The sequence below is a fragment of the Pedobacter sp. CFBP9032 genome (assembly GCF_034045265.1).
Taxonomy (GTDB): Bacteria; Bacteroidota; Bacteroidia; order Sphingobacteriales; family Sphingobacteriaceae; genus Pedobacter.
Genome location: NZ_JAXCWE010000001.1, coordinates 346,029 through 403,699 on the forward strand (window position 1 = coordinate 346,029; position 57,671 = coordinate 403,699).

The following is a 57,671-nucleotide window of genomic DNA, read 5'->3' on the forward strand; positions in this document are numbered from 1 at the left end:
TAAAGGTTTGTTCCTTGCCACCCCCATTGTCGAACACAGTTCCATCCAATAATCTTCCTTCGTATTTGATCGTGATACTCGTATTAGCAGGATAAGTAAAACTTCCGCTACCTGGCTTAATGATTTGATAATATAAACCAGAAGCATCTTTGGTTGCAGAGATATTATTTTTGGCAATAAAATCGGTAATCTGCTTATCCGGATCTTCATCCTTTTTACATGAAGAGATTGCAGTAGTAATAAGTACCAGAAAAAGTGCAAGGTGTTTAATTTTAATCATTTCCAAAAATAGAGTTTCGAATTCCTATTCGCAATTAATTTTAATCGATCGACTGTTTTAACTATTCAGCTGAATTAAAAAAACAAAAAAAAGTTTAAGATTCAAGTATTATGCACCCGAACCTTAAACCTTTAAACCCTTCACCCTCTACCTTAAAAAATATATTTATTGGCTTCTATCAATTCTTGTGCTACCCTTTGGCGGGCATCTTTTACATTAAATGGCTCTACTTTGGTAAACCTGCGCAAACCAACCAGCATCATGCGCTGTTCATCACCTTCTGCAAAAGCCCAGAGTGCTTCTTTACCTGCTTTGGCTATACCATCAACAGCTTCTACCAAGTAGATGCGTAATAAATCTAACTGAACATTTGTCGCTGCCTCTCCTTTTGTAGCGACTAATTTCTCCGTTCTTAACAAAGCTGATTCCAAAACATAGACATAACCAGCCATGTCTGCAATATTCATTAAAATTTCCTGCTCCTTGCTTAGCGTCATCATCAGTTTTTGAACTGCGGCACCTGCAACCATCAGCGTTGCTTTTTTAAGATTAGCAAGCACTTTTTTCTCCGCAGCAAATAGGGTGGTATCTTCTTCTCCAAAATCTGGAATGCTCATTAATTCTGCTGCCACTGCTGTAGCGGGGCCCATTAAATCTAATTCGCCTTTCATGGCCCGTTTCAACATCATATCAACCGTAAGCAAACGATTAATTTCATTTGTTCCTTCGAAAATTCTATTGATCCGTGCATCACGATAAGCCCTATCCATTGGCGCATCAGCACTGAAGCCCATTCCACCATAAATCTGAACGCCTTCATCAACAGTATAATCTAAAGCTTCAGATCCCCAAACTTTTAAAATGGCGCATTCCACAGCGAACTGTTCTACTGATTTTAGTCTGGCTTTTCCAGATTCCATGCCGCTGGCTACGAGCTGATCATAAGTATCATCTATATTCTGTCCGGCCCTGTAATTCGCTGCATCAACCGCATAAAGTTTAGCCGCAATCTCTGCAATCTTAAAACGGATGGCACCATATTTCGAAATCGGGCGACCAAACTGACTCCGCTCATTTGAATAATTAATGGCTGTACTTAAAGTTGCCTTTGAGGCTCCAATTGCTGCAGCAGATAATTTAATCCGGCCAATGTTTAAGATGTTCACCGCAATTTTAAATCCGTTTTCTCGATCGCTTAACATGTTCTCTACAGGCACAGCGCAGTCGTTAAAGAACACCTGACGCGTCGACGAGCCTTTAATTCCCATCTTATGTTCTTCCGGATTCATGGTTATGCCTCCAAAATCCTTCTCCACAATAAAAGCGGTTAAGTTTTTATCATCACCTATTTTAGCAAACACGATAAAAATATCTGCAAAACCACCATTGGTAATCCACATTTTTTGTCCGTTGATGATATAATGTTTACCATCTTCAGTCAATGTTGCTTTTGTTTTGCCAGAATTTGCATCTGAACCAGAATTTGGCTCGGTTAAGCAATACGCAGCCTTCCATTCACCAGATCCTAACTTCGGAATGTATTTTGCCTTTTGTGCTTCATTACCATAATATAAAATTGGTAGCGTTCCAATTCCGGTATGTGCTGAAAGGGCCACAGCAAAAGAGTGACCTGCACCCATTACATCAGCCACTAACATGGAGGTATTGAAGTTTTTTCCGAAACCACCATATTCTTCAGGCACCGAAACTCCAAGAATACCTAATTCTCCGGCTTTAGTCAATAGCGTAGGCATTAATTCCGGATCTTCCTGTTTATCGATTTTATCCAGATTGGGATATACTTCAGCCTCCAGGAAATCGCGACAAGTTTGCGCAATCATTTGTTGCTCTTCATCAAATTCTTCAGGAATAAATACATCCTGATAAACGGTTTCTTTAATTAAGAATTCGCCGCCTTTAATTGTGTTTTTTTCCATTTTTATAGTATCTAGTAGTGAGTATCTGGTATCAAGACGGGCTTAAAACCGGAAGCCAACTAGTGTTAATATTTAGTCTCTGGTATCAGAATTTTGTTAGAAAATTGAAATCGCAGCATTTGTATTTGGTAGCAAGTATAGGGTATTAGGACAAGGTTCAAATAGGTATCTTTATACTATAATCTCAATACTTAATATTCATGTCTTAATACTCCTATCCAAAGCATAAATCATTTTTTGTATTTGCATTGTTTTTTCAATCAAATTTTCGGCTAGTTCATCTTTTAGCAACATTAGCTTATTTGAAATAATTAATTGTGTCTCTAGTTCAAAAGCAGAGCCCTGACTTATATTTAAAAAATATTTGAATTGAGCTTTACTTGATCTTCCAGAGCCTTCAGCAATGTTTGATGATATCGAAACCGAACATCTTTTCATTTGAGAAATCAATCCAAATCTCTCATCACTTGGTAAAAGCGATGCGGCTTGGTAAACTTCAACAGCTAGCTCAATAGATTTCTGCCAGACTTTTAAATCTTTAAAATTGTGCATATATTATAGTTAAGATTTGTGTAAAATATCTGGGATGAATTCTTATAAGGATGATTTATTTCCTCTCGTCATTCACTCTTGATACTTAATACTCATATCTCGATACTACTTTACAACAATTCAAAAATCCCCGCTGCACCTTGTCCGGTTCCCACACACATGGTTACCATTCCATATTTTTTGTCTTGTCTCTTCAATTCATTCATGATCTGCACCGTAAGTTTTGCACCCGTACAACCCAGCGGATGACCCAAAGCAATTGCGCCACCGTTTACATTAATGATATCCGGATTTAAATCCAACGTTCTGATCACGGCTAAAGATTGAGAAGAGAAGGCTTCGTTCAATTCGATTAAATCAATATCATTCTGATTCAATCCAGCCTGTTTTAGTGCTTTCGGAATGGCTTCAATTGGTCCGATACCCATAATTCTTGGTGGAACGCCTGCAACGCTATAGCTTACTAATCTAGCAATTGGTTCTGCATTCAATTCTTTCATTTTCTTTTCAGAAACCACCAAAACAAATGCCGCACCATCTGATGTTTGTGAAGAATTACCAGCAGTTACACTACCCACCGCATCAAAAACAGGCTTCAATTTGGCTAATTTGTCTAATGTAGTATCAGCACGAGGTCCTTCGTCGGTATCTACTACATAAGAACGCGTTTTCTTTTTCAGGTTATCGTCAAGATAATTTTCATTTACCGTAATTGGTAAAATACCATCTTTCAGATGACCATTTTTAATGGCATGAATAGCTTTCTCATGAGAGTGAAGGGCAAATGCATCCTGATCTTCACGGCTAACATTGTATTCTTTGGCTACGGCTTCTGCAGTTAAGCCCATTCCCCAATACCAATCTGGATTATTTTTAGCCACTTCAGCATTCGGAACCAGCTTCCAGCCTCCAAAAGGCATTCCACTCATTACTTCCACCCCACCTGCTATGATACAATCTGCCATGCCTGCCTTGATTTTGGCAACGGCAGTTGCGATGGTATCTAGTCCGGATGCACAATAACGATTCACGGTAACGCCAGGTACTTTTTCAGTATCTAAGCCCATCAGTGAAATCATCCGTCCAATATTTAAGCCTTGTTCTGCCTCTGGAGTGGCATTGCCGACAATTACATCATCAATTTGTTCTTTATCTAAGTTAGGAACCGAAGCCACCAAAGCACGGATCACTTCTGCGGCCAAATCATCAGCTCTTGTAAAACGGAATACGCCACGAGGTGCTTTACCTACTGCTGTACGATATCCGGCTATAATATATGCTTCCATTTAGTTATGATTAAGGATTAAGGAACAAAGATTAAAGATCTGGCTCCCCAACCTATTTTATTAAATAAGTGTTTTCTTAAACGTTGATATTTTCTTTTGTAGTTGAATAATTTCCTTTAATAATACTTCTATATTCTCAGGAGCAAGAAAACCTAAATCAGCAGAAAGCAAGATCTGTGTTTCAAGTTCAAATAAGGAGCCTAATGCAATGGACAAGAAATGAGCAAATTCCTTGTTTGAAGACCTGGATGAACCCTCAGCAATATTTGATGGAACAGAAACTGCACACCTTGAAATTTGAGATATTAATCCAAATTTTTCTATAGAAGGCAAATCATTAATCAATACATATGTAGACTTGGCAATACTCATGCCTTCTTTCCAAATTTGCAATTGTCTAAAATTGTGCATTTTACTTATCTATTTTGTCTCCACTTTTTTATTTTTTTCCTTATAATCACTCCAACTTCTTTGCGCCTTACTCTTTGTTCCTTGTTCCTTACTCTTTATTCCTTGCTCTTTATTCCTTCATCTACTTAATTCCTCAACGGTTTCCCTTTTGTTATAATACTTTGAATACGTTCCAAACTCTTACGTTCTCCTGCGAGTGATAAAAAAGCTTCTCGTTCCAAATCCAATAAATATTGTTCGCTTACTTCTGTTGGAGCCGATAAATCACCTCCGCACATTACATAACCTAATTTCTCAGAGATTTTTTTATCATGTTCAGAAATGTAATGTCCGGCGTACATGCTATTTGCACCGGCATAAACAATTCCTAAACCTTGTTTTCCCAGAACCTTAATATCTGTTCGTTGTACAGGTTTGGTATAGCCAGCATCTGCCAGCTCAAGAGCCTTTGCTTTTGCATCGGCCAACAGGCGATTCCGGTTCATGGAGATGGAAAATTTATCTTTCTGCAAGTATCCTAATTCATAAGCCTCGTAACCTGAAGTGGAAACTTTTGCCATTCCAATGGTTAAAAAGCGCTCTTTTAAGGCATTCTGAACAATCTGATCATCTTTATATTCATCAGATGCACGTAAAGCAAACTCTTTTGTACCGCCGCCACCTGGAATCACGCCAACTCCAAATTCTACGAGGCCCATATAAGTTTCTGCAGATAACTGAACATGATCTGCATGCAAGCTAAATTCGCAACCTCCACCCAAGGTGAGGTTATGCGGCGCCACTACTACCGGAATAGATGAATAACGGATGCGCATGGAAGTGTTCTGGAACATGCGAATAGCCATGTTCAGTTCATCCCATTCCTGCTCTACCGCCATCATAAAAATCATACCTACGTTGGCTCCTGCAGAGAAGTTTGCACCATCATTACCAATCACTAAACCTCGGTAATCTTTCTCAGCCATATCAATGGCCTTATTAATTCCAGAAATGACATCGCCGCCAATAGTATTCATTTTGGTGTGGAATTCTACGTTTAAAATGCCATCGCCTAAATCAATAATGGATACACCCGAGTTTTTCCAAAGGGTTTTATTTTCGCGAATGTTATCTAAAATGATAAAATCATCTGTTCCTGGTAAGGCTTTATAAGACTTGGTTGGAATATCATAATATTTTTTAATCCCACTTTCTACTTTATAGAATGAAGTGTTTCCGGCATCCAGCATTTCATGAACCCAAGCCGCAGCTTTATTGCCGTATTGCTCCATTCCCGCTATTGCTTCTTTCACGCCTACAGCATCCCAAAGTTCGAAAGGACCTAATTCCCATCCAAAACCTGCACGCATGGCATCATCGATACGGTATAATTCATCCGAAATTTCTGGAATTCTATCAGAAACATATTCAAATAAGCCAAACGAAGAATGGCGAAATAACTCCCCAGCCTTATCTTTTCCTTGAGCAAAAATCTTCATCCGTTCCTGAAGATTCTCAACAGGCTTTGTCATTTCTAAGGTTGCCGATTTTACTTTCTGCTGTGGTTTATATTCTAATGTTTTTAAATCAAGCGCAAGAATTTCTGTTTTACCTTCCGGTGTCTTTGTCTTTTTATAAAAGCCTTGCTTGGTTTTATCACCCAGCCATTTATTTTCTTCCATTTTTTGCACATAGGCTGGAAGTTTAAATAATTCGTGTGCTTTATCTTCCGGACAATTATCATAAAGTCCTTTTGCAACCTTAATCATGGTATCTAACCCTACCACATCGGAGGTACGGAAAGTAGCCGATTTTGGTCTGCCCAAAGCAGGCCCGGTAAATTTATCAACTTCTTCTACTGTTAAATCCAGCTTTTCTACCAGATGTAGTAAAGCCATAATAGAATATACACCTACCCGGTTTGCAATAAACGCTGGTGTATCTTTACATAAAACAGTCGTTTTACCTAAAAACTTATCGCCATAATGCATTAAGAAATCAACAATTTCTGGTTTGGTATGTGGCGTTGGGATAACTTCGAGCAATTTTAAATAACGAGGCGGATTGAAAAAGTGCGTTCCGCAGAAGTTTGCTTTGAAATCTTCACTTCTACCTTCAGCCATGAGGTGAATAGGAATGCCGGATGTGTTTGAGGTAATCAACGTTCCGGGTTTACGGAATTCCTCCACCTGTTCAAAAACTTTTTTCTTAATGTCGAGATTCTCAACGACTACTTCGATCACCCAATCAAAAGCAGCAATTTTCGACATGTCATCATCGAAATTTCCTGTTTTAATTTTATTTACCACCTTTTTTGAATATACCGGCGATGGATTTGTTTTTATGGCCGTTTGTAGTGCGGTATTTACAATTCGATTCTTAACCGTAGGCTGATCAAGAGTTAATCCTTTTGCCTGCTCTTCGGCTGTAAGTTCTTTAGGGGCAATATCCAACAGCAAAACCTCTACACCAATGTTGGCGAAGTGGCATGCAATACGCGAACCCATAATACCTGATCCCAGAACAGCAACTTTATTAATGCTTCGTTTCATAATTATTAATCAACAGTATATGCTACAGTTATATCATTTAATTTTATTAACAGATTAATGAACGTTTCCTTCTCCTTTTTAGAAAAATGTTCATCGAGATACTCATTAAATTTTCGAACAACACCCTTAGCCAGTTGTTTCTTTTCCTTACCAAAATCGGTGAGGAAAACTTTTACGGAACGTTTATCTCCAACCGATGTCTCCCGGTAAATCAATTTTGCCTCTTCCATATTATTCAGCATCCGAGACAGGCTTGTTGCCTTTACGCCAAGTAAGCCAGCCAGGTTAGAAACAGCAGTACCTTCCTCATCGTTAATATTAATTAACATATAGCCAATTGCCTGGGTAATTCCAAAACTGGCGGCCATTTGATTATACTTATTAAACATGTTCTGCCATGCAAATTTGATATGGTAATCTAATGTTTGCTGTTGTTTCATTTCATAAATTTATTATGCTTGCATAACAAAGCTAACAAATGTATTTTGTTATTGCAATAGAAAATATCAAAATAATTGTCAAAAGATTCTTATTATAGGCAGACATAAATCAGACCTAAAGAATTATGCTATTAATCAAAAAACTACTACTCATTAATTTGGCCATGCTATTGGCTTTTAGCGGGATGGCACAAACATCATACTTTGGAAATGTGCCCCTTGTTGCTGATAAGCTTGAAGCTTTTAAGAAAACGACTACGCTTTTTACGCTACCTTATGCAGACTACAAAGAAATTGATCAGTTTGAGCAAGCCATAAAGAACAGCTGGACCATCACTCCCTACAAAATCATAAAGCCTGAAGAGTTGGTTAATTATCAGAACTCAGCAGCCTATTCATTTTTTTACCTTGACACCTACACCGACCAGGTTGATACAATTATAAATCAAAATCTCGTTTATGGGCTTAAAATGATCTCTCCAACAGATAAACCTAAGCAAATGCAGGAGACCACCTTAGCAACCATCACCCTGTTTCCAGATGCGGTTAGCCATTTACAAATTGCATGGGTTACAGAGCAAGGAGGATCAAAAAGGGCGGTAAAATCTAAACAATTGGGGATGTTATACAATCACTCTAAATTTTTAAACTGGTCGGCAGGTTTACTTAGCGGCTATTTAAAACAGATTAATGATGGACTTGTAATGCGGCAAACCCGAACCCTGGATTATCAGTTTTACAATAAAAAAAGAGTTCCGGAATTAGTAGAAGAAACATTATACATTCCTGAATATGTTAGAGAGGTTTTTTCTTCGCAACCTGTTGCTTTAGAACAAACACCTGATGAAGATCGATATAGATACAAGTTTAAGTTTGTAAATAATGAGGTTCTGGATAGCCTTATTTTAAAGAAAGGCTCAAACATCAAATATTTAGTTTATACCAAACGTTCTAACGATAAAATCATCAGTATTTACGATAGCAAAGATGGATTATTGATCTACCAGATGTTCTCTTTTCAATCGCCGAATTTTGGTATGAACGACTTGAATAACATCAAAAAAACGATTAAAGAAATAGAGAAGTAATTGAATTGATCATTATTAGACTGAACTAATATTCTCCACTACAGGAAGGAACAATAAAGAGGTTTTAAGCCCTAAGGTTATACAATTTCGATGTTATTCTTGTCCTGGCCGGACAGACGTTCGTCTTTGGGCAACCAAAGAAGCAAAGTTGTCGGCTTGCAATTATCATATCGCATTTGTATTTTACTTGCATTCATGATAACCTGCGCGGTTTTACTGTTGAAGTCAGTGGTCGGGGTAAGTCCGTGCCATTCTGAAAATTGCCCATGCCGGTTTAAGACCTGAAAGAAGAACAGTTGTTTCGCCTTATTATTGGCTATAGCGTTCGCTGTATCCTATTTGCTGTCATGCTGAAGTCTAATCTATCATAAAAATCACTATAGGTGACTTTTTTAATCAATTAATACTATTTATATAATCAGCGACAGCTTGTTGAAACACCTTTAAGGACATTTCGACAAATCCTTCGATTGGTTCGGGAGAACATTTCAAATTTAGGCATGTAGCTTAACGAAAAAAGCTCCCGATTTTCATCGGGAGCTTTCAATTATTTTTTAAAATCGACTAGTAAAGTGTGAATTCTACACGACGGTTTTTCTGACGACCTGCTGCAGTTTTGTTTGTTGCAATTGGCTGACCCATTCCGTAACCTGTAGCCTCAATACGTGATGCATTTGCACCTTGAGATACTAAATAAGCTTTAACAGATTCTGCTCTCTCTTTAGATAAACGTAAGTTTAATTCTTTAGAACCAGTGTTATCTGTGTGACCAGCTAATTTTAAGCTGAAGTTTTTCTGAACTAGTAACGCAGCTACTCTATTTAAAGAAGCAAAAGATTTAGAACGAATAGTAGCTTTACCTAAATCGAATTCTAAGTTTTTAATCGCTTCGCTAACCACTTTACGATCTTCTTCAGTAATGATTGTTACCTGAGGTTTTGGCGCAACTAATGGACATCCTGAACCATCTACTACTGTACCAGATGGAGTATCAGGACATTTATCCAATTTATCTGCAACACCGTCACCATCGCTATCTTTTAATAGATCAGCCATTTCTGAACGTAATTTAGCGTTCTCTGCTTTTTGAGCATCAAGATCACCTTTTAAAGCGTCAGCAGCTTGTTTAGCTTTTAAGGCTTCATCATAAGTTAAAGCTACCGGATTATGGAAAGCCAATTGTTTGCCACTTCCTAATGCAAATTCTAACCCAGCATAAGCATAGTTATATTTATCATTGCCACCTTTGTAAAAACCATCTAAATTATCGCCATCAACAAAGTTGATTGTCCAGCCTAAATCGAAGTTTACAGCATCAGAAATTTTAAATTTAGCTCCAAGACCAACCGGAATGATTAATTCGCTAATGGTTTTATCGCCTGCATATAATGAAGTTCCGTTTGCTGTTGTAATTGTAGGTTTGTAACCAGCTAAACCTGCTCCAACAGATGTATACAGTTGTAAAGCATTCTCTTTCTTGAACATATCGATGTTAAACATGTTAACAACGGCATTTAAACTACCCGAATATTCTAATTGGGTATCAAAAGCCTGAACCGAAGAACTGTTCACTAAGCCACTTTCGTAAGGCTCTGTATTATCACCTTTTAATTTACCTCTAACTCCGTCTAAACGTAACGAGAAATAAGGTGTAAATTGTTTTTTAATGTAAAGGCCATAACCAAAACTAGTTTTGTTATTGCTAAAATCATTTTTACCACCTAGGGGAGAAAGTGGTGTTAAGGCACCAGCATTTACACCAATAGACCAGGTTCTGAATTTTGTTGTTGGGGAAGCTGGCTCCTGTGCAGAAGCGGCAGTTCCGATAAACAAACCGGCCAATGCTACCGGTAAAGATTTAAATAGATTTAATTTCATGTTCGTTAAATTAATTTGTAAGCGTTTGCCACAAAGAGCAATTGCCATACCAAAAATATCATTTCAATAAAATAAAATTAATTTATCATTTAATAGCCAAGCGCTACATCATCACCTCGTGGATCTGCACCTCCCTGATAGCTTCCTGAGCTGGTTTTTAAAATGGCATCTACTCTACCAATTGCGCCCCGAGGTGATATTTTATAACCCTTTAACTTTAACTTTTCTGCCGTCAGACTATCAATGGCATCTTTTTCTACGTATACTTCATCGGGCAACCACTGGTGATGAAATTTCCTGGCAGCAACTGCTTGTTGCATATTCATATCAAAATCGATCACATTAATAATGGTTTGAAAAACTGATGTAATAATGGTGGAACCACCCGGCGTACCAACTACCATAAACAAATTTCCATTTTTCTCTACAATACTGGGGGTCATAGAGCTTAACATTCTTTTATTTGGCGCAATGGAGTTTGCCTCTCCTCCTACTAAGCCATACATATTTGGCGCACCAGGTTTAACAGAAAAATCGTCCATTTCATTATTTAAAAGAAACCCCGCACCTTTTACCGCGACCAATGCACCATACGACCCATTGAGGGTTGTGGTAATGGAAACGGCATTCCCGTCATGATCTGCGATAGAAAAATGTGTAGTTTCTTCATGCTCAGCTCCCTTAATCTCCCCTGCCAAAACCTGGCTACTTGGCGTAGCTGCCGCCCAATTAAATGTGGCCATTCGATTTTTATTGTATGTATTACTGAGCAACTGGCTCTGCGGAACCTTATAAAAATCAGGGTCACCCAGATGTGTTGCACGGTCTGCATAAACCCTTCTCTCTGCCTCAACAATTAACTGAACGGTAGAATCCGTATTATAGCCCCATTTTTTAAGTGGATAGGGTTCTACACTTTTTAACAATTGAACCAGTGCTATTCCACCACTAGATGTTGGCGGCATGGTGATCACTTTGTAACCACGGTAATCGCCAATGATTGGCTTGCGCCATTCGGAATGATAATTTTTTAAATCTTCACGAGTGATTAGTCCTTTGCCACGTTGCATTTCTGCAACAATAGCATCTGCCACTACACCTTCGTAAAAACCAGCTTTCCCTTTTTCCTGGATAAGTTTTAAGGTATTGGCCAGTTCATTTTGTATGAGCAAATCATTTTCCTTCCAGGTGCTTTCTAAATTTATTAAAGCGGTTCCATTGGGATTAAAAATCATAAGTTTTTGATGCAAACCATTTAACTCTGCCGCCTGGCGTTTGGTAATTTTAAAACCATTCTGCGCCAAATCTATTGCAGGTTTAAGCAACGATGCCCAGCTTAGTTTACCATATTTCTGATGCGCTTGTACCATCCCATCAACAGCGCCCGGAACGCCGGCTGCTAAGTGGCCGTAAAGACTTTTATCAGTTATGGGGTTTCCAGTGCTATCCAGATACATATCTCTGCTGGCGGATGCAGGGGCTTTTTCTCTAAAATCAAGTGCATTTACTTCGCCTTTGGCAGATCGGTAAACCATAAAGCCACCGCCCCCAATATTCCCTGCATTTGGATATACTACGGCTAACGCAAACTGAACGGCAATGGCTGCATCAACTGCATTGCCCCCTTTTTTTAAGATCTCAACACCAACCTTCGAGGCTTCCGGATGTGCAGAAACCACCATTCCATTTTTATATTCGCCACTATTGTTTTTACCTAATTGCCCGGTTACACAAGCTGAAAGTAAAATAGCAACGGTAATTAAAACCGCTAATCCCTTAGTTTGAGGCTTTATAGTTTTCTGCATCTTTATATATTTTTTCGATGACATCGATATTTTTCTCGGTGATGATCTTTCTTTTTAAACTTAATTTTGGTGTTAATTCTCCATCAATAATACTCCATTCTTTTGGTAACAAAGCAAATCTTTTTACCTGCTCCCATTTACCGAAACCAATACCTAAAGTTTCAATTTCTTCATTATATCTAGTTAAAACCTGATCGTTTTTAATCAGTTCTTCATGATTGGTGTAAGTAATACCTTTTCTGCCTGCCCAGGTTTTTAAAGTTTCAAAATTTGGAACAATCAAGGCCGATGGAAATTTCCTGTTCTCACCTAAAACCATAATCTGCTCTATAAAAATAGATTCTTTGTATTTATTTTCGAGTATTTGGGGAGCAATATATTTACCACCCGCGGTTTTGAACATTTCTTTTTTACGATCAGTGATTTTAAGAAATCTCCCATCTATCAGTTCTCCAATATCTCCCGTATGGAACCAGCCATCGTGATCAAGCGCTTCAGCGGTTAAATCAGGCCGTTGATAGTAGCCCTTCATTACATGATGACCTCGTGTTAATACCTCGCCATCTTGCGCGATCTTAACTTCTACACCATTAATTACTTCACCTACGGTACCAAACATGGTTCCGCCGAAACGATTTACCGTAATTACTGGAGAGGTTTCCGTTAGTCCATACCCTTCAAAAACAGGCATGCCTGCTGCCCAGAAGATCCGGGCTAAGCGTGGGTTCAGTGCCGCGCCTCCCGACACAATAACCACAATTTCTCCTCCCAGCGCCTCCTGCCATTTTTTGAACACTAACTTCCTGGCAATACTTAATTTGAAATTATACCAGGCGCCAGCATCAATGGTATATTGCTCTGCCAAAGCTACAGACCAAAAAAAGATTCGCTTTTTAATTCCGGTTAATGATTTGCCTTTTTCCATAATCTTATCGTATACTTTTTCCAGTAAACGTGGGACGGTGGAAAATAAATTTGGTTTCACATGTTGAATATCGGCTACAATTGTTTCCATACTTTCAGCATAGTAAACCGCTGTACGGTTGTATAAATAAAGGTAAATGATCATTCGTTCAAAGATGTGTGATAAAGGCAAAAAGCTCAGGCCTTTTTCTCCACCTTTAGGAATGATAACCAACGAATTTAAGAAATTGGATACCAGATTATGATGGGTAAGCATTACGCCTTTGGGCGTTCCGGTAGTACCCGAGGTATATATTAAAGTAAGGATGTCTTCCGGCTCAACCTTTTCCCGGTATTCATCCAAATTAATATCAACAGCTGTTTTACCCAAATCGGTTAATACTTTCCAGTGGTCAACACCTTTTACTTCACTAAAACTGTAGATTTTTATTTCTGGATTGACTTCCTCAACACAGGGCTTTACTTTCTCAAATAAATCCTGATCTGCGACAAAAATGACAGAAACTTCTGCATCTTTTAAAATAAACTGTATATCATGCTCTGCTAGTGTTGGATAGAGTGGGATTTGATAAGCACCGATTTGGTTGATGGCAAAATCTGTTGTATTCCATTCTGGCCTGTTATGAGACATTACTGCCACACGCGCGCCTTTAATAACGCCAGTTTTAATCAATCCACGGCTCAGGTGATCAACAGCATCACAAAATTCTACTGTACTGTAATTTACCCATTTCCCGTTAATTTTGCCATTTACAAATTCTTGCTTAGGTTTTTCTAAGCTGTACTTTAATAGATCGAAAACCCGTGTAATGTCTGCAGTCATATCATTCTATAATATTTGGTTAAGTTAAAAAAATCAAATTTGAAAAGGCTGCATATCTACAGATATTTTGATGCATTGATTGAGACCGATCACTAAAGGTGTATCATCAAACCTTCTATTTGAAATATTTTACTAAACTTAAGGATTACAGAATTACTATGCAAGCATTGTTTTTTCAAATTATATTTTTTTACTAAAAAAGTATAATCGGCATTATAGTTGTTAAGCAGATTATTATTTAAAAAATTACATTAATAAATCCCATTTATGAAAAAGTTATTTACAATTTTAGGATGCATTGCATTATTCGGCATGGCTACAACAACCGTTAAAGCTCAAAACTACAAAACCGGACTTGGCTTAGGTGTTGACTTTGGTGATGGCTCTACACAAGTTGGCCCCTCAATCAGACATCATTTTAGCAGAAATACTGCAGTTCAGGGCGAGGTATTATTTGGTGGAAACTCAACAGTTCTTCAAGCGTTTTTACAGTATAATGCTTCTATTCCTGGAGCAAAAGGACTGGATTGGTATGTTGGTGGTGGACCAAGAGTACAAATTTATGATGGTAATGCTTTTTTTGGCAATGATAACTTCACCGCTTTTTACCTGGTTCCGATGGTAGGCTTGGATTACAAATTTACAGGTGCCCCGTTAGCGTTGGCATTGGATTGGAGACCTAGAATTTACGTAGGTGACAATAATTTTATTGGCTCAACTGCTGGTAGATTCGGCTTAGGTTTCAGATATACTTTTTAAACCGAGCGTAGCGCGCTGAAAGTTAAGAGCATAAAGCTCAAAATATAAAGCTGAAGCAAAAAAAGCCCGCTAAGAAATTTTCTTAGCGGGCTTTTTCTTTAAATGTGGTAGCTTCAAACGCCCAACTATTTTCCCAACCATTTAGCAAACACAGCCTTCTGCGCTGGTGTTGCATCTTCCTTTATTGTTGGCTTTAAACGCACATTTGGATTCTCTTTTAAAGATAGAGAGATCTCTTTTTCTAAACCATCGCGTTTTATTTTCAATTTTAAAACTTCGCCGATGTTTTTCTTAGTTACCAGTGGCAGGGTTTCCAGCGATAGCATCGGGCTTCTTAGTTTAATAGTTTCCAAAGCATCATTTACACTTACTCCATCTAGCGAAATTATCTCATCATTAACGTTTAAACCTGCAATCCATGCTGCGGAGTTTCTAGTTATTGATGTGACACTAATGGTTCCGTTGTTAGTTAACTGTCCGCTGGCGCCTGTTACCGGCTTATCTGGTGTGGCATTTTCAGTTGCTACATCAATCCCGGCATAGCCGAAATATTTTTTATACGCTACATCGTCTACGCCATTCACATATTTCGCCCAGAAGTCGGTAAAACTTATTCCAGAAACTTTTTCTACCATTGCCTTAAATTCAGCATCTGTATAACCTCGTTTTAATGTTTTGCATTGCAGGTACATCGCTTTCATAACATCATCGAGGCTTTTTTGTCCTTTTGTGGCATTGATGATTTCTAAATCCATTAAAATACCAATCACTTCACCCTTGCTATAATAAGAAATGGAATTATTTCTTGAATTTTCATTCGGGCGATAGCCGATAATCCAGGCATCATAACTAGATGATGCAGCAGATTGATATTTTGCTCCCGGTGTATTTACTACTGTTCCTATTGCCCCTGCGAGATCAGTAACAAATTGCGTAGGATCATTGAACCCAGCCCGCTGCATGTATTTATTTTCGTAATAAGATGTAAAGCCTTCCGCTACCCAAAGGTTAGTGGTGTAATTTTCGTTATCGTAATCAAACGGGCCTAAAGCCACCGGACGTAGCCGTTTTACATTCCAAAGGTGATGATACTCATGGGCAACAAGTGCCAAAAATCCTTTATAACCCGCCTCTGTATTATAGGCATTTCTGGTCGCACCTAACGTGGTAGAGTTTAAGTGTTCCAAACCACCGCCACCTCTCAAAAAGTTGTGAACGATAAAAACATAATGCTTGTTAGGGTTTTCTCCATAAACTTTAGTTGGTTCTTCTACAATTTTAGCCATATCTACTTTAAGCTTTTCTTTGTCGTAGTTTCCACCGCCGTACATGGCTACTTCATGACGAACACCTGCGGCCATAAATTCGAACACATCCTGGTTTCCAACTTCTATCGGACTATCATATAAAATATCAAAATCAGATGCGCTATAGGTAAACTGCTGACCCGCAACTGGCGGCAAACCTGTAGATACTTTACTCCAGGTATTAAAAGGAATTATTTTTACTGTGCTCGGCGATTTAATCATCCCAGCTGGGTGCATAAAAATTCCGGTTGGCGATAAAAATGCATGAGACTCATCAATAAATGGCGTCCGCACAGAAATTTCGAATGCATAAACGCGGTAGTTGATTTTAATATTGGCTGCTTTCGCAGAAAATATTCTCCAGGTATTTTTCCTAACTTTTTCTACCTTAACTGCTTTACCACCTGCAGTCGCTTTAAATTCTTCTACACTTTTTTCAAACTCACGTACTAAATATGAACCTGGTGTCCATACCGGCATCTTAACATCTACATAATCTTTCGCCAAGCCAGAGATATTCATCTGAACTTCGGCATAATGTGCCTGTGGTTCTTTAAAAGAAACCTCAAAGCCTATTTTTACCTGCGCTTTTGCTGCCATAATACACGTTAGTAATAAAACTAAACCTAAAATTGATTTTTTAATAAACATATTAAATGTGATTTGCTACAAATTTATAGTTATTGCTTAGGTTTTCGAATTAAAAACTAGCCTGAGGTGTAAAATAGTTGTGAGTGTTTAGTCTTTAGTCGAGAGTCCTTAGTCAGGAGTCGTGAGTCGCTGGGCGATAGCCGTAGAAGAGTTGGGAGTGTTGAGTTTGGAGTTATGAGTCGCTGGGCGATAGCCTGTAGAGAAGTTGGGAGTGTTGAGCCTGGAGTCGTGAGTCCTTAGTCCAGAGTCAGGAGTCGCTGGGCGATAGCCGTAGAAGAGTTTGGAGTTGGGAGTGTTGGGTTTGGGGTCGTGAATCCTATCAGAATTTTGGAGTTCAGCACTTGTAAGCAAAGTCGCCATTCGTTAAATTTAAATAAATCGTTAACTTAATATGCTAATTTCCACCCACTTGGTTTTCACGCTATGGCAGACTAAAGGCGAATAACTTCATATTAACCAAGAATAGTAAGAATCCTAACCGCCACAGACTCCAGACTGGAAGATTCCGGACTCCCGACTCCCAACTAAAAAGGATAGCAAGAACCCTAACCTCCCAGGACTCCAGACTAAAGACTCCCGACTCCAAACTAACAACGGATAGCAAGAACCTTAACCTCCCGACTCCAAACTAACAACGGATAGCAAGAATAACTTAGTAACATCCTTAATACAACAAATTTAGGACTAAACTATTTGGATATTTTTACACTCTTTATTCCAGAATCATAATCTAATGGAGCTGGTTTGGGGAACTACACAAATATAAACATGAAGAAAAGGTATATTATTTATGCTGTTTTTGCTTTAGGCTTAGCTTATCTGGTTTATTATCGGATCAAAGAAAACAAAAACGTAGAGGGGAAAGGTGCTGGCGCAACTGGTCAGGGCAAAGGCGGCGGAGGAAAATCTGCTGCATTGGTGGTTGATGGAATTGTGGTGAAGCCTACATCATTCAATAACGACCTGGAAGTAACAGGAGCAATAGAGGCTAATGAATCTGTTGTACTTAGAAGTGAAATATCTGGTTTGGTAACAGGTATCTATTTCAAAGAAGGAACGAATGTAACTAAAGGTAGTGTGTTGGTTAAGATTAATGATAGAGATATTCAGGCACAGCTACAGGAAGCGGTTACCAGACAAAAACTTTCTGGCACCAATGAGAACCGGGCGAAGCAACTACTGTCTAAGGGGGCAATCAGTCAGGAGGAGTACGACACATCGTTAGCAGATTCAAGATCATTGCAATCGCAATCGCAGTTGGTAAGGGCACAATTGGCAAAAGCAACCATCAGGGCGCCATTTTCGGGTAGAATTGGTTTGCGCAGCATTTCTGAAGGCACTTATCTTACGCCCACTACTGTAATTGCCAATTTAGTAAGCACCAATCCGATTAAAATTACATTTTCAATTCCTGAGAAATATGCCGGACAAATTAAAACAGGTTCGAGCATTACTTTTACAACCGATGGATCATCGAAAGAGAACACGGGGAAAGTATATGCAATAGAGCCAGGAATTAATGCCGCAACCCGCACGCTGCAAATCAGGGCATTGGCACAAAATGCGGATAATGCACTGCTGCCAGGATCGTTCGCGAAAATAAAATTAGCGCTAAATACCCTCCAAGATGCCATTTTAATTCCTAACCAGGCAGTTGTTCCCGTTTTGAAGGGGAAGATTGTTTATATCCAAAAGAATGGGAAAGCACAGGAAGTGAAAGTTGAGGCAGGCACCCGTACGGATAAAAATATAGTCATCACCTCTGGATTAAAAGTTGGCGACACCGTATTAACTACGGGATCAATGGCTTTAAAGCAAGATGCTCCGGTAAAAGTTCATTTGGTTAAAGAATAATTATGAGTATCTCTACTACGAGTATAAAAAGGCCTGTCCTGGCGATAGTAATGAATTTACTGATTGTGCTTTTTGGCGTAATCGGGTATACATTTTTAGGCGTTAGGGAATATCCGTCAATCGATCCAACAGTAGTTTCCGTGAGAACCTCATACCCTGGGGCAAACTCTGATATTATTGAATCGCAGATTACCGAGCCTTTAGAAAAATCCATCAACTCTATTGATGGCATTCGAAACATTTCATCTTCCAGTAACCAGGGAACCAGTAACATCACCATCGAATTTAACCTGGATAAAAACATTGAGGAAGCGGCGAATGACGTACGAGATAAAGTTTCTCAGGCAGCCAGAACCCTACCAAAAGATATTGATGGTTTACCAGTAGTAAGCAAGGCTGATGCAAACTCGGATCCAATTTTATCAATGACCATTCAAAGTGATAAAAGGAACACTTTAGAACTGAGTGATTTTGCAGAAAATGTAATTGCAGATAGGATCCAAACCATCCCCGGTGTGAGTAGCGTACAAATTCAGGGGCAGCGGAAATATGCCATGCGCATTTGGATGGATCCAAACAAATTAAGTGCTTATGGTTTAACCTCGCAAGATATCGTTACCGCATTAGATAATGAAAATGTAGAATTACCATCAGGGAAAATTACAGGTGCTACAACCGAATTAACGGTGAAAACCCTGGGGAAATTAACCAATGAAAGTCAGTTTAATAATCTGATTTTAAGATCAGACAGTAATCAGGTAATTAAATTACAAGATGTTGGTTATGCGGTTTTAGGTCCGGAGAATGAAGAAACCATTTTAAGAGAATCTGGCAAACCCATGGTTGCCGTGGCAATTATCCCTCAGCCAGGCGCCAATTACCTGGATATCAGTAAGGAATTCTACAATCGTTTTGATAAACTTAAGGCAGATATTCCAAAGGATATTAAACTAAAAGTAGCGTTGGATAATACACTTTTTATTAAGCGATCGGTTACTGAAGTTGCTGAAACGATAGGATTATCACTCGTATTGGTAATCTTAATTATCTACCTGTTTTTTAGAGATTGGGCTATTGCTTTCCGTCCGTTAATTGATATTCCGGTATCACTGGTATTTACATTCTTTATTATGTATGCCTTCGGATTTTCCATCAACGTATTAAGTTTATTGGCGATTGTATTGGCCACAGGTTTAGTGGTGGATGATGGTATTGTGGTTACAGAAAATATCTTCAAAAAGGTAGAAGAAGGCATGTCGCCTTTTGAAGCGGCAATTAAGGGTTCGAATGAAATTTTCTTTGCGGTAATTTCCATTTCCATTACACTTGCCGCAGTGTTCTTGCCGGTAATTTTCTTACAGGGTTTCGTTGGGCGGCTATTCAGGGAGTTCGGGGTAGTGATTGGTGCGGCAGTTTTGATTTCTGCATTCGTTTCGCTAACGCTTACGCCCATGTTAAATGCCTATTTAATGAAGCCAGGCGGTCATAAGCCTTCAAAATTCTACAACTGGACCGAACCTTACTTTGTTAAACTAAATGATTCATACGCCTCAAACCTGAATAAGTTTTTAGACAAGCGCTGGCTTTCTATTCCCATTATTGTAATTTGTATGGGACTTATTTTCTTATTCTGGAAGGTGTTACCAAAAGAAACTGCGCCATATGATGACAGGAGTGCAATCAACATTAGTGCAACTACTCCCGAGGGTTCATCCTTTGCGTATACAGATCAGTTTATTATGAAATTGAACCAGTTGGTGATGGATTCTGTTCCAGAAAAAAATGTAAATATTACCATTACCTCACCCGGTTTCGGCGGTTCAGGATCTGTTAACTCAGGATTCGTACGCATGGGGCTTGTTAATCCGGAAGACCGGGAGCGAACCCAAAAGGAAATTGCAGATCAGCTGACGAAAATCACCAAAAAATATACAGAAGGAAAAACCATCATCAATCAACAGCCAACCATTTCTGTAGGGCGAAGAGGCGGTTTACCCATCAGCTACATTATCCAGGCACAAAATTTCGAAAAACTGAGGGAGAAAATTCCATTGTTTATGGATGCCGTGGCGAAAGACCCAACCTTCACCGTTTCTGATGTGAACCTTAAATTCAATAAACCAGAAATCAACTTAACTATTGATAGAGATAAAGCCAAAAACCTGGGGGTTTCTATCTCAGCAATTGCCCAAACCCTTAACTTAGGCTTGAGTGGACAGCGCTTTTCTTACTTCTTCATGAATGGAAAACAATATCAGGTAATTGGCCAGTTTGATCGTGGCGATCGGAAAGACCCTTTGGATCTGAGTTCGGTTTATGTTCGTAGCGACAAGGGAGAATTGGTTCAGCTGGATAATCTGGTAACCGCAAAAGAAGAAAGTAGTCCGCCGCAGTTGTATAGAAACAACCGTTTCATTGCAGCGACGGTTTCTGCTGGCCTGGCACCAGGCAAGAGTATTGGCGAAGGAATTGAAGCAATGGATGCCATTTCGTCAAAAATACTGGATGAAACCTTTTCTACTGACCTAAGTGGAGAATCGCGGGATTTTAAGGAAAGTTCTTCGAACACTTTTTTCGCTTTCGGTTTAGCTTTATTACTGGTTTACTTAATCCTTTCTGCACAGTTTGAGAGTTTTAAAGACCCAATTATTATTATCCTCACCGTACCCATGGCCGTAGCCGGTGCATTTTTATCCCTATGGTTATGCGGCCAGAGCTGGAATATTTTCAGCCAGATTGGAACCATTATGTTAATCGGTTTGGTAACAAAGAATGGAATATTAATCGTAGAGTTTGCGAATCAGTTAAAAGAGATAGGAACACCTATTGCTGAAGCCATCCGCGAGGCATCGGTTTCCCGATTGCGTCCTATTTTGATGACCAGTTTAGCCATCGCCATTGGCGCATTGCCTATTGCTTTGGCTTTAGGGGCAGCAGCGAAAAGTAGAATGAGTATGGGAACAGTAATTGTTGGTGGAACACTTTTTTCACTGGTACTTACCCTATTTGTAATTCCGGCGATTTACTCTTACTGGGCCAAGCCATATAAACCAAATAAACAACTAAAAGATGCCCATCGCTTCGAACAGGAAGCATTAAACATAGAAGAATAAGATGAGCAAGAAATTACAATTATTATCTTTTTTAGTGTGTATATCCTTTTCTGGATTTGCACAGGAGCTGCTTACGCTAAAAGAAGCGGTAAGCATCGCCCTGCAGAATAATTACGATATTAAAATCAGCCGGAACGATTTATCAATCGCCAAGAATAATAATAACATCGGCAATGCAGGTATGCTGCCAACCCTTGATGGAACTTACATAAATGGCGGAGGTATTCAGAATACCAGGCAAACACCAGCCACCGGACCTGAAAGGGTGATTACCGGAGCAAGAAGTACCAACAACAGTTTAGGCGCCGATTTAAACTGGACGGTTTTTGATGGCTTTACCATGTTTGCGAATTATAACCGATTAAAAGAATTGCAAAAACAGGGTGAAGTAAATGCCCGATTAACTATCCTGAACACCGTTGCAGATGTAATTAATGCCTATTATGATGTGATCAGGCAGCAACAATTGCTTGTTGCAGCAGATAGCGCTATTGATGTTTCTGTTTTACGAACCAACATTGCTAAAACCAAGCTGGAACTAGGAAGAGGGTCTAAATTAGATGTATTGACTGCCCAGGTAGATTATAATACCGATACTTCCAGTTATCTCCAGATTAAAAACTTTTTACAGGTGGCGAAGATCCGTTTGAATCAGATTATGGTTCGGGATATCAGCGCCAATTTTTCTGTTGCCGATAGCATAGATGTAGACCGGGGTATTTTGTTTAGCAAGCAGGCAGAGATTGCTGAGCAACAAAATCCTAATGTGCAGAATGCTTTTATTAACCAAAGGCTAGCCTCGCTGAATCTGAAGGCCGTTCGTGGTGCTCGTTATCCTGCCATTAGTTTAAATTCTGGTTACAGCAGGGCAAACAGTACAAGCCCTACCGGGTTTAACCAGCGTTTTGCGGCAAATGGATTTACTTACGGAGTTACAGCAAGTTTAAATTTGTTTAATGGCTTTTTACAACGGCAAAATGAGCGCAATGCGAAGATTGAAATTGAAACCTCAAAATTGAACCTGGGTAAAACAAAACTGGATGTGAATTCTCAATTGCTTTCTGCCTATCAGAATTATGCTACCTACCTGGATTTAGTAAAGCTGGAACAGCGAAATGTGGATATTGCGAAAGAAAGTTTAGACATCACTTTGGCCAAGTACAGACTTGGAAGTATTGCTCCGCTGGAACTTCGGGAAGCACAACGCAATGCGATAGATGCTCAAAACCGTTTTATTGAAATGCAGTATCAAGCTAAACTGGCCGAAACCAACCTGAAAGCAATCAGTGGAAATATAAATTTATCTAATTAGTTTAAGATAAATTAAGCTAAAATTAATTGACCTGCGAAGTCTGCGCTTTTGTGCGCACCACTTCGCGGGTTTTTTCATGCCAATAAAACACAAAAATTCGGCTTCAAATAAGCATAGTAAAATAAATCTATACAATATTTAGTTGTAAACATGTATAATTAATTACTATATTCACAAAACCAAATATACATATCATGACTACTGATTTAGTTCATACTATCAGGGCCAACCTCGCCATCCTGCAAAACCAGCCATTATCTGGCGGTATTGTAGCCAAAAATCTTCATATTAGTGATAATGGAAATGGCGAATTAACCTTGTATGGTGATTTAACAATTACGCTAAAAGTTTTGGACCTTACTACAGATGGTGCGCCGAACTTAAATAGTTTAATGACTTTTACCCAACAGGTAATTACAACAAAATTAAGGGGTGGTGGATATAAAAGTGGGGTGATGATACATAAATATAATTCCGCTAGAAAAATTTTCGACAAGACTAAAACCTGGACTTATTCTATCCGTTATAATTTTAATTTCGCAGTAAATGTTATACAGATCAATATGCTAACTCAGATTAAAGGCAATGATTTTGTACTAGCTGTTGTCGATAGTATCGGTCATCAGTTTACCGATCAATATGGTAGAAGGCAAGGTTCAGGAGGACTTGCACAGGGTGAGGGGGGACCAGCAACAGTTAGTTATAATAGTTGGCAAAAAAATAAATATATTGCTGTACATGAGTTTTTTCATACCCTCAGTTTAGATGATATTGAAGATTCAGATAAAAAAAGCAGATTAATGTATCATTTAGGCGATAATTCCGGTCAAACAATATCTGATACTGAAAGAGGAAATGTGCTAAAATTTATTATGGTCAATATTAATGACATAACAAAAATTAACAGCACAAATTTCAACCTCAATACATTAAACAGATTAAGGACATTTTTAAATAATCCAACAAATGGTTTCAAATTTAATAAAGCTAAGTTTAGGTAGCCTACTTAGCATATTGCTATTTGCATGTCAAAATGTGAAAGAAAATACAATTAAAAAATCGGTAGATACCTGTAGGTTTTCAAGGTATGATGTTGGTCAACTTATATCTAATTTTGGCTGTAAAAATTGCCATATCGCCTCAATTGAAGAAAGAATTGATAGTAAGGGTTCGATTTCATTTAGAGGTTTAGCGGCTGTAGATAGCCTAAAGCTTATCGATTATATTTTTACTAAAAAGCATAAGGGGTGGTATAATAAAGACGGAAACTTTAAAACGGCAAGGATGGACACCTTAAGTGAATGTGAGATAAAAAATATAATCCATTACATCAAAGATTCAGGCAGAGATATACCTATGCCAACCCAATAACACTTATGTTTTCATAATTTAATAAAGCTAAAGTCTGCTTTCCAAATTGATATTCAGGATGATATAAGCAGGGTAAATATATAGTGAAAGAAAATCTAAATAAGCGCTAAGATATTAGCTTCAAAATCAAACTAAATAACTTCAAATTATAGGATAATAACCTCGATACAGAAGATAATACCTAAATCATTGGTATAGCAGGTGAATCAAAAGGAGAAAAGCCGCATACCAAAACTTCATAATGCATGGTATAAACATTCTTTTTTATCCAATTTAAACAGGTTCTGAAGATAATGGTAGAGATATTCCAATACCCAGCCAATAGCAAATTTTTTAAATTTAGAAACGCTTACTGAATGTGTTCAAAGATTTCATAAATAGAGATAATAGAAATTAAAGCCACAAACGGGTAACGAAATTATTTCAAGCATAAAATTCTACATTTAATTTTTATATTTAGTGCATGATACTTGTTGCAGATAGTGGCTCATCAAAAACAGATTGGATGGGTTATCTTAATGGAGAAACCATTAAATTTAATACCACTGGAATAAACCCCTATTTTTTAAGTGAGCAGGATATTTCAAATCTAATTTCGAAAAATGAAACCGTAATTCAATACGCGGATCAGGTAAAGGAAATTTACTTTTTTGGCGCGGGTTGCTCCTCACCAGATAAACACGAAGTGGTTTCGAATGGCCTTTCCGAAGTTTTTCAAAACGCTTTTATCTCTGTAGATCACGATTTGCTTGGCTCTGTTTATGCAACGTGCGGCAATGCCGAAGGATTAAACTGCATTTTAGGAACAGGGTCAAATATTTGCTATTTTGATGGCAAAAAGATTCATGATGGCCACCATGGCTTAGGTTATGTTCTTGGTGATGAGGGTTCGGGCACCTTTTTCGGCAAAAAAGTGTTGCTTGCCTATTTATATGATAAAATGCCTGCTGGCTTAGCTGCAGAATTTAAAAAGGCTTTTCCTGCTGATAAAGAGCAAATTATCACCAATGTCTATCAAAAGCCTTTTCCTAATATTTACCTGGCAGGCTTTAGTAGATTTATGGCCAGCCACCGAGATCATCCGTTTATTCAGGAGGTTTTAAAAAGCGGATTTCAGGAATTCGTGAATACTAATGTAAAGGATTACCCCAAGTACAAAGATGTACCTTGCCATTTCGTTGGCTCTATTGCATACTATTATCAGGAAACTTTAATTGAGGTTTTAATTGAGAATGGTATCGAACCAGGAAAAATCTTACAGAAACCAATAGAAGAGCTTTTTAATTTTATTCTGCAAAAAGAGGGAATTGTTCAGCAAGCCAGTTAATATTTCAAAATTTTATTTGTTTATCAACTAATTGTTAAAATATTCTTAAGATTGTAAACTTAACATGATACATTTTGTTATATTTTTGAAGGCAAATAAATTGCTTAAAACATATGAAGAGAATACTGGTAGTTGACGATGATATTGAGGTTTTAGAAACCATACAATTAATACTGGAAATCGGTGGGTTCAAGGTTTCAGCACTTAACGATGGAGAAGAGATATTTAACCGGATTGAAAGCTTTAAGCCAGATTTAATCCTACTTGATATATCGCTTGGTCATATCGACGGGCGTGTATTATGTGAGCAATTAAAATCTATCGAGAACACTTCTAAAATTCCGATTCTTCTAATTTCTGGTTTATATAATCAGAACGATTTTACCACTTTAAATTATGGCCAGGATGATTTTCTTTCAAAACCATTCCAGATGGATGTTCTCCTGAAAAAGATTACTAAAATCCTATCTCTAGAAGAAGATAAACCGAGTTTTCATTTAAATTAGAAACAGATATACTTTATAAAAAGCCAAAAGACACAACTGTTTTTTGGCTTTTCTGGTTTATTTAAATAAATCCCGGTTACAAATCTTGAAGTTTGTAAATAACTCCTGAATTAGATAAACCACTGGAACAAAAATATTCTTATAGATCCAAGATAACAGATTAATTCGTCGTTTTTTCCAGGCAATGAAGACAAAACAAGGCTGTCATTTTGGCAAACAAAAGGCTTTGGAACAACCCTTGTTATGCAGGATGTAGATTAAACAATTTATTTACATATGAGCATTCAAGAAAAAGGAAACATCTCGATACATACCGAGAACATTTTCCCGATAATTAAAAAGTTTTTATACTCTGATAACGAGATTTTTCTCCGTGAGTTGGTTTCAAACGCTGTAGATGCGGTTCAGAAAATTAAAAGACTGGGTTCATTAGGTCAGTTTAATGGCGAAGTAGGTCAACCTTTAGTAAAAGTTGCCGTTGATAAAGAAGCCAAAACTATTACCATTAGTGATAATGGTTTAGGAATGACTGCAGAAGAAATTAAAAAATACATCAACCAGGTTGCATTTTCTGGTGCAAGTGAATTTGTAGAGAAATTTAAGGATGCAAAAGACGCTAATGAGATTATCGGAAAGTTTGGGTTAGGTTTCTATTCTGCTTTTATGGTTGCAGATCTAGTAGAAATTCAAACTTTATCTTATCAGGATGGTGCTGAACCAGCACGATGGGTTTGTGATGGAAGTACTGAATTTGAAATTACGGAAGGCACAAAAACTACCCGTGGTACAGATATCATTCTTCATGTAAACAAAGATTCTGAAGAGTTTTTGGAAGAATCTAAATTACAAGAGATTTTAGATAAATACGCTAAATTCTTACCTGTTCCAATTCAGTTCGGTACTAAAACAGAATCTGTAGAGGATGGTGAAGATGAAGAAGGCAAGAAAAAATATATGGATGTAGAAGTTGATAATATCATCAATACTACTAATCCCATCTGGACAAAAGCACCTGCAGATTTGTCAGATGAAGAATACTTGAGTTTCTACCGTGAATTATATCCATTTAGCGAAGAACCATTGTTTTGGATCCACCTTAATGTAGATTATCCTTTCAACCTCACTGGTGTATTGTATTTCCCGAAATTGAAAAATGATTTCGAAATGCAACGCAATAAAATTAAATTATACTCCCGCCAGGTATTTATTACCGATGAGGTTAAAGATATTGTTCCAGAATTTTTAATGTTATTGCATGGTGTAATTGATTCACCTGATATTCCATTAAATGTTTCACGTAGCTTCTTGCAAGCAGATAGTAACGTAAAGAAAATTAACAACTACATTACTAAAAAAGTTGCTGATAAATTAGCTGAGTTATTTACGAAAGATCGTCAGGCATTTGAAGACAAATGGAAAGACATTGGTTTGTTCGTTAAATACGGAATGATCAGCGAAGAGAAATTCTACGATAAAGCCAAAGATTTCGCTTTAGTGGGTAACACTAAAAACGAACTTTTCACTTTAAATGAATATAAAGAGAAGGTAGCACCTTTACAGACAGATAAAAATGGTACCGTAGTGTATTTGTACGCTAACGATGCTTCAAAACAAGATGCTTTTATTCAATCAGCGAATAAAAAGAATTATGATGTTTTGGTATTAGATTCACCAATAGACAACCACTTCATTAATCAAATGGAGCAGAAATTAGAAAAAACCTCAATTAAACGGGTAGATTCTAGTGTTGCTGACAAGCTGATTGAGAAAGATGAAGTAAACGAACACGTTTTAAGCGAAGATCAGGTTAAAGAAGTAACTGCAATCTTTGAAAAAGCAATTACTAAACCGGGCATGCAGGTAGAGGTTATCGCCTTAAATCCGGATGAATTACCAGTAACCATTACCATGGATGAATTTATGCGACGCATGAAGGACATGGCTGCTATGGGCGGTGGAATGGGCTTCTACGGTCAGATGCCGGATAGCTACAAAGTGGCTATTAACGGAAACCACAAATTGGTGAGCAAGATCTTAAATACAGAAGGTGAAGCGCAAGCTAATCTTGCTAAACAGGCTGTTGATTTAGCTTTATTAGCACAAGGTATGTTAACTGGTGCTGAATTAACTGCTTTCGTGAGTAGAAGTGTAGAGTTAATCTAATCGCTGAATAATATGTTTTATGAAAGGGAGAGATCGTAAGGTTTCTCCCTTTCTTTATTTTATGGAATGGAGATCAGACGGAATTGTTAGAGGATGAATATGCTCGTCATACATTTCCGTCTATCTTTTGGTGGCTCACCAATCAAAATAGCGCACAAAAAAAAGCCCTAATAAATTAGGACTTAATTTCTATAGAATCTCCGGGACGTTAAGATTTTAGTAAAATTTTAGCTTGCTGCCTGCTTTTGATCAACATTGAAGTAATCTTTATGATCTTCAATCATCTTGGCAATTGTTGCCGCTTTAGTATCTGTTAATTTAAATTCGAATAAAGGGGCCTGATTTTTCTTTGATTTTACCATCTTCTCTGTGTAAAAGCGATAAACCAATCCGTTTGTTAGTAAGCCATATTTTGCTTTCGTTTTACGGAAGTATTTCGATAAACGTGAATCGTGAATATCCAAGCTATCTTCATGGTGCTTACACTCTACCAAAATAGTAGGCTCACCATCTTTCATAATGGTATAGTCAACCTTTTTACTTTTCTTCACTCCAAAATCCAGCACAGCCTCAGATTGAACCTCTGAAGGATTGAAGCCTAAAATTTGGATGAAAGGCATAACTAATGCATTTCTGGTTGAATCTTCTGTTTGAACTTGTGGAAGCATCTTTTTGATCCTGACAGCAAATTGCCCTATTTCGTCTTTAAGTTCCATGATAGTGTATATTTTTTTAGAGGTATGGGGTTATTTGTATTTCCAAATTTTAAAACCTTCCGTGCTTAACCCAGTTTTGTATTGCCTGTTTAAAATGATCTTTAGAACAGGCTACACAAATTTGGGCAGGCAGATGTTAGGTTAATTAAAATGATAATGGTGAAAACACCAGTCATCTTAATTATTTGTTTTTGGCAAACAGTTTAAAGATTATAAAAAAGAGATATGAAAGAGATTTTATTACATGAACCCCCCAGAATTTTACACGAAACCTGTAGATTTTTACACGAAACTAGCGTTGCGTTTTTTTTAATACGATGAAGCTAAATACAATCCATTTTTTATTTAACTTGCAATAATTCATTTCAAGCAATATTATTTATAACTATCATGAATCTAAAATGCGTTGTTATCGACGACGAACAGCATGCAATTGAGGTAATTACCGACCATATCGCAGAGATGCCCGGTTTGAGTGTTTTTAAGACTTTTACCAGTCCTGTCCAGGCACTGACTGAGCTTAGCTTAGATGATGAGATCGATTTATTATTCATGGACATTGATATGCCTGGAATTAATGGCCTCGAATTAGCCAAGAATATTAGGGAAAAGGCGAAGTATCTAATCTTCACCACTGCACATCCTGATTATGCTTTACAAGCCTTCGATGTACAATCTGATCAATATCTGCTTAAACCTATCTCATTTGCTAAATTTGCCCTGGGTATAGATAGAATTTTGAAAAAAGAAGCTAATAACGCCCGCGCAGCAAAGGAAGTAGACCAGGTATCTGCACTTTATATCAAAGGCGACCATAAATATGCGTTTTCCAATATTGCTATCGATGAGATTCTTTACATCAAAGCACTTCAGAACTATATTCAGATTATTACCAATACTGAAACACACATCACTTACCTTACCTTAAAGGAGATTGACAAGGCTTTAGAGCGTCATCCATTTATTCGGGTAAACAAATCGAACATCGTTGCTAAATCTGCTATCAAAAAAGTGGATGGAAACATTATCCGCTTAACTAATAATGAAATGATACAAATTGGTGAGGGCTATAAAGAAGCTTTCTTCACCTATGTACAAAACAGTTTATTAAAATCAAACAGAAACCAGTAGGTATTAGTCTACAATGTAGCTGGTCATTACTATGGTATGGGTCATATCACCTGTTGCATTAGTAGTGAAGTTATTTTGAGCTTTAACATTTTTGTAAACAAAAACAGTTTTTTTAGCAAGTTTCGGCGTATTTTGAGTTTTCATAATATGATAAATTTAGAAAGAGTTATTATTAATTTTTGTTTAAAAGTAGTACCTAATCTATTATCAGAAATTCAATAGATTATTAGTCTACAATATAGCTGGTCATTACGATGGTATGGCTCATATCTCCTGTTGCATTCGTAGTGAAGTTATTTTGAGCTTTAACATTTTTATAAACAAATACAGTTTTTTTAGCGATTTTTGGAGTGTTTTGAGTTTTCATGATATGATAAATTTTAAAGTGTTATTATTGTTGTTATTAATTTCTGTAAAGGTGCAGCCTAAATTTTTGCCCCCCTATTTTTTTACACAAACACTTACTTTTGGAAGATAAAACCTCAATTTCAGTAGATTTAACCTAAAAAATGATACAATTAACGCTTAAAAATTTCTGGAAAAAATATAATCTTCATTGCATTATTTGGGGAATCTACATCATTTATGAGGTATTTATTTTAGGCTTCACCGCTAATCACTTCCGACCTGTTGGCCAATACGTTCTTGTTTACATTACCAACGTTTTCATTTTTTATACCCATGCTTACCTTGTTGGAAAAGTGATAAAAGACAATAGCGCAACACTTAAATTTTTAAAGATTTTAGGGCTAATACTCATCAACTTATTTGCTTATATTCTTTTAACTTATTTGCTGGTCGTGTTGTTCGGTAAGTTAGGATTTGTTGAATATGAAGGTTGGGATTTTATTACCCGCACGTTCATTTTATCCTGCATCTACAGGTCGTTACTTTTTATTGGTTTTGCTACCGGTTACGTTTACATTCTTAAATCATTTGATGACCAGAAAAAGGTAGAAATTCTGGAGCGACAGAATTTAATTACTCAAATTGAGAAGCAGAGTTTGGAAACAGACCTGGTTCAATCGCAAAACAACTTTTTGAGGAGTCAGATTAATCCGCATTTTCTATTTAATACGTTAAACTTTATTTATAACGATACCCGGAAGAAGGCACCAATGGCGGCTGATGCGATTATGAATTTATCAGAAATGATGCGCTATGCACTGAAACAACCTGAAGCTTCAGAACTGGTGCCTTTGCGAGAGGAAGTAGAACAAATAGAACATTTAATCAACTTGCATAAATTGCGTACAGCAAATACGATTAACATGGCGCTGGAGGTGAGTGGTGATTTATTTGGTTTGAGGTTTCCACCGCTCATCCTTCTTACTCTTGTAGAAAACATTTTTAAGCATGGAAATGTAACCCATTCTACGCAACCTGCTGTGGTAAAAATAGATTACAAACAAAACACCTTGAATATCAGCACCATTAATATGGTAAATGATGGCCGTGGTAAACATGAAAGTCATCATGTTGGCTTAGAAAATGTGGCAAACCGTTTAAAAAGCTTTTACAAAGACGATTTTGTTTTTAAATACTACACTGATCCTTTGAACAGGTATGTAACTGAAATAACTGTTGAAGTAGTTAACCCAATGGCTAAACTTAATATTAACCGGTAGCCTTGCCACGCTGAAGATCCTTCAATAGTAAATAGTACATGACCATTTCATGGGTTCGTTGGTTTTTATCAAAAAGCCGATTCACATGCATGTGCATTAAATCCATAAATAGCCTGATTTTACGCCCAGGCTCCATTTGCTGCAATAATGAAACCAACGATTGAACCAACTGGTTAAAACATATTTGTTGGTTTTCATCAAGCGTTGCCGTGATACTGGTTTTATACGATTGATATTGCTGATTCAGCTTTTTGAAATCTGCTGCATCTAAACGGTGTTCATTGTTATATGAATCTGATGCCATTTTAACTACCTTTCTGAGCTCTTCTATTTCGAAAACGCCTTGTTCCTGTAACAGGTTTGCAATTGTTGCACATAACTTATACTTGCTAAAAGAATCGGGCTGTTGCGGGAGGATAGACAATACAAAAACACTATCAAAGTTGAAATGTACCTCCAACTGCTCAATCAGATCGCTTCCATAGCGTTCAATTTCACGCTTATAGGCCCTTAAATAAAAATCTGACACCAATCCATTGCTGATGTATGGTGCTAAATGTTCAGCAAATGATGTACTAAGCAATTGGTTATGCGCCACATCTTTAACATTAATTCTAAATCTTAAATGGTTTCCATTTTCATTATACCTGATGAAAAACCACGATTTAATCTGACCCTCATGTGCCTGGAGAAATGTATGGATTACATTAACAAGAATTTCATCTGATCGCTGCTGGTGACAAAATATTTCAAAATAAAGCCATTCACTTCCCGGAAGAAAAATTTGCTGAACAGGTTTTACGGCATCAATGTTAATTGCCTGAGCCTCGTTATAAATGCGCTCATTGTGTGTAACACCCAGTATAAATTGGGTTAAATAAGGTTTTGCGTGTTCATTAACAACCAAATGCTGTTTTGGCAAAATCACCTCTTCGAGGTAAATGTGCTTATGCTTTTGCATAAACTGCATAAACGCTGTTAAATCTTCATCAATGGCCAGGCCGAAGCATAATGTCTGATCCGACAACCCTGTTTTGAAGTAGTCAGACACCCCAAGCTTGGTCAGATACTGCCTGCATGCATCAACAGAAAGCGGTATTTTTGCCGGAAAGAAGTTTTCCTTTTCAACCCGCCACTTCTGTGTATTTAAGATGATATTCTGGTATTGCAGTCGCGGATAATAATTCAAATCTGGGAAAAGAACATCAAGCGGGAGCGATAAATTGCTTTGTATTCCCTGATATTGTAAATCGCAGAGCAAGCGGAATACAGATAGATCCGACCTCGTATAGTTATATGCAGAAGCCAAGCGTGGCATTAAACGTTTGTTTAACGACCTCGACCTAAGCACAACCTCTCCGTTTCTTACCGAGAGCTGAATATCATTGAGTAAGAGTGGATTTGCTGAGGTATCGTAATTAAGAATGGAAAGCTGATGTTGATAAACCAGTTTTCGCCTGTTGATATTGTCTACAGTGGCTTCTACCATATAAGCAACATCAAAGAAAAGCACACCTGAATTTGCTTCCTGTTCTATTGTTGAAATTTCTTTGCAATAGTCTTCAACCGCATGGTTTGCCATAGAAAAACGACCTGCTAATGCATTTGCAGTTACCCCTCCTATTTGATCCATTGTAATTAAATCATCCGCAACATTTAACAGTATACTCAGCGAATTTGGAAGCGGAGTAGGTTTTTCATTTAAAATTAAGTTTAATTCGTTTAGAAATACCGTTTTCCCTGGTTCGAATTTTTCTAATGATAATGATTTTTTCAAGCTGGATTTCAAATCGTCGCTTAATTTATTATCCTTTTTTTTGTTATTAAACTGAAGAACGAAATCATCCCCTTCACTCTGCTCCAGTTCATCATAACCCACACCCATTTCAGGGTCGAGGGCTAAAAGAAGTGAAACCTCTCGCTGTTCGAATTTTTTACTAAATCGCTGAATGAATGCCGTTAATGCAGACCTTTCTTCTTTCGGAACGATTTTCTGCAATAGATTAAGTAAATTCGGAACAGCCTTAAAGAGATTGCGGTCTACTCCCCCACTTAGAACTTTCCGTTCTGCAATTATATATTGAGGTAGCGTTTCCGTTACTTCTTCTCCAATTCTTTTGAAATAATCTTCGCCTATAATATTTGGATCCTGATCAGTAAAAATGAGCTGCAAATCATGCATATCTTTCAGCATGCTAAACAGATCTGATTCCTGCCCGGTGTCTAAATTAAGCTTTGCAATTAAGTCCTGCAACCGAATAGGCTGCATACAAGCATTCAGAATCTGCAGCACAAATTCGTCATTCCCAATCTCAGCAAGTTCAAAAACACCCTCTGTACAAGCAATGTAACGGATACCATCAAGCGTAGCGTAGAAACTGCTATTGCTAAACAAAAAACCATTCTTATTCAGAAAAGTATCGAAGTCAAAAATCAACTGATTGCGATACGGCCAGTCGATAAAACGATGAACAATCTGTTCTTCACTAACTTCCAGGTTGGTAGCATGCGTTTTAATGGCATCGTTTAAAATGCTAAAACTTGCAAATGTTCCATAGGGCGTAGAGCGATATTTTGCCCTATTAAAATACTTCCAAATGGTAAAGTATATTTTTGGTGGCAAGGCACTTAGATCCTTTGCTTCCACATCTTTTATCGTTTCATAAAAATCGCCAGACGATACGGCTATTGCTTTTTTCAGTTCCTCCCAACAAGCCTGCAAATCAGCCACATAAGAAAACATTGGGGTTCGAAAGATGAGTGTTGGGCTTAGATTGAGTTTCATGAGATTGTATAACCAGCGAAAATTACAAAGATTAATTATAAAATTGCTATCTGCACAAAACTAAAAAACCACTTCCAAAAAATAGAAGTGGCTCTCAACGGGGGACAATTATTGAAATTATTTTTTAGTTACCTTAAATTCGGTTCTTCTGTTTTTAGCTCTGCCATCAGGATTATCTTTCTTCCTCCGGCCTCTGCCAATCTCATTTGGTGCAATCGGCGTAGATTCTCCGTATCCTTTTGAGGTTAACCTGGATGCTGAAATCCCTTTGCTTACCAAATAATCTACACAAGATTGTGCTCTTTTATTTGATAATTCAAGGTTGTATTCGTCTGTGCCGATATTATCAGTGTGCGATCCCAATTCAATCTCCATCTCTGCATTATCTTCCATAATCGGAATTAGAAAATCCAACACTTTTTTAGATGGTTCCGTTAAATCTACGCTATTAAATTCGTAATATACATTATCTAATGCGATTGGAATTCCAATTTTAAACGGGCTCAAACAGTAATCTTTGTAGATCATGGTATCTGCTTTTGCCAACTCTTCGTAAACATAATTCTTGGTAATGGCGAAATAGTTTTCTTTTGAGAAAGTGAGTTTTATCGGTCGTTTTGAATCTGCTTTGAAATGGTATTTTCCATCTATGCCAGTGGTTACCGTTTGTGTTCCTTCCACGTTAGAGAAAGCTATAGCCGCACCTGCCATGGGTAGTTTGGTTTTACAATCGGTTAAAAGGCCTTCAACAGAAAAATATTCTTTCTTAATTTCAAATACCTCCAGGCAGCATGATGACTCGCGGTCTGAACTAATATAGCCTTTCGTATCATCGGCATTGGTTGAAGTGAAATATAAATCATCTTTTGATGAATTGAATGGATAGCCCATGTTTTTAGGTTCAGACCAGGTTACCAAATCACCCTCTGACTCAAAAAAATCTAAACCACCTAAACCAATTCTGCCATCGGTACTAAACATTAATTTTTTGGTTATGGGGTTGTAATAAGGTGCACGCTCATCATCCTCCGTGTTAATGGTTGGGCCAAGGTTTACCGCCTGCCCTAAAGTGCCATCGCTTCGGATAGCACAATACCAAATATCAAATTTGCCATAACCGCCGGTTCGATCTGATGAAAACAAGAGAAAGTTACCATCACGGGTGACAAATGGCTGCTGTGAATTAAAATCTTTGCTATTTACCTCCAGGCCAACAGGTTGAGGATTTGACCATTTATCATCGCTTTTTTTAGCTTGATAGATGGCATAACGCTCTTTTTCTCTCCAGGCAGTGAAATAAACCGTATTGCCATCCGGAGAAAAGCTTGCCGCAGCAACTTCCATATCCTTAGGCAGATTAATATCCATCATCTTTACAGAAACATCTGTAGTAGCTAATGCATTTTTAGAGATATACAGTGTATTTAGAAAAGGGTTTGCTTTGGTAGAAACCTGAACTTCACCGGTTTCTGTTTTCACTACATCTCTTTTACCGTTCACATTAATAGGTCTTGATGAGGTGAAATAAAAGTCTTCTGCAACCTTTACCGCTGCATAATTTGACCCTAAGCCATTCACATTTGCCGGTACTTTTTTAATCTGAACCATTCTTGGAAATCTCATTTCTTCGAGTGCAAATTTGCAGGAAGCAATTTCCTTTTGTGCATCTTTAACCAAGGGATCAGCTGGGTTTTTGCTGATAAATGATTCGAATGAGGCAATCGCAGGATTGAACTTTTTATTTGCCCTCAAACTTTCTGCATAATAAAAAAGTGCTTTTCTATACCTGGTATTGGTAAAAGTAATCGCAATGCCGTAGTACTTTTCTGCTTCTGCAAACTCTCTGTACATACGGCTAGATTCTGCCAGGTTATAGATCGATCCTTCATAATCTTCAATCACCTTATTATCTGAAGTCCCCTTCCGCTCTTTTCCATAAGGTAAAATGGCTTGTGCCGTATCGCCCGTAATTTTTAAAGCCTTTTTATAGAAAGTAGAGGCCGCGTAATAGTCCTTGTTCTCAAAATAAGTATCTGCTACTTTTTTATAATTTACAACATATTGGGCATTTGCAAAACCTCCAGCTGCCAATAATAAACACAAAAATATTTTTCTCATTTTATTATTAATTATAAGCGTGGACAAAAGAAATTTGGACCGATAATTCCGTTACGCCCAATCAGGGAGATAGATAATTCTATCCCTCCATTGCTATTGGATGCACGGTTAAATGAGGAGGTATTTACATCATAACTTAAACCAAACACCATGTTGCTTAGCTGCAAACCAACAAATGCGATGGCTGCATCTTTCATCCGGTAGTTACCGCCGAACAAAATATTAGATGACTGATTTACATTGAGTTGTGCATAAGCACCTACTGAAACTTCGTTGGTATTCCCCTGGTACATTACCAATGCATTCGGAACAAGATCTAAGAAATCTGAAGCACGAATGCGGGCACCGCCATGGCCGGTAAATCTTACGGGGATTCTGGATTCAGTTCCTGTAAAACGATCTATTGGGCGGGTTAAATGTGCCGCACTGGCGCCTACAAATACATTAACATTCTGGTTTGGATTACCATCAAAATACATAATACCGAAGTTAACATCAGGTACCAGTGAAGATTGCGACTGGAAAGTTTCCCCATTTATCATGCCTCCATCGTAGCCTGTTAAGGGATTAAACTGGTTGCCAAATCGTGCCTGAGAATAATCAAAACTCCTATTGATAACCCCTGCCTGCAAACCGAAATTTATGGTTTGCAATCCTTGTCTGCCAAACCTTAAACGATAGGAACCAGATACCAGCGCCGTGAGGTAGTTAAAATCCAACTCACCGGCCCGCTGATTCAGGATGGTACCACCAAAAGCAAAGTTTTTCTTTGGTGCGAGATCGAAGGAAGCTCCACCAGTTAAAAATGAACTGTTTAATGCCCCCCACTGCTGTTTAAAGTTTACTGATGCGCGATAGTCGCCATCAATAACCCCGGTTAATGCCGGATTTAACCAAAGTGGATACGCATAGTATTGTGAAAAATGCGGATCGGTTTGGGCAAATAATCTCGAGGTGCATAGGAGCAGGCTCAGTACTGCCACAAATGTTTTTAAAGACGATGGTATTTTCATGGTATTTAATTTTGTCTGTTTATTTTTTAGCCTAATCATTATTATCTAATTAGCGTTACTGTACCTTTTTTCATCGTACTGGTGCCATCGTTAAATTGAGCTTCTACCATGTACACATACACGCCAACCGGCTGATTGACACCTTTGAATGTTCCATCCCATCCATTCGACATATTATCTGATTGGAAGATCAACTGACCCCACTGTGTGAACACCGACATTCTCGCTGATGCGATCGTATTTCCATAGATTAGGAAAGTATCGTTCTTACCATCGTTATTTGGCGTAAACGCATTTGGAATATAAATCTGACTTCCAAAAGGATTTGTCGCTTTACCGGTAACCGGGCTGGAATTTGCACTGGTTTGGCAAGCCAGCTGTCCGGTTGCCCTTACAATAAGAGTTACAGACTGATCTGGTTTTAAGCCTGATGCCAGGTAAGTCGTTCCAACAGCTGCCTGCCAGGTTAAGCCATTATCTGTAGACACCTGATAACCTGAAGCGCCATTTACAGCAGGCCAAGCGAAGGTTACACTATTGGCAGTGGTTGACTGTACCACTACTGCTGGTGTAGCCAACACCGGAAGAACTGTTACCGTAACTGGTGTTCTGCTTGCACTTGCACAACCACCTACTGCAATACTTTCTACATAATAGATGGTAGTTGCTGTGATGTTTGGTGTGGTAAAAGTGATTCCCTCGCCTAGTACATTTCCATTAGAACTTACACTGTACCATTTGTAAATTAATCCTGCTACCGGATTATTCACCGTTAATATGGTGTTGCTACCCGCGCAAATTATTCCGTTAGCCGGAGTTGCAGAGGCAGGTGCCAACGGCACTTGCAAGGCTGTCACATTTACTGGCGTTCTCGATGCAGAGATACAAGATCCGTTCGCCCCTTCCACATAATAAGTTACGTTAGTAGTTACAGTTGGTGTGGTAAACGATACGCCTGTACCTGCAATTGATCCACCGGTTGCCGCAGTATACCAGTTGTAGACTGCACCTGTTTGCGGATTGCTTACCGTGATGACGGCTACACTACCGATACACGTGCTGATGTTTGACACATTAACCACCGGAACTGCTGGTCTTTGATTCACGGTAACTGTGATTCTCACCCGGCCGCCGTTGTTATTACAGCCTCCGGCATTAATCGCTGTTACGAAATAATCAGTTGTACTGCTTAATGCAGGGGTATTATAAGTTGAACCTGTAAATAACAGGTTACCGCCCACCGCTGCGCTATACCACTCGTAAGTTATACCAGTTTGGGCATTGCTGATAATCAATTGGGTTGGCTCACCAGAACAAATACTGGTTCCTGTACTGGCTACCACCGGGTTGTTAGGCAAACTATTCACGGTAACTGCTATTGCCAAGCCATTGCCTGATGCGTTTTCACATTTATTATCACCTTTAACGGTTACATAATAAGTGGTATTGGCCGTTAATACCGGAGTAGTAAATACGCTGCCTACAAATGCTACCGATGTTAATGCGGCATCGTTATACCAGGTAAATACCGGATTAGTTACCGTAGTGCTGCTTGCTGTTAATACGGCGGCCACACTTCCACAAATTGATCTCGATCCGCTCACTGATACATCAGCTTGCACTGCTCTTGGGTTTACTATTACTGTGATTGGTTTCGCAGCCGCAGCTGTGTTTTCACATCTATTTGTGCCTTTAACTGTTACGTAGTAAGTAGTGGTTGCAGTTAATGCTGGTGTGGTAAAGTTCGGACCAACAAAGGCTACACTGGTAAGTGAAGCATCACTGTACCAGGTAAACACCGGGTTAGTTACTGTTGTTGAGCTGGCATTAATGGTTGCCGTTCCAGAACCACAAACCAAGGTTGGCGCAGATAAAGTGATGTCTGCTGCGGTGGCGGCTTCATTCACATTTACCGTGATTAACCTGGCAGTAGCAGCTGAACTTTCGCACCTGTTATCACCTTTTACGGTTAAGTAATACCTGGTGGTTGTAGTTAAAACAGGTGTATTGAAAGTTGCACCTACAAAGGCTACTGAAGTTAAGGCAGCATCATTGTACCAGGTAAAGATTGGATTAGTTACTGTTGAAGTAACCGCAGTTAATGTTGTCATGGATCCTGCGCAGATTGTTGCATCTGTTGCGGTAACATCTCCGGTACCTGCTACTGGTCTAACCGTAAGCGCGATTGCCAAGGCGCTGCCTGAAGCATTTTCACATTTATTATCACCTTTAACGGTTACATAATAAGTGGTATTGGCCGTTAATACCGGGGTAGTAAATACGCTGCCTACAAATGCTACCGATGTTAAAGCGGCATCGCTATACCAGGTAAATACCGGATTAGTAACCGTAGTGCTGCTTGCTGTTAATACAGCGGCAACATTTCCACAAATTGATCTCGATCCGGTTACGGTGACATCAGCTTGTACTGCTCTTGGGTTTACTACTACTGTAATTGGTTTCGCAGTCGCAGCTGTGTTTTCACATCTATTTGTGCCTTTAACCGTTACGTAGTAAGTAGTGGTTGCAGTTAATGCTGGTGTGGTAAAGTTCGGACCAACAAAAGCTACACTGGTAAGTGAAGCATCACTATACCAGGTAAACACCGGGTTAGTTACTGTTGTTGAGCTGGCATTAATGGTTGCCGTTCCAGAACCACAAACCAAGGTTGGTGCAGATAAAATGATGTCTGCTGCGGTGGCGGCTTCATTCACATTTACCGTGATTACCCTGGCAGTAGCAGCTGAACTTTCGCACCTGTTATCACCTTTTATGGTTAAGTAATACCTGGTGGTTGTAGTTAAAACAGGTGTACTGAAAGTTGCACCTACAAAGGCTACTGAAGTTAAAGCAGCATCATTGTACCAGGTAAAAGTTGGATTGGTTACTGTTGTGCTCGTTGCGAGCAAAGCTGCCGAAGTACCTGCACAGATTGTTGCATCTGTTGCGGTAACATCTCCGGCACCGGCTATCGGTGTTACGGTTAGTACTACTGCCAAGGCACTGCCTGAAGCATTTTCACATTTATTATCACCTTTTACAGTTACATAATAAGTGGTGTTAGCCGTTAATACCGGGGTAGTAAACACACTGCCTACAAATGCTACCGATGTTAAGGCGGCATCGCTATACCAGGTAAATACCGGATTAGTAACCGTAGTGCTGCTTGCCGTTAATACAGCGGCAACATTTCCACAAATTGATCTCGATCCGGTTACGGTAACATCAGCTTGTACTGCTCTTGGGTTTACTACTACTGTGATTGGTTTCGCAGTCGCAGCTGTGTTTTCACATTTATTCGTGCCTTTAACTGTTACGTAATAAGTAGTGGTTGCAGTTAATGCTGGTGTGGTAAAGTTCGGGCCAACAAAAGCTACACTGGTAAGTGAAGCATCACTGTACCAGGTAAACACCGGGTTAGTTACTGTTGTTGAGCTTGCAGCAAGTGTTGCCGTTCCAGAACCACAAATCAAAGTTGGTGCAGATAAAGTGATGTCTGCTGCGGTTGCGGCTTCATTTACATTTACCGTGATTACCCTCGCATTAGCAGTAGAACTCTCACACCTGTTATCACCTTTTATAGTTAAGTAATACCGGATGGTTGTAGTTAAAACAGGTGTATTGAAAGTTGCACCTACAAAGGCTACTGAAGTTAAAGCAGCATCATTGTACCAGGTAAAAGTTGGATTGGTTACTGTTGTGGTCGTTGCGACTAAAGCTGCCGAAGTACCTGCACAGATTGTTGCATCGTTTGCGGCAACATCTCCGGCACCGGCTATCGGTGTTACGGTTAGTACTACTGCCAAGGCGCTGCCTGAAGCATTTTCACATTTATTATCACCTTTAACCGTTACATAATAAGTGGTGTTAGCCGTTAATACTGGCGTAGTAAACACACTGCCTACAAATGCTACCGATGTTAAGGCGGCATCGCTATACCAGGTAAATACCGGATTAGTAACCGTAGTGCTGTTTGCTGTTAATACGGCGGCCACATTTCCACAGATTGATGTTGATCCGGTTACGGTAATATCTGTTTGTACTGCTCTTGGGTTTACAATTATTGTGATTGGTTTCGCAGTCACAGCTGTGTTTTCACATTTATTTGTGCCTTTAACCGTTACGTAGTAAGTAGTGGTTGCAGTTAATACTGGTGTGGTAAAGTTCGGACCAACAAAGGCTACACTGGTAAGTGAAGCATCACTGTACCAGGTAAACACCGGGTTAGTTACCGTTGTTGAGCTGGCAGCAAGTGTTGCCGTTCCAGAACCACAAATCAAAGTTGGTGCAGATAAAGTGATGTCTGCTGCGGTGGCAGCTTCATTCACATTTACCGTGATTACTCTGGCATTAGCAGTAGAACTCTCACACCTGTTATCACCTTTTACGGTTAAGTAATACCTGGTGGTTGTATTTAATAAAGGCGTATTAAAGTTTGCGCCTACAAAGGCTACTGAAGTTAAAGCAGCATCGTTGTACCAGGTAAAAGTTGGATTGGTTACTGTTGTGCTCGTTGCGACTAAAGCTGCCGAAGTACCTTGACAGATTGTTGCATCTGTTGCGGTAACATCTCCGGCACCGGCTACTGGCGTTATCATAATCGTTACTGATCTGCCAGTGTTAGGTGCATTTTCACATTTATTATCGCCTTTTACAGTTACGTAATAAGTAGTGGTTGTATTCAGCACCGGGGTTACGAAAACATTGCCGATGAAACTGATATTGGTTAATTCAGGATCGCTATACCAGGTAAATACCGGGTTCGTTACGGTTGGGGAAGTAGCAGTTAGCGTTGTTGTTGATCCAGCGCAAGCACTGGCACCACCATTTAAGATAATATCAGTTGTGGTGGCTAAAGGATTTACAGTAACCACTACCACCTTGGCATCAACCGCGGTATTCTCACATTTGTTTGTACCCTTAACGGTTACATAATAGGTAGTTGTTGAAGTTAATCCGTTAACCGTAAAGTTCGGACCAACAAAGGCAACACTTGTTAACGAAGCATCAGTATACCAGGTAAACACAGGTTGCGTTACCGTTAAGCTAGATGCCATTAACATGGTGGTTGAACCTGCACAAATTTGTGTGTTAGCAACAGTAATATCTGCAGCTGTAGCATAAGGTTTTACTGTAACGTTAACCACTCCGGCCGCATTGGCAGGGTTTTCACATTTGTTATCGCCTCTAACCGTTACATAATAAGTAACTGAACTGGTTAATACTGGCGTATTAAATGATGCACCAACGAAGGCAACTGTTGTTAAAGCTGCATTACTATACCAGGTAAACACCGGATTGGTTACGGTAGTGCTCGATGCTGATAATTGCGTGGTTGAGCCTACGCAAACTGATGTTACACCATTTAGATTAATGTCTGCTCCGGTAGCAAAAGGATTAACAGTAATAGTAATCGCTCTGGCTGTTGCCGGAGTGTTTTCACATTTGTTATCACCTTTTACTGTTACAAAATAAGTAGCCGTTGCCGTTAATACCGGCGTATTAAAGTTTGCACCTGTAAATGCCACTGATGTTAAAGCAGCATCATTATACCAGGTAAATACTGGATTAATTACCGTTGTGCTGGTTGCCGATAACGTTACCGTTGCACCACCGCAGATTGATGTTGGTCCGGTTAGGGTAATATCTGCCACGGTAGCTACCGGATTATTGGTAATGGTTATTACCTGCGCATTTCCAGGTCCGTTGGCACATTTATTATCACCGCGAACAGTTACATAATAAGTAGTTGAAGCCGTAATTGCAGGTGTGGTGAAAGTAGCAGATGTACTTACTACCTGTGTTAAAGCGGCATCGCTGTACCAGGTAAATACCGGATTAATTACGGTAGTGCTTGCGGCAATAAGCGTTGTTATTGCCGATGCACATACCGCCGTATTTCCGGTGATGCTGATATCAGCAGCCAATGCAGCCGGAAGAATCGTAATGGTTGCTTTTGTTCTGGTTGGATTGCTACATCCGTTTGCATTCACTGCTTCTACGTAGTAATCATAAGTACCTGCTGTTAAATTGGTAGCTGTTGTAAAACTGCTATTATTGGTAACCAGCATATTCCCATTTACTGCTGCATCATACCAGTTATAAGTATTCCCAGCTACCGGAACCACTGTTAAGGTAGCTGAGGTATTGATACAAGTAGTCGACGGATTAGTGGTGGCCAGTACAGGCGGTGCCGGAGGGGCAGTTACAGTAACCGTAACGGGTACCTTCACCGTTTCACAGCCATCGGCATTCGCACTTACCGCATAATTGTAAGTACCTGCGGCCAATGCCGCATCAGTAATAAATGTTGTTCCATCTTTTCCTGTTTGATAAACACCACCTAGATACCACCTGTAAGTAATGCCTGACTGAGGATTTTGCACGCTCAAAGTTGCAGATGACCCCTGACAAGCACTAACTGTTGCAGCAATTACGGTAGGTGCTACGATACTGCGCTGTGCGTAGTCGAAATTAACAGAATTAAGTGCACCTAATAAGCCTGAATTTAATCTCAGTTCAACACCATCGAACCTGTTGGTTGGTACGAAAGTAAGTATGGCTGAGTTGCTGCCTGTTAGCAGATTGATGCTGATTAGTGGATTTGAAATTAAAATCGCATCGTTATTTGTTGTAGTACCCTGGTAGGTGGTTAAGGTTAAGTTTGACAATAAACCTACTGTCAGCAATTGACCTGGAGTGGTAATTTTCACCCTTAAGGTATCGCCAACATTTGACAAGCCAGAGAAACCTAATTGTTGGAATACGGAAGATCCCAGCAAACCAACAGGAATAACCAAACTCGATCCTGTATTGATGTTTCCATCTATGGCCTGGGTTGGATTAATAACTCCGGCACCAATGGTAATACCTCCTGATACGCCGTTAGTTTGGGTAATTGCCGCACCACAAGGTGTTGGCACAGGCGTTCCGTTCGGAATCACAGTAACAACAACCGCTGTTCTGGTTGAGGTACATCCGCCAGGTACCGTAGCTTCTACGTAAAAAGTAGTATTACTTGATAACGGACCAGTTACATAATTCGGGCCTGTGAAAATTGGTGTGGTAGCCGTTGCGCTGGTATACCAGTTGATGGTTGCCCCAGCCGTGCTTGATGTTGCAGTTAGAGAGGCAACAGAATTTTCTGAAATAGTAACTGCAGCTGGTGTCACCACTGGCGCATCGATATTTCCAATAGCAATGGTGGCGGTTGCTCTTGCTGATGCTGCACTGCAACTATTTACCGCCTCCACTGTATAGGTGGTATTGGTGGTTACATTGGCAACTGTGAATGTTGTACCATCTAAACCTGCCTGATAAACATTCGCAGCATCATACCATTTATAAATAGTTCCTGCCACCGGATTTTTCACCTGGAATATTACCGTAGTATTTAAACAGGCGGTAACATCAGGATCCAATAATTCTGGAGTTACCGGAGCTGGATTAACAGTTACATCTACCACTGTTCTGGCGCTCACACAACCAGAGGCAGAAACCGCAGCAACGAAGAAACGGGTATCTCCTGTTAAAACAGGAGAGGTAAAAATGATTCCGTCTTTACCAGTAAGATAAGTTCCGGCGCTATCATACCACCTGTAAGTTAAACCAGATGAAGGATTGTTAACCACCAACTGGGTTGTTTGTCCTGTACAGGCAGTTACATTTGCTGAAACCACTTCTGGCGCTACCAGAATACGCTGTGCGTAATTGAAGTTTAGTGAATTGAGCACACCCAAAGCACCACCATTTAAGCGAACTTCAACGGCATCAAAAGTTGCTGCTGGCACAAAAGTGATTAATGCCTGTGTTCCGCCATTTAGTAATTGAACATTTAAAAGATTATTATTTAAGAATCTGGAATCACCATTACTGTTGGTTCCCAGATAGGTTGTAATTTGTGCATTACCCAGTAAGCTAAGCGAAAGCAACCTGCCTGGAGAAGATACCAAAACAAGAACCGTATCGCCTGGTTGAGAAACTGAACCAAAACTTGCTCTCTGGTAAACTGAAGCACCCAACGCACCTACCGGCAATACCAATGAAGATGCGGTTTGGGTATCATTATCAATGGCTAAGCCCTGGTTAAATACGCCAGCCAATAACGCTACACCTGTTACGCCACTTGTTTGTGCAGTTGCAGATTCGCATGGAACAGGGTTTGGCGCACCATTTCCATCAACAGTAACCGTAACCTGAACCCTGCTGGCAGATGTACATCCGTTAGCCGCAACTGTTTCTACAAAATAAGTAGTAGTGGTGGTTAACGGTGGTGTAACATAAGTAGCACCGGTATAAATCGGAGCGGTTGCATTTGCACTGCTGTACCAGTTAAAAGTTACTGCAGGATCTGTAGATGTGGCGGTTAAAATCACCGTTTGGCCTGGTGCAATCGTTGATGCGCTTGCTGTAATCACCGGTAATACCGGACGAGGGTTTACCGTTACTGAAACTGCTGCGCGGGTGGCACTTACGCAACTTCCTTGCGCAGCCTGTACATAGTAGGTTGTATTAGCACTTAAAGCCGGGGTAGTTACTACTGAACCAGCAAATAACAGATTTCCACCTGTAGCGGCATCATACCAGTTATAGGTAACGCCGGCAACAGGATTAGTTACCGATAAGGTAACTGGTGTTCCGGCACAATTGGCGGCAACAGTAGCTACTACTGGCGTAGCCAATGCTGGTATAACGTTTACAGTAACCGGAACGCGGATAGGATTTGGACAAGTTCCTTTCGATACTTGTATATAATAGGTGGTGGTATTTGCTAAGGCCGGAGTGGTAAAAGTTTCGCCAACGGCCAGTTGGGTACCACCAATTGGCGCATTGTACCACGCTAAAGTAGTACCGCCATTTGCAGTTGCCGTTAACGTAGCTGTACTGCCTGCACAAATGGTTTGTGCAGCTGCCGCAACTGTAGGATTTGGATAAACAATCGTTGCCCCATAAATATCTAAGCTGGTTACTGCAGAAACTAGCGCACCGATACGAACTTCTACCCTGTCAAATGCACCGCCAGCAGCAATCGTTGCGGCAAAACGGCTACCACTTAAAAGCTGAAGATTTAATAATGATGAGCCTAGTTGAACTGTTCTTACTACTGTTGCACCATTCAGGATGTTAACAGTAATATTGTTTAATAATTGAAGATCTAATAATCCGCCAGGTAAAGCCAGGTCTAAACGAACACTATCTGTAGCCGTACCCGCAGTTGGGAAAATCAGTTGTTGATATCCTGATGAAGCAACACCCACGCCCAAAGTGATTCGCGTTGCGTTAGTAACATCATTATCTGTTGAATTTCCTGCATCTGTAATTCCGCACAGTAAACATATTCCGGTAATACCGCTATTTTGAGTATTCGCTGCATTACATGCCGTACCTGTTCCACCAGGAATTACCGTAACAGTAACCGGAACACGACTTGCACTAACGCAGCCGGTTCCATTAGTGGTTTCAACATAGTATGTTGTGGTTGCGTTTAAAACCGGGGTTACAAATGATGTTCCTGTACCCACCTGTGTTCCGCCGGTTGGCGCATCAAACCAGGCAATGGTATTTCCGGTATCGGCAGTAGCCAGTAAAGTAGTAGACTGTCCCGTATTGATTACCTGACTATTCGTAGTGACTGTTGCTAAAGTTGCGGAAGGATTTACCGATACGTTTACCGCAGTTCTCGGGCTTATCGCTGTGCCAGATACCGCTTCTACATAAAATACAGTCTGAGCAGTAATTGCCGGAGTAGTAAAGGCACCAGTATTATTGGTTGCCAATGGCGTATTTCCTGTCGCGGCATACCAGTTGTAAGTTACGCCAGCTTGTAAATTGCTTACGGTTAACGTTGCCGGCGAACCTACGCAAACAGTAGCCGCAGCTACAACCGGAGCGTTCACGGTAACTGTTAAATTATAACCTGTAGTTGCTTTATTGCCGTTTGCATCAGTTGCTGTTAATGAAACGGTAAAGGTTCCACCTACTGTTGGTGTTCCTGTAATTTCTCTGGTTGTGGTATTAAATGATAATCCTGCCGGAATATTCGTGGCCAGATAGGTGTACGGCCCTGTTCCACCCGTTACCGCCGGAAGCGTTGCACCAGCATAAATATCTCCAACTATACCATTTGGTAAAGTAGCAGTTGGTAAACTCAAGGCACCAATTACCGTGATTCCATAATTGTTGCTCGCCGTTCTGCCCTGTCCGTCGGTAACCGTTACTGAAACTACATAGTTACCTGCCTGTGTTGGTGTACCAGTAATGTCTCGCGTAGCCGGATCAAATGACAATCCCGGAGGAAGGCCGATTGCAGTATACGTATATGGACCCACTCCGCCTGTTGCTGCCGGAATATTTTGAACCGGATAAGCCACATTTTCTGTCCCATTGGCTAATGTTGCTGGTGGCAATACCAATGGATCAATTACGGTGATGGCGTAATTCGTTGTTGCGGTTTTCCCCGCTGCATCCGTTACGGTAACCTGAATGGTAAAGGTTCCAGATTCGGTAGGTGTGCCTGTGATTTCTCTTGTTGCCGGGTTAAAGGCTAATCCTAATGGAAGACCTGTAGCCGAATAAGTATAAGGAGTTGTTCCACCGGTTGCCGATGGAATAGTTTGCATTGGATAAACTGAACCTTTAACCCCACTGGCTAAAGTAGCCGTTGGCAATACTAATGGATCAGTTACTTTTATGGTATAGTTTGCAGTAATGGTATTTCCATTTACATCCGTAACCGTAACCGGAATCGTATAGTTACCAATTTGAGTTGGTGTACCTGTAATTTCTCTGGTTGTTGGATCGAAAGTTAATCCCGGAGGAAGACCATTTGCAGTATAAGTATACGGACCAGTTCCACCTGCCGCTGCCGGAATAGTCTGTGTAACATAAGGCGTTCCGGTTACGCCATCAACTAATGCAGCAGGCGCCAGCGTTAATGCCGGGGTTACGGTTAAGTTAAAGGTGGCCGTTACACTGCAGTTTTTAGTATCAGTAACCACCACATTAAAGGTTGGTGTGCCTGTTGCTGTTGGTGTGCCGCTGATTAAACCTGTTGATGAAAGTGCTAAACCTGCAGGTAAAGTGCTTCCTGGAGCCAGTGCATAAGTAAAGCCTGGCGTACCTCCGGTTGCCACCGGAAGTTGTCTGCTATAGGCCGATGCAATGGTGGCATTGGTTAATGTTGTGCCTGTAAAAATAATGGCTGGATTTACGGTTACGACCACCGGAATACGGGCAGTATTGGCACAATTTGCCTTGTTAACCTGAATGTAGTAAGTGGTAGTAGCTGAAATTGCCGAAGTAGTAAATGTTTCGCCGGCACCTAACTGTGTTCCGCCGGTTGGGGCATCAAACCAGGTTAATGTAGTGCCGCCATTTGCTGTGGCCGCCAGGTTAGCTGTGCCCCCTGCGCAAATTGATTGTGCCCCTGCCGTTACCGTTGGATTTGGATAAATAACTGTTGCACCATAAATATCTAAAACGCGTAATGCAGAAACAACCGACGTAAAGTTTACCTGAACACGATCGTAAACCCCTCCGGCTACAAGTGTTGCAGCAAACCTGCTGCCGCCTAGTAGGGAAAGATTTAACAAGCCGCTACCAACCTGAACGGTTTTAACAACGCTTGTTCCATTTAATACGCGGATAGTAATGTTATTGAAAATTCCTACATCTGCTAAACCAACTGGTAAGCCTAAATCTAAACGGATACTATCTGTTGCCGTACCTGCACCAGGGAAGATTAATTGTTGGTAACCCGATGCGCCAATACCTACAGACAGCTGAATTTTAGTTACGTTATTTGGATCTGAATCTGTTGAGTTACCAGCATCTACAATTGCACAAAGTGCACAGACCCCCGTAATGCCAGAGTTTTGAGAATTTGCCGTATTACAAATGGTATTACCACCACCAGTAATTATGGTAACGGTAACCGGAACCCGGGAAGCACTTACGCAACCCGCAGCACTTGTGGTTTGAACATAATAAGTTGCGCTCGCCTGTAAAGCTGGCGTAGTAAACGAACCACCTGTACCTACTTGCGTACCACCTGTGGCTGCATCAAACCAGGCAATAGTGTTTCCCGCATCAGCGGTTGCAGTTAAGGTGGCGGTTTGGCCAGCATTAATCACCTGACTGCTTGTGGTTACTATAGCCAATGTAGCCGGTGGATTTACAGAAACAGTTACGGCAGTTCTTGAGCTTACTGCCGTACCTGAAAATGCTTCAACAAAAAATGTGGTTTGAGAGGTTACTACCGGAGTAGTAAAAGTTCCTGAAGTACTGGTTTGTAAAACGGTATTGCCAGTTGGCCCATATAACCGGTAAGAAACATTTGGTACAACATTACTTACGGTTAGCGAAGCACCAGATCCAGAACATACTGTTGTTGATGCTACAACCGGAGCATTCACATCAACGGTAATACCATATGATGTGGTTGCTTTGTTATTGTTCACATCAGTTGCTGTAACCTGTACATTATAAGTACCACCTTGTGTTGGCGTTCCGGAGATCACTCTGGTAGTGGGATCAAAAGTTAATCCTGAAGGAAGATTAACTGCCACGTAAGTATATGGACCTGTACCACCACTTACTGCGGGGATCGTTTGAGCAGGATAGCCCGTACCAACAATGCCATTTGGCAAAGTAGAAGATGGTAAAGTCAGTGTTCCAATTACCCGAAGTGCGTAATTATTGGTAGCCGTTCTGCCTTCACTATCTGTTGCAGTTATTGAAAGAGCATAATTACCTGCCTGCGTTGGCGTACCGCTTAACTGCCTGGTTAATGGATTATAGCTTAAACCAGCTGGAATATTGCTGGCTAAATAGGTATATGGCCCTACCCCTCCAGTTGCTGCCGGAAGCGGTGATGAAGAATAGGCTACATTCTCCGTACCATCTGGCAATGTAGCTGATGGGAGGATTAATGGATTGATTACCGTAAGCGCATAATTGGTAGTTACGGTTTTTCCATCTGCATCTGTTGCCGTTACCGCAACGGTAAACGAACCAGCAACGGTTGGTGTACCGGTAATTGCCCTGGTAACAGGATTGAAAGTTAATCCGGCAGGTAAACCAGTAGCTGTGTAAGTATATGGCGTGGTACCACCAGTTGCCGAAGGAATAAATTGCGGTGTATAAACTGAACCTGTAGTTCCAATGGCCAATGTTGCCGAAGGTAGGATGAATGGATTGGTTACTTTAATTGTATAATTAGCCGTAACCGTATTTCCGTTTGCGTCTGTAACCGTTACCGGAACAGTATAATTTCCAGGGGTGGTTGGCGTACCTGTTATTTCTCTCGTTGCTGGATTAAAAACTAATCCCGGAGGAAGATTTACGGCTGCATAAGTATATGGACCTGTACCGCCTGCCGCAGCTGGAATCGTTTGTGCCGGGTAAGCTGTACCTGTAATTCCTTCGGGCAAGGCACCTGCAGTTAATGTTAAGGCAGCTGTTACGGTGAGCGTATATGGCGCCGTTACATTACAGCCCTTAGTATCTGTAGCGACTATCGAAAAATTATAAACATTTGGAACAGTAGGTATGCCTGCAATATTACCTGATGTAGAAAGGGTTAAACCCGCTGGCAGCGTACTACCCGGGGCTAGCGCATAGGTAAAACCAGGTGTACCACCTGTTGCGGGAGTAATTTGCCTATTATAAGCAGACTGACTGGTTGCATTTGTTAACGTAGTACCTGCAAAATTAATTTGTGGATCTATAGTAAGCACTACCGGTACCCGTGTAGATTCGGTTGGGCAGTTTAAGCGGCGTGCCGCAACATAGTAAGTTTTGTTTGCCGTTAAACCCGGAGTAGTAAAAGTTCCGTTAAAGGCTACTGTTGCCAATGGCGTTCCACCTTCTATATTTTCGTACCAAAGCAGTTCGTTCGTATTTGCAGTTGTTGCCGTTAAAGCAACAGGCACATTGTAACATGCAGCCACAGCATTGCTGGAAGGAGCGGTAAAAGTTGGTCTTCCGGCAGAACGCGTAAGGCCATAAACATCTATGGTTTGCGTTAAGTTTGCATTTACCAGGGATGAAAGAGTTACTTTGACCCGATCGAAAGGCACACCCGGAGAAAACGGAAGATTAACAATCGATCCATTGTTGAGGAGCGTAAGTAATTCGAGACTCAACAAATTTGGATTTAAAACTTGTGTATAAACCTCTGTGTTGCCATTGTAAGCCGTAACCCTGATATTATTTAAAAGGCCAAGGTTTAGGAGTGCAGCGGAGGTTTTAAATCTTAAATTAAAATCATCAGTTGGATTAGATGGCGTTGTAAAATAGAAAATCTGACTGGCCGTTCCTCCTACAGCGAGAACGCCTAAACTAATTTGAGAGAAATTATTAGGATCGGCATCAATTGCTCTATCACTGTTAATTACGCCAGAATTCCCCAAGCGCAAAGCATCCAGGGTAATGCCGGTTCCTTCGAAACTGGTTGCAAATGCCTGTGCACAAGGATCGGTGCCAGAAGTATGAAAAGCGTAATAAACTCTTGTACTATTGTTTGTACCTAACAGCAGCGTGCTGGTATTATCTCTGATAACTACCCTGTCATAAATCTGGTTTGGTGTAATGGCTACATAAAACCTGCCTAAACCATCTTTAACCAGGCGAAGATTGCTGTTGGTAAATTGGCCGCTACTGGCGCCATCGGTTACAATGGTACCCGCTGCATTTTTAGCAGCAATATAAAAACTGTGGTTCCCTAAAGCAACATTCCCTAAAACATTGGCCAGTAATCCACCTAAATTGCCACCAAGCAGTGCATTTAATAAATCAGGATCAGAATCTATCCTGATATAGGTGGTGGTATTTGCGGGCACATTAGATGGGAACTTCAATTCCAGTTCACCACTATAGGCCAATATATTTAAAGCAATACCGCCTGATGATTTTACAGTCGCAAAAGTATTCTCATCATCAGTAGTGGCATTTGTTGGATTATCAACTGTAGATACTGAACAAGCACCTAAGCCAAGTACGCCACAACCAGTAAGACTGGTGGCATTTCCTGATGCTGTTGCAGTATTCGCATAAATTTTTGTTTGTGAATACGATTTAGAAAATATTAGCGTTAATATAACTACTACAGCAAATGTCAGCACATTGCGAATAATCCGTTTTAAGGATGGCGAAGTAGAGATTTTCATCATGTCAGGCGTTATTTAGGGTGACTCTGGGTTTGTTTGGCTGCACTTCTGTTACAGCAGTACAATGGTCACAAATCTACATGAGCGCAGTTCATCTGTATTATCCATTTCTATTCATTGTTTAACCGCCCTATTTCATTCATTTCATTCATACGTTCATTTATTGACCAATTCATTTCTGCTATTGTGAAATTATGATGACATTAGCAAAGTCATCATCTCTATATTTAATGAACTCTAACGAACTCCTAATTGAACTCAGGAAGTTTGTCCTTACAAAATCAGGATTAAGGAATATCGACCCTGCGCATTGTAAAGTAATTTCTGAGTATGTATTCCAAGAAACTAAAAACTATGTTAGTGAAACCACTATCAAACGTTTTTTTGGTTTCGCAAATACGCTACATAAATTTTCTTTGTTCACGTTAAATAGTTTATCTCAATACATTGGTTATTCAGACTGGGATTCATTTAAGAAAGACAAACAGCATAACATTTCTGCCGATCAAAGCTTATGGCATACTTTAAAACTGAAGGCCCGGACCATTACGGATTTAGCGTTAATTACCAAAAAAAATAATTCGGGTGTTCCGTTTGAGTTTACCGCTAAAAGAAGTTTTTTTTATCCTGATTTTGATTACTTTTTAAAAAACAATTACCAGTTTGCCACCGTTAGCGCACAACCGGGTCAGGGTAAGTCGATCTTAATTGCACATTTGGTAGAGCACTTTTTTCATTCAGAGAATGCGTTGTATAAAAATGATATCGTTTTACTTATTAATCCTAATACCATTAACTCTGCTATTCAGTTAGGATTAACCTTGAAAGAGTGGTTTTTAAAAGAGTTTAACTTTAACAGCGTAAGCGAATTAATTAATTATATAAAAAATAATCCAAGCAATAAAGAAGGCCGCTTTGTCATTATTATAGACGGCATAGATGATTACCTTTCGCAAAGCAATAGGTTTAAACTGTTTGTAGATTTTCTTTACAGCATTGAGGAAAATAATTTCCTTAAAACCATGATCAGTTTACGAACCAATAACTGGATAAATCTGCAACCCGTTTTAACCGGGTCAGCATTTTTAACTAAACATTGGTATACGGGCGTTTTTTATGATGAGGAAACGCTTTGTAATGTTCCGCCACTAAGCCCAAATGAAATTTTATACACGTTAAGCCACATTGAGAAAAAGCTGGTCACTGCAGAGGACGTGAATGGGGCATTACTTACACAATTAAAAATACCATTCTGGTTACAGGTTTATTATAAACTCATTAGCGAAACAAGAACCCTCGAATTGGATGATCCGTTATTATGTTATGAGCTGATCAACTTTTTTGTAGAGAAGAAAATATTTTTAGCTAAAAAAAGTACTGAGAAAATCTTTTTGCTAAAGAAGATTAGTGAACATATTTCTGAAGGGAATAAAGGATTGAGAGTAGCAAAAGAAAATGTGCTTACTTTTATAAACTGTTATCCGGAAGCATATGAAGAGCTTCTTTACACCGGGATGCTGATAGAAGAGAAACGCTATAGCACGGCTATTCCAACCGAGGTGATCAGGTTTTTAAACAACGACATATATACCTATTTCTTGTTTCTCCAGATTACGGAAACTTTTAAATATAAATCAAGTAAGGCCCTATTCGAATATATTTTACACCACTTTTCTCCAAGAACAGCCTTAAGGACCAATATTATAAACTGGACTATCCGTTTTTGTGTTAATAGAAATGAGATTGCTGAGCTTAAGAATATCCTCAAGCTTCCATTTACGAATGAAGAAAAAAATAATGCTTTTGACTTTATCTGTTGCGTTTCAAAATATGAGCTGAATAAACCCAACTCAAAATTTAATAAACAAAGCATCGGGCAGGATTTCATCGACCTCATGGCCTCGGGCAGAACCATGAGTAAGTTGTATAAAGAAACCATCAAAAACATTTCTGATAATGTGCTGAATGAGGATGTGCAGATTATGTTGCATATTATTGAATGTAATATCTCGTTAATCGATATAGATAAAGCATCTCTGGTGAATACCATGCAGTTACTAAAGCGCAATTATAAAAGATTAAATGAGCTTTTCCCTATTAATCCTTACGATTTAATCTTATACTTTTATAATAATTTAATTAATAAGCCCAATGAAGGTGGCGCTCTGGAAGATAAAATTATTAAGCTTTGCCATCAGATCGACCGGACACCACCACTAAAAAATGAAGCATTAACTACGATAGAAATACTATCTTACAGACTGGTACTCACTGCGCTATTTACACAGAAAAACTATGCAGAGTGCCACCGCTTTATCATGGCTATTTTAAATAAATATCCAAATATCTTCTACCTCCGGAATTCTGTATTTTCCCCTTTTCTACTGATTCATTTAGGCCACACTTATCTTAAACTTAACTATTATAAAAAAGCACAGAGAATTGTAGCGTTTATAGAGAAAATTATAGCAAACGATTACACGTACTACACTAAATTTATCTCTGTTAGTTTTTTCGTTTTCAAAGCCAGTTTCTATAATTGTATTCACGATTACGAAAAGGCTATTGTAAAAAGCAATTTGGGTTTAGAAATTGCCGCAAAAAACGATTTTAAAATGATGGAAGTGGCACTTTACCTGCTTAAAATAGATGCGCTCAAACATTCTGAGGTTTTTGAAGAAGTATCTAACGTGATTAAAGAATTGTTAAACTTTTTGGCATATCACAAAATTTCCATGCCGGATTACACGAACCTAAATGGCGGAGACTTTGAGCAAACCTTTAAAGTGCTAAAATCATATCGAAAATAAAAAGCCTGTTGAGGATAGTCAACAGGCCTTTACCAAATCTTTATTTAATTAAATTGTAGAGTTCATCCAATTTAGGCGATAATACAATTTCTATTCTTCTGTTTTTACTTCTGCTTTCTGCATTGGTATTTGCACCTAAAGGCTGGAACTCACCTTTTCCGGTTGCGGTCATCCTTACACTTTCTACCTTCTCACTTTCAGTTAAATAACGCACAACTGATGTGGCCCTTAATACACTTAAGTCCCAGTTATCTTTAATTTGACCAAGGTTATTAATTTTTTGATTATCGGTGTGACCTTCCACCGCAATATTAATTTCGGGCTGTTGCTTTAATACATTTGCAAGTTGAGTTAAAGCTTGCTTGCCTTTCTCATCAATAACAATACTTCCCGAAGGGAATAATAGCTTATCTGTTAGAGAAACATATACTTTACCATTTTTGATTTCTACAGTTAAACCGCTTTTAGTGAAGCCCAATAATGCCTGCTGAAGTTTTTCTTTTAAAGAGTTGGTGGCTTCATCACGCTTACGCAATACCTCTTCTACCTCCTTCAACCGTTTTTCTCTGGCGGCTAAATCACCAGATAGTTTAGTAATTTCGCTGGTGGAGTTATTTTTAAGTTTTTTATAATTTGCATCAACTTCATTGTAGTTATTCTGCAAATCCCTTAATTCTTCAGCCATTAAAGTAGTGTCCTTTTTAAGCCTTGTTACTTCTTTCTCCAGGTTTTCTATTTTAACCAGCCCCTCATTAAATGCAGTATACAACGAATCTTTACTTCCCAGCAATGCCTTATACTTTTTAGGAGATAGCACCACGCAGGAGGTAAGCGATGAAATAAACAAGAGAACGGCAAAAGCAAAGAAGGTATTTTTCATGTGTAGGATCAGGTATTTAGTATCAGATATCAAGATATTAGTATCAAGACGGAGTGTAATTTGATTATGGGTTTAATGCGTTTCTCAAAAATACAACTAATGGTTGTATCGTTTTAAAAGAACTTATCAACTTATTAACGAGTGTTGGCTTAAAAAATTCTTCATCAGCCAATTCCATTGTAGCTTCGAAACTTTTAAGTTTCAAAAATTCGATATTGGGATCTGCGGGATCATAACCTTTGGGTGCATTTTTTAAAGCGTTTGATGTACCTAATTTAAAACTGCTTTTAAAATCTTTATTATTGATAATATCTTTGAATTCATTGATATTATAATCTAGTTCCTGCCTGATGAGTTTAAGATCTGGTGCTTCAGGCATCCAATATCCACCGGCAATAAAACTCTTCCCTGGCTGAATATGCAGGTAGTAGCCAGGCTCGTTCCCTCCTTTACTTTTTGCCGAAAACCAAATGCCAAAATTATTTTTATAAGGATCTTTATTTTTACTGAAACGAACATCGCGGTAAATGCGCATCAGGCTTTTCTTCGCATCAGTTTCCGCAGAAATTAATGGGTCTGCTTTAGATAGTTCAGTAATTAGCGTAGAAACCAGATTTAAGGTGTCCTGCTTTGCCTCTTCATACCGGGCTTTATTTTCCGCAAACCACTCCCGGTTATTGTGGTTGGCAACATCTTTTATAAATTTTAATGTTTCTTTTTTTAACATCGCTGAAATTAAAAAATAATATTTTCAAATGATTGATCGTTCATGGTTTATAGGTTGCCATCCATTGAACAGCTTACCTTACTAACCTTAGACTTCGGACTCCCGACTTCGGACTCCCGACTTCTGACTTCTTTACTTCTGACTTATTTATCGTAATATGGCTTATACTTGATGTTAGGCGATAAAACGTGAAGCAGTATAATTCTGGAATATCGGTAATTTAAAGGATAGAGTATAAAGCAGCCGGCAAAAATTACAATCAGATAATGCCAGAAGGTATCATCTGTTAATGGGCCAAAAAGAAGATAGGTAGCAAAACTGGCCATCAACATTTCAATCACATTCATGGTATAACTTACATACATAGCGGCATAAAAG

Annotated in this window: 34 protein-coding genes (2 of these 34 cut by a window edge); 13 read left to right on the top strand and 21 right to left on the bottom strand. The window is 39.3% G+C overall.

The genetic code is table 11. The features are described from left to right. From SOM16_RS01485 to SOM16_RS01515, 7 genes are all read right to left on the bottom strand, one after another. On the bottom strand, window positions 1–280 hold the 5' portion of the coding sequence (locus SOM16_RS01485; RefSeq protein WP_320462210.1) for an FKBP-type peptidyl-prolyl cis-trans isomerase. Its footprint begins 170 nt before the window's first position; the window shows 280 of its 450 coding nt (coding positions 1–280); the start codon lies at window positions 278–280; the stop codon falls past the left edge of the window. A 152-nt stretch (window positions 281–432) separates the two neighbouring features. Further along, complete coding sequence (locus SOM16_RS01490) at window positions 433–2,217, bottom strand: acyl-CoA dehydrogenase family protein (protein ID WP_320462211.1); 1,785 nt, start codon at window positions 2,215–2,217, stop codon at window positions 433–435. Between the two features lie 198 nt (window positions 2,218–2,415). Next, on the bottom strand, window positions 2,416–2,769 hold the full coding sequence (locus tag SOM16_RS01495) for a four helix bundle protein (protein ID WP_320462212.1): 354 nt from the start codon (window positions 2,767–2,769) through the stop codon (window positions 2,416–2,418). 110 nt (window positions 2,770–2,879) lie between these two features. Beyond that, on the bottom strand, window positions 2,880–4,055 hold the full coding sequence (locus SOM16_RS01500; protein ID WP_320462213.1) for an acetyl-CoA C-acyltransferase: 1,176 nt from the start codon (window positions 4,053–4,055) through the stop codon (window positions 2,880–2,882). A 60-nt stretch (window positions 4,056–4,115) separates the two neighbouring features. Beyond that, the gene (locus SOM16_RS01505) at window positions 4,116–4,466 is read right to left on the bottom strand and encodes a four helix bundle protein (RefSeq protein ID WP_320462214.1); all 351 of its coding nucleotides are present in this window, start codon (window positions 4,464–4,466) and stop codon (window positions 4,116–4,118) included. A 125-nt stretch (window positions 4,467–4,591) separates the two neighbouring features. Next, window positions 4,592–6,997, bottom strand: coding sequence for a 3-hydroxyacyl-CoA dehydrogenase/enoyl-CoA hydratase family protein (locus SOM16_RS01510; protein ID WP_320462215.1), 2,406 nt, complete (start codon window positions 6,995–6,997; stop codon window positions 4,592–4,594). 5 nt (window positions 6,998–7,002) lie between these two features. Next, a complete protein-coding gene (locus tag SOM16_RS01515; protein ID WP_320462216.1) occupies window positions 7,003–7,437 on the bottom strand; it encodes a MarR family winged helix-turn-helix transcriptional regulator in 435 nt (144 codons plus the stop codon). A gap of 125 nt (window positions 7,438–7,562) precedes the next feature. Here SOM16_RS01515 and SOM16_RS01520 point away from each other — a divergent pair, with 125 nt between their 5' ends. Then, window positions 7,563–8,525: a hypothetical protein gene (locus tag SOM16_RS01520; RefSeq protein ID WP_320462217.1), complete on the top strand. Its 963-nt coding sequence runs from the start codon at window positions 7,563–7,565 to the stop codon at window positions 8,523–8,525. A 564-nt stretch (window positions 8,526–9,089) separates the two neighbouring features. Here SOM16_RS01520 and SOM16_RS01525 read toward each other — a convergent pair. The 3 genes from SOM16_RS01525 to SOM16_RS01535 form a co-directional block, all read right to left on the bottom strand. Next, entirely contained in the window at window positions 9,090–10,403 is a 1,314-nt protein-coding gene (locus SOM16_RS01525; RefSeq protein ID WP_320462218.1) for a DUF6089 family protein, read from the bottom strand. A gap of 89 nt (window positions 10,404–10,492) precedes the next feature. Then, complete coding sequence (gene ggt, locus SOM16_RS01530) at window positions 10,493–12,208, bottom strand: gamma-glutamyltransferase (RefSeq protein WP_320462219.1); 1,716 nt, start codon at window positions 12,206–12,208, stop codon at window positions 10,493–10,495. Next, a complete protein-coding gene (locus SOM16_RS01535) occupies window positions 12,180–13,955 on the bottom strand; it encodes a long-chain fatty acid--CoA ligase (RefSeq protein WP_320462220.1) in 1,776 nt (591 codons plus the stop codon). Before SOM16_RS01535 ends, ggt begins: the two co-directional genes overlap by 29 nt. 267 nt (window positions 13,956–14,222) lie before the next feature. Here SOM16_RS01535 and SOM16_RS01540 point away from each other — a divergent pair, with 267 nt between their 5' ends. Further along, window positions 14,223–14,714: a hypothetical protein gene (locus SOM16_RS01540; protein WP_320462221.1), complete on the top strand. Its 492-nt coding sequence runs from the start codon at window positions 14,223–14,225 to the stop codon at window positions 14,712–14,714. A 125-nt stretch (window positions 14,715–14,839) separates the two neighbouring features. Here SOM16_RS01540 and SOM16_RS01545 read toward each other — a convergent pair whose 3' ends face one another. Next, a complete protein-coding gene (locus tag SOM16_RS01545; protein ID WP_320462222.1) occupies window positions 14,840–16,672 on the bottom strand; it encodes a M61 family metallopeptidase in 1,833 nt (610 codons plus the stop codon). Window positions 16,673–17,440: 768 nt separating this feature from the next. Here SOM16_RS01545 and SOM16_RS01550 point away from each other — a divergent pair. The 8 genes from SOM16_RS01550 (at window position 17,441) to htpG (ending at window position 28,318) form a co-directional block, all read left to right on the top strand. Next, on the top strand, window positions 17,441–18,526 hold the full coding sequence (locus tag SOM16_RS01550; RefSeq protein ID WP_320462223.1) for an efflux RND transporter periplasmic adaptor subunit: 1,086 nt from the start codon (window positions 17,441–17,443) through the stop codon (window positions 18,524–18,526). Window positions 18,527–18,528: 2 nt separating this feature from the next. Further along, window positions 18,529–21,639 carry an efflux RND transporter permease subunit gene (locus SOM16_RS01555; RefSeq protein WP_320462224.1) on the top strand — a complete coding sequence of 1,037 codons (3,111 nt, stop codon included), beginning with the start codon at window positions 18,529–18,531 and terminating at the stop codon, window positions 21,637–21,639. 1 nt (window position 21,640) lies between these two features. Continuing rightward, window positions 21,641–22,951, top strand: a complete 1,311-nt coding sequence (locus tag SOM16_RS01560; RefSeq protein WP_320462225.1) for a TolC family protein — start codon at window positions 21,641–21,643, stop codon at window positions 22,949–22,951. Between the two features lie 194 nt (window positions 22,952–23,145). After that, a complete protein-coding gene (locus SOM16_RS01565; RefSeq protein ID WP_320462226.1) occupies window positions 23,146–23,952 on the top strand; it encodes a hypothetical protein in 807 nt (268 codons plus the stop codon). Window positions 23,953–23,986: 34 nt separating this feature from the next. Further along, window positions 23,987–24,322 (top strand): c-type cytochrome, encoded by a 336-nt coding sequence (locus tag SOM16_RS01570; RefSeq protein WP_320462227.1) that lies wholly within the window; start codon window positions 23,987–23,989, stop codon window positions 24,320–24,322. A gap of 463 nt (window positions 24,323–24,785) precedes the next feature. Beyond that, a complete protein-coding gene (locus tag SOM16_RS01575; protein ID WP_320462228.1) occupies window positions 24,786–25,649 on the top strand; it encodes an N-acetylglucosamine kinase in 864 nt (287 codons plus the stop codon). Window positions 25,650–25,762: 113 nt separating this feature from the next. Beyond that, the gene (locus SOM16_RS01580; protein WP_320462229.1) at window positions 25,763–26,155 is read left to right on the top strand and encodes a response regulator; all 393 of its coding nucleotides are present in this window, start codon (window positions 25,763–25,765) and stop codon (window positions 26,153–26,155) included. 276 nt (window positions 26,156–26,431) lie between these two features. After that, window positions 26,432–28,318 (top strand): molecular chaperone HtpG, encoded by a 1,887-nt coding sequence (gene htpG, locus SOM16_RS01585; RefSeq protein WP_341850288.1) that lies wholly within the window; start codon window positions 26,432–26,434, stop codon window positions 28,316–28,318. 227 nt (window positions 28,319–28,545) lie between these two features. Here htpG and SOM16_RS01590 read toward each other — a convergent pair whose 3' ends face one another. Continuing rightward, the gene (locus SOM16_RS01590; protein ID WP_320462230.1) at window positions 28,546–29,034 is read right to left on the bottom strand and encodes a type I restriction enzyme HsdR N-terminal domain-containing protein; all 489 of its coding nucleotides are present in this window, start codon (window positions 29,032–29,034) and stop codon (window positions 28,546–28,548) included. A 390-nt stretch (window positions 29,035–29,424) separates the two neighbouring features. On the opposite strand from SOM16_RS01590, the gene SOM16_RS01595 reads away from it, so the two are divergent. Beyond that, a complete protein-coding gene (locus tag SOM16_RS01595; RefSeq protein WP_320462231.1) occupies window positions 29,425–30,165 on the top strand; it encodes a LytTR family DNA-binding domain-containing protein in 741 nt (246 codons plus the stop codon). 3 nt (window positions 30,166–30,168) lie between these two features. Here SOM16_RS01595 and SOM16_RS01600 read toward each other — a convergent pair whose 3' ends face one another. Beyond that, window positions 30,169–30,309, bottom strand: coding sequence for a hypothetical protein (locus SOM16_RS01600; protein WP_320462232.1), 141 nt, complete (start codon window positions 30,307–30,309; stop codon window positions 30,169–30,171). An 82-nt stretch (window positions 30,310–30,391) separates the two neighbouring features. Continuing rightward, window positions 30,392–30,532: a hypothetical protein gene (locus SOM16_RS01605; protein WP_320462233.1), complete on the bottom strand. Its 141-nt coding sequence runs from the start codon at window positions 30,530–30,532 to the stop codon at window positions 30,392–30,394. A 142-nt stretch (window positions 30,533–30,674) separates the two neighbouring features. Here SOM16_RS01605 and SOM16_RS01610 point away from each other — a divergent pair, with 142 nt between their 5' ends. Further along, entirely contained in the window at window positions 30,675–31,793 is a 1,119-nt protein-coding gene (locus SOM16_RS01610; RefSeq protein WP_320462234.1) for a sensor histidine kinase, read from the top strand. Here the strand turns inward: SOM16_RS01610 and SOM16_RS01615 are convergent. The 4 genes from SOM16_RS01615 to SOM16_RS01630 all read right to left on the bottom strand — a co-directional run bounded on the left by SOM16_RS01615 (window position 31,783) and on the right by SOM16_RS01630 (window position 52,879). Further along, complete coding sequence (locus SOM16_RS01615; RefSeq protein WP_320462235.1) at window positions 31,783–34,578, bottom strand: thiopeptide-type bacteriocin biosynthesis protein; 2,796 nt, start codon at window positions 34,576–34,578, stop codon at window positions 31,783–31,785. The two genes, SOM16_RS01610 and SOM16_RS01615, sit on opposite strands and share 11 nt — an antisense overlap. A 117-nt stretch (window positions 34,579–34,695) precedes the next feature. After that, window positions 34,696–36,696: an OmpA family protein gene (locus tag SOM16_RS01620; RefSeq protein WP_320462236.1), complete on the bottom strand. Its 2,001-nt coding sequence runs from the start codon at window positions 36,694–36,696 to the stop codon at window positions 34,696–34,698. Between the two features lie 11 nt (window positions 36,697–36,707). Next, window positions 36,708–37,709 (bottom strand): PorP/SprF family type IX secretion system membrane protein, encoded by a 1,002-nt coding sequence (locus SOM16_RS01625; protein ID WP_320462237.1) that lies wholly within the window; start codon window positions 37,707–37,709, stop codon window positions 36,708–36,710. Window positions 37,710–37,750: 41 nt separating this feature from the next. Beyond that, the gene (locus SOM16_RS01630) at window positions 37,751–52,879 is read right to left on the bottom strand and encodes a putative Ig domain-containing protein (protein WP_320462238.1); all 15,129 of its coding nucleotides are present in this window, start codon (window positions 52,877–52,879) and stop codon (window positions 37,751–37,753) included. Between the two features lie 227 nt (window positions 52,880–53,106). Between SOM16_RS01630 and SOM16_RS01635 the strand changes: the two genes are divergently transcribed. Continuing rightward, on the top strand, window positions 53,107–55,686 hold the full coding sequence (locus tag SOM16_RS01635) for a hypothetical protein (RefSeq protein ID WP_320462239.1): 2,580 nt from the start codon (window positions 53,107–53,109) through the stop codon (window positions 55,684–55,686). A 40-nt stretch (window positions 55,687–55,726) separates the two neighbouring features. Here SOM16_RS01635 and SOM16_RS01640 read toward each other — a convergent pair whose 3' ends face one another. The 3 genes from SOM16_RS01640 to SOM16_RS01650 form a co-directional block, all read right to left on the bottom strand. Beyond that, a complete protein-coding gene (locus tag SOM16_RS01640; RefSeq protein ID WP_320462240.1) occupies window positions 55,727–56,566 on the bottom strand; it encodes an OmpA/MotB family protein in 840 nt (279 codons plus the stop codon). 64 nt (window positions 56,567–56,630) lie between these two features. Beyond that, entirely contained in the window at window positions 56,631–57,293 is a 663-nt protein-coding gene (locus tag SOM16_RS01645; protein ID WP_320462241.1) for a DUF2461 domain-containing protein, read from the bottom strand. 143 nt (window positions 57,294–57,436) lie between these two features. Further along, window positions 57,437–57,671, bottom strand: the 3' portion of a protein-coding gene (locus tag SOM16_RS01650; RefSeq protein WP_320462242.1) for a DUF983 domain-containing protein. Its footprint extends 155 nt past the window's final position; only the last 235 of its 390 coding nucleotides appear in the window; its start codon lies beyond the right edge, outside the window; its stop codon occupies window positions 57,437–57,439.

Coding starts and splice junctions, on each gene's coding strand:
- SOM16_RS01490 (WP_320462211.1), bottom strand. CDS start 2,217: ATGGAAAAAAACACAATTAAAGGCGGCGAATTCTTAATTAAAGAAACC.
- SOM16_RS01495 (WP_320462212.1), bottom strand. CDS start 2,769: ATGCACAATTTTAAAGATTTAAAAGTCTGGCAGAAATCTATTGAGCTA.
- SOM16_RS01500 (WP_320462213.1), bottom strand. CDS start 4,055: ATGGAAGCATATATTATAGCCGGATATCGTACAGCAGTAGGTAAAGCA.
- SOM16_RS01505 (WP_320462214.1), bottom strand. CDS start 4,466: ATGCACAATTTTAGACAATTGCAAATTTGGAAAGAAGGCATGAGTATT.
- SOM16_RS01510 (WP_320462215.1), bottom strand. CDS start 6,997: ATGAAACGAAGCATTAATAAAGTTGCTGTTCTGGGATCAGGTATTATG.
- SOM16_RS01515 (WP_320462216.1), bottom strand. CDS start 7,437: ATGAAACAACAGCAAACATTAGATTACCATATCAAATTTGCATGGCAG.
- SOM16_RS01520 (WP_320462217.1), top strand. CDS start 7,563: ATGCTATTAATCAAAAAACTACTACTCATTAATTTGGCCATGCTATTG.
- SOM16_RS01525 (WP_320462218.1), bottom strand. CDS start 10,403: ATGAAATTAAATCTATTTAAATCTTTACCGGTAGCATTGGCCGGTTTG.
- ggt (WP_320462219.1), bottom strand. CDS start 12,208: ATGCAGAAAACTATAAAGCCTCAAACTAAGGGATTAGCGGTTTTAATT.
- SOM16_RS01535 (WP_320462220.1), bottom strand. CDS start 13,955: ATGACTGCAGACATTACACGGGTTTTCGATCTATTAAAGTACAGCTTA.
- SOM16_RS01540 (WP_320462221.1), top strand. CDS start 14,223: ATGAAAAAGTTATTTACAATTTTAGGATGCATTGCATTATTCGGCATG.
- SOM16_RS01545 (WP_320462222.1), bottom strand. CDS start 16,672: ATGTTTATTAAAAAATCAATTTTAGGTTTAGTTTTATTACTAACGTGT.
- SOM16_RS01550 (WP_320462223.1), top strand. CDS start 17,441: ATGAAGAAAAGGTATATTATTTATGCTGTTTTTGCTTTAGGCTTAGCT.
- SOM16_RS01555 (WP_320462224.1), top strand. CDS start 18,529: ATGAGTATCTCTACTACGAGTATAAAAAGGCCTGTCCTGGCGATAGTA.
- SOM16_RS01560 (WP_320462225.1), top strand. CDS start 21,641: ATGAGCAAGAAATTACAATTATTATCTTTTTTAGTGTGTATATCCTTT.
- SOM16_RS01565 (WP_320462226.1), top strand. CDS start 23,146: ATGACTACTGATTTAGTTCATACTATCAGGGCCAACCTCGCCATCCTG.
- SOM16_RS01575 (WP_320462228.1), top strand. CDS start 24,786: ATGATACTTGTTGCAGATAGTGGCTCATCAAAAACAGATTGGATGGGT.
- SOM16_RS01580 (WP_320462229.1), top strand. CDS start 25,763: ATGAAGAGAATACTGGTAGTTGACGATGATATTGAGGTTTTAGAAACC.
- htpG (WP_341850288.1), top strand. CDS start 26,432: ATGAGCATTCAAGAAAAAGGAAACATCTCGATACATACCGAGAACATT.
- SOM16_RS01590 (WP_320462230.1), bottom strand. CDS start 29,034: ATGGAACTTAAAGACGAAATAGGGCAATTTGCTGTCAGGATCAAAAAG.
- SOM16_RS01595 (WP_320462231.1), top strand. CDS start 29,425: ATGAATCTAAAATGCGTTGTTATCGACGACGAACAGCATGCAATTGAG.
- SOM16_RS01600 (WP_320462232.1), bottom strand. CDS start 30,309: ATGAAAACTCAAAATACGCCGAAACTTGCTAAAAAAACTGTTTTTGTT.
- SOM16_RS01605 (WP_320462233.1), bottom strand. CDS start 30,532: ATGAAAACTCAAAACACTCCAAAAATCGCTAAAAAAACTGTATTTGTT.
- SOM16_RS01610 (WP_320462234.1), top strand. CDS start 30,675: ATGATACAATTAACGCTTAAAAATTTCTGGAAAAAATATAATCTTCAT.
- SOM16_RS01615 (WP_320462235.1), bottom strand. CDS start 34,578: ATGAAACTCAATCTAAGCCCAACACTCATCTTTCGAACCCCAATGTTT.
- SOM16_RS01620 (WP_320462236.1), bottom strand. CDS start 36,696: ATGAGAAAAATATTTTTGTGTTTATTATTGGCAGCTGGAGGTTTTGCA.
- SOM16_RS01625 (WP_320462237.1), bottom strand. CDS start 37,709: ATGAAAATACCATCGTCTTTAAAAACATTTGTGGCAGTACTGAGCCTG.
- SOM16_RS01630 (WP_320462238.1), bottom strand. CDS start 52,879: ATGATGAAAATCTCTACTTCGCCATCCTTAAAACGGATTATTCGCAAT.
- SOM16_RS01635 (WP_320462239.1), top strand. CDS start 53,107: ATGAACTCTAACGAACTCCTAATTGAACTCAGGAAGTTTGTCCTTACA.
- SOM16_RS01640 (WP_320462240.1), bottom strand. CDS start 56,566: ATGAAAAATACCTTCTTTGCTTTTGCCGTTCTCTTGTTTATTTCATCG.
- SOM16_RS01645 (WP_320462241.1), bottom strand. CDS start 57,293: ATGTTAAAAAAAGAAACATTAAAATTTATAAAAGATGTTGCCAACCAC.